Annotated in this window: 46 protein-coding genes and 3 pseudogenes (2 of these 49 running past the window's edge); 21 read left to right on the forward strand and 28 right to left on the reverse strand. The window is 55.8% G+C overall.

The window, feature by feature from the left end; translation table 11 throughout:
- A protein-coding gene (locus P6287_RS21180) for a B3/4 domain-containing protein (protein WP_277975320.1) crosses the window boundary here: on the reverse strand, positions 1-411 show its 5' portion. 285 nt of this gene lie to the left of the window's left edge; only the first 411 of its 696 coding nucleotides appear in the window; its start codon is at positions 409-411; its stop codon lies off the left edge, out of view.
- Between the two features lie 43 nt (positions 412-454).
- Between P6287_RS21180 and P6287_RS21185 the strand changes: the two genes are divergently transcribed.
- Positions 455-1057 carry a helix-turn-helix domain-containing protein gene (locus P6287_RS21185; protein WP_277975321.1) on the forward strand — a complete coding sequence of 201 codons (603 nt, stop codon included), beginning with the start codon at positions 455-457 and terminating at the stop codon, positions 1055-1057.
- A gap of 33 nt (positions 1058-1090) precedes the next feature.
- Here P6287_RS21185 and P6287_RS21190 read toward each other — a convergent pair whose 3' ends face one another.
- Positions 1091-1231: a hypothetical protein gene (locus P6287_RS21190; protein WP_225608253.1), complete on the reverse strand. Its 141-nt coding sequence runs from the start codon at positions 1229-1231 to the stop codon at positions 1091-1093.
- On the opposite strand from P6287_RS21190, the pseudogene P6287_RS21195 reads away from it, so the two are divergent.
- A pseudogene (locus tag P6287_RS21195) lies at positions 1230-1723 on the forward strand (AraC family transcriptional regulator); the annotation flags it as partial. The gene P6287_RS21190 and the pseudogene P6287_RS21195 sit on opposite strands and share 2 nt — an antisense overlap.
- On the opposite strand, the gene P6287_RS21200 reads toward P6287_RS21195, so the two are convergent.
- Positions 1720-2049, reverse strand: a complete 330-nt coding sequence (locus tag P6287_RS21200) for a DUF2000 domain-containing protein (protein WP_277975322.1) — start codon at positions 2047-2049, stop codon at positions 1720-1722. The pseudogene P6287_RS21195 and the gene P6287_RS21200 sit on opposite strands and share 4 nt — an antisense overlap.
- Positions 2050-2533: 484 nt before the next feature.
- Between P6287_RS21200 and P6287_RS21205 the strand changes: the two genes are divergently transcribed.
- Positions 2534-8509 carry an autotransporter outer membrane beta-barrel domain-containing protein gene (locus tag P6287_RS21205; RefSeq protein WP_277975323.1) on the forward strand — a complete coding sequence of 1992 codons (5976 nt, stop codon included), beginning with the start codon at positions 2534-2536 and terminating at the stop codon, positions 8507-8509.
- Positions 8510-8648: 139 nt separating this feature from the next.
- On the opposite strand, the gene P6287_RS21210 is transcribed toward P6287_RS21205, so the two are convergent.
- From P6287_RS21210 to P6287_RS21225, 4 genes are read right to left on the reverse strand one after another with little or no spacing between them, the layout of a single operon-like run.
- A complete protein-coding gene (locus tag P6287_RS21210; RefSeq protein WP_277975324.1) occupies positions 8649-9485 on the reverse strand; it encodes a metal ABC transporter permease in 837 nt (278 codons plus the stop codon).
- Entirely contained in the window at positions 9478-10341 is an 864-nt protein-coding gene (gene sitC, locus P6287_RS21215) for an iron/manganese ABC transporter permease subunit SitC (protein WP_101761431.1), read from the reverse strand. The genes P6287_RS21210 and sitC overlap by 8 nt, the downstream gene beginning before the upstream one ends.
- Positions 10325-11131 (reverse strand): manganese/iron ABC transporter ATP-binding protein, encoded by an 807-nt coding sequence (locus P6287_RS21220; RefSeq protein ID WP_192234966.1) that lies wholly within the window; start codon positions 11129-11131, stop codon positions 10325-10327. The genes sitC and P6287_RS21220 overlap by 17 nt, the downstream gene beginning before the upstream one ends.
- Positions 11128-12030 carry a metal ABC transporter substrate-binding protein gene (locus P6287_RS21225; protein WP_101761433.1) on the reverse strand — a complete coding sequence of 301 codons (903 nt, stop codon included), beginning with the start codon at positions 12028-12030 and terminating at the stop codon, positions 11128-11130. The genes P6287_RS21220 and P6287_RS21225 overlap by 4 nt, the downstream gene beginning before the upstream one ends.
- 197 nt (positions 12031-12227) lie before the next feature.
- Between P6287_RS21225 and P6287_RS21230 the strand changes: the two genes are divergently transcribed.
- Positions 12228-13556: an FAD-binding oxidoreductase gene (locus P6287_RS21230; RefSeq protein WP_277975325.1), complete on the forward strand. Its 1329-nt coding sequence runs from the start codon at positions 12228-12230 to the stop codon at positions 13554-13556.
- Positions 13557-13594: 38 nt separating this feature from the next.
- On the opposite strand, the gene P6287_RS21235 is transcribed toward P6287_RS21230, so the two are convergent.
- Entirely contained in the window at positions 13595-14881 is a 1287-nt protein-coding gene (locus tag P6287_RS21235) for a PAS domain-containing methyl-accepting chemotaxis protein (protein WP_277975326.1), read from the reverse strand.
- 449 nt (positions 14882-15330) lie between these two features.
- On the opposite strand from P6287_RS21235, the gene P6287_RS21240 reads away from it, so the two are divergent.
- Together P6287_RS21240 and P6287_RS21245 are read left to right on the forward strand one after the other, a co-directional pair.
- Positions 15331-17310: an autotransporter domain-containing protein gene (locus P6287_RS21240; RefSeq protein ID WP_277975342.1), complete on the forward strand. Its 1980-nt coding sequence runs from the start codon at positions 15331-15333 to the stop codon at positions 17308-17310.
- A 320-nt stretch (positions 17311-17630) separates the two neighbouring features.
- Positions 17631-19487, forward strand: coding sequence for a hypothetical protein (locus P6287_RS21245; RefSeq protein WP_277975327.1), 1857 nt, complete (start codon positions 17631-17633; stop codon positions 19485-19487).
- Between the two features lie 55 nt (positions 19488-19542).
- Here P6287_RS21245 and P6287_RS21250 read toward each other — a convergent pair whose 3' ends face one another.
- The 8 genes and pseudogenes from P6287_RS21250 to P6287_RS21285 all read right to left on the reverse strand — a co-directional run bounded on the left by P6287_RS21250 (position 19543) and on the right by P6287_RS21285 (position 27071).
- Positions 19543-20931: an FAD-binding oxidoreductase gene (locus tag P6287_RS21250; RefSeq protein ID WP_277975328.1), complete on the reverse strand. Its 1389-nt coding sequence runs from the start codon at positions 20929-20931 to the stop codon at positions 19543-19545.
- Between the two features lie 53 nt (positions 20932-20984).
- A complete protein-coding gene (locus tag P6287_RS21255; RefSeq protein WP_101761439.1) occupies positions 20985-21785 on the reverse strand; it encodes an ABC transporter permease in 801 nt (266 codons plus the stop codon).
- Positions 21782-22615 (reverse strand): annotated as a pseudogene (locus P6287_RS21260) (ABC transporter ATP-binding protein). Before P6287_RS21260 ends, P6287_RS21255 begins: the two are co-directional and overlap by 4 nt.
- Positions 22612-23583: an ABC transporter substrate-binding protein gene (locus P6287_RS21265; protein WP_137386931.1), complete on the reverse strand. Its 972-nt coding sequence runs from the start codon at positions 23581-23583 to the stop codon at positions 22612-22614. Before P6287_RS21265 ends, P6287_RS21260 begins: the two are co-directional and overlap by 4 nt.
- 9 nt (positions 23584-23592) lie before the next feature.
- Positions 23593-24471, reverse strand: coding sequence for a creatininase family protein (locus P6287_RS21270; RefSeq protein WP_277975329.1), 879 nt, complete (start codon positions 24469-24471; stop codon positions 23593-23595).
- A 14-nt stretch (positions 24472-24485) separates the two neighbouring features.
- Positions 24486-24941, reverse strand: a complete 456-nt coding sequence (locus P6287_RS21275; RefSeq protein ID WP_192235591.1) for a RidA family protein — start codon at positions 24939-24941, stop codon at positions 24486-24488.
- On the reverse strand, positions 24931-26130 hold the full coding sequence (locus P6287_RS21280; RefSeq protein WP_192412921.1) for an amidohydrolase family protein: 1200 nt from the start codon (positions 26128-26130) through the stop codon (positions 24931-24933). Before P6287_RS21280 ends, P6287_RS21275 begins: the two co-directional genes overlap by 11 nt.
- Positions 26127-27071: a PDR/VanB family oxidoreductase gene (locus P6287_RS21285; RefSeq protein ID WP_225614511.1), complete on the reverse strand. Its 945-nt coding sequence runs from the start codon at positions 27069-27071 to the stop codon at positions 26127-26129. The genes P6287_RS21280 and P6287_RS21285 overlap by 4 nt, the downstream gene beginning before the upstream one ends.
- Before the next feature lie 146 nt (positions 27072-27217).
- Here P6287_RS21285 and P6287_RS21290 point away from each other — a divergent pair, with 146 nt between their 5' ends.
- The gene (locus P6287_RS21290) at positions 27218-28138 is read left to right on the forward strand and encodes a LysR substrate-binding domain-containing protein (RefSeq protein WP_277975330.1); all 921 of its coding nucleotides are present in this window, start codon (positions 27218-27220) and stop codon (positions 28136-28138) included.
- 33 nt (positions 28139-28171) lie between these two features.
- On the opposite strand, the gene P6287_RS21295 is transcribed toward P6287_RS21290, so the two are convergent.
- Complete coding sequence (locus tag P6287_RS21295) at positions 28172-29452, reverse strand: glycoside hydrolase family 10 protein (protein ID WP_347343285.1); 1281 nt, start codon at positions 29450-29452, stop codon at positions 28172-28174.
- A 233-nt stretch (positions 29453-29685) separates the two neighbouring features.
- Here P6287_RS21295 and P6287_RS21300 point away from each other — a divergent pair, with 233 nt between their 5' ends.
- Entirely contained in the window at positions 29686-30012 is a 327-nt protein-coding gene (locus P6287_RS21300) for a hypothetical protein (protein ID WP_101761446.1), read from the forward strand.
- A 32-nt stretch (positions 30013-30044) separates the two neighbouring features.
- On the opposite strand, the gene gabP is transcribed toward P6287_RS21300, so the two are convergent.
- Both gabP and gabT read right to left on the reverse strand, forming a co-directional pair.
- On the reverse strand, positions 30045-31442 hold the full coding sequence (gabP, locus tag P6287_RS21305) for a GABA permease (protein WP_192234944.1): 1398 nt from the start codon (positions 31440-31442) through the stop codon (positions 30045-30047).
- A 91-nt stretch (positions 31443-31533) separates the two neighbouring features.
- Positions 31534-32796 (reverse strand): 4-aminobutyrate--2-oxoglutarate transaminase, encoded by a 1263-nt coding sequence (gene gabT, locus P6287_RS21310; protein ID WP_277975331.1) that lies wholly within the window; start codon positions 32794-32796, stop codon positions 31534-31536.
- Between the two features lie 109 nt (positions 32797-32905).
- Between gabT and P6287_RS21315 the strand changes: the two genes are divergently transcribed.
- Entirely contained in the window at positions 32906-34390 is a 1485-nt protein-coding gene (locus P6287_RS21315; protein WP_277975332.1) for a PLP-dependent aminotransferase family protein, read from the forward strand.
- 87 nt (positions 34391-34477) lie between these two features.
- On the opposite strand, the gene P6287_RS21320 is transcribed toward P6287_RS21315, so the two are convergent.
- Positions 34478-35341: an aldo/keto reductase family oxidoreductase gene (locus P6287_RS21320; RefSeq protein ID WP_192412930.1), complete on the reverse strand. Its 864-nt coding sequence runs from the start codon at positions 35339-35341 to the stop codon at positions 34478-34480.
- Positions 35342-35438: 97 nt separating this feature from the next.
- Here P6287_RS21320 and P6287_RS21325 point away from each other — a divergent pair, with 97 nt between their 5' ends.
- A complete protein-coding gene (locus P6287_RS21325; protein ID WP_277975333.1) occupies positions 35439-36365 on the forward strand; it encodes a LysR family transcriptional regulator in 927 nt (308 codons plus the stop codon).
- A gap of 37 nt (positions 36366-36402) precedes the next feature.
- Here the strand turns inward: P6287_RS21325 and P6287_RS21330 are convergent, their stop codons facing one another.
- From P6287_RS21330 to P6287_RS21345, 4 genes are all read right to left on the reverse strand, one after another.
- Positions 36403-37869, reverse strand: a complete 1467-nt coding sequence (locus P6287_RS21330) for an aspartate aminotransferase family protein (RefSeq protein WP_277975334.1) — start codon at positions 37867-37869, stop codon at positions 36403-36405.
- A 12-nt stretch (positions 37870-37881) separates the two neighbouring features.
- Complete coding sequence (locus tag P6287_RS21335) at positions 37882-39267, reverse strand: diaminobutyrate--2-oxoglutarate transaminase (protein WP_110866938.1); 1386 nt, start codon at positions 39265-39267, stop codon at positions 37882-37884.
- Positions 39268-39473: 206 nt separating this feature from the next.
- Positions 39474-40241 (reverse strand): A24 family peptidase, encoded by a 768-nt coding sequence (locus P6287_RS21340; RefSeq protein ID WP_277975335.1) that lies wholly within the window; start codon positions 40239-40241, stop codon positions 39474-39476.
- Positions 40242-40379: 138 nt separating this feature from the next.
- Complete coding sequence (locus tag P6287_RS21345) at positions 40380-40589, reverse strand: hypothetical protein (protein WP_101761453.1); 210 nt, start codon at positions 40587-40589, stop codon at positions 40380-40382.
- A gap of 243 nt (positions 40590-40832) precedes the next feature.
- On the opposite strand from P6287_RS21345, the gene arnB reads away from it, so the two are divergent.
- From arnB to P6287_RS21400, 11 genes are all read left to right on the forward strand, one after another.
- A complete protein-coding gene (gene arnB, locus P6287_RS21350; protein ID WP_277974958.1) occupies positions 40833-41969 on the forward strand; it encodes a UDP-4-amino-4-deoxy-L-arabinose aminotransferase in 1137 nt (378 codons plus the stop codon).
- A gap of 1 nt (position 41970) precedes the next feature.
- On the forward strand, positions 41971-42957 hold the full coding sequence (arnC, locus tag P6287_RS21355) for an undecaprenyl-phosphate 4-deoxy-4-formamido-L-arabinose transferase (RefSeq protein WP_110866936.1): 987 nt from the start codon (positions 41971-41973) through the stop codon (positions 42955-42957).
- Positions 42954-44933 carry a bifunctional UDP-4-amino-4-deoxy-L-arabinose formyltransferase/UDP-glucuronic acid oxidase ArnA gene (arnA, locus tag P6287_RS21360; RefSeq protein WP_277974959.1) on the forward strand — a complete coding sequence of 660 codons (1980 nt, stop codon included), beginning with the start codon at positions 42954-42956 and terminating at the stop codon, positions 44931-44933. The genes arnC and arnA overlap by 4 nt, the downstream gene beginning before the upstream one ends.
- Positions 44930-45814 carry a 4-deoxy-4-formamido-L-arabinose-phosphoundecaprenol deformylase gene (arnD, locus tag P6287_RS21365; protein WP_137387421.1) on the forward strand — a complete coding sequence of 295 codons (885 nt, stop codon included), beginning with the start codon at positions 44930-44932 and terminating at the stop codon, positions 45812-45814. The genes arnA and arnD overlap by 4 nt, the downstream gene beginning before the upstream one ends.
- Positions 45815-45832: 18 nt before the next feature.
- Entirely contained in the window at positions 45833-47494 is a 1662-nt protein-coding gene (gene arnT / locus P6287_RS21370; protein ID WP_277974960.1) for a lipid IV(A) 4-amino-4-deoxy-L-arabinosyltransferase, read from the forward strand.
- Positions 47491-47811 carry a 4-amino-4-deoxy-L-arabinose-phosphoundecaprenol flippase subunit ArnE gene (gene arnE, locus P6287_RS21375; RefSeq protein ID WP_101761459.1) on the forward strand — a complete coding sequence of 107 codons (321 nt, stop codon included), beginning with the start codon at positions 47491-47493 and terminating at the stop codon, positions 47809-47811. The genes arnT and arnE overlap by 4 nt, the downstream gene beginning before the upstream one ends.
- Complete coding sequence (arnF, locus tag P6287_RS21380) at positions 47808-48173, forward strand: 4-amino-4-deoxy-L-arabinose-phosphoundecaprenol flippase subunit ArnF (protein WP_277974961.1); 366 nt, start codon at positions 47808-47810, stop codon at positions 48171-48173. The genes arnE and arnF overlap by 4 nt, the downstream gene beginning before the upstream one ends.
- A 328-nt stretch (positions 48174-48501) precedes the next feature.
- The gene (locus P6287_RS21385) at positions 48502-49938 is read left to right on the forward strand and encodes a sugar porter family MFS transporter (protein WP_192412950.1); all 1437 of its coding nucleotides are present in this window, start codon (positions 48502-48504) and stop codon (positions 49936-49938) included.
- 131 nt (positions 49939-50069) lie between these two features.
- Entirely contained in the window at positions 50070-50891 is an 822-nt protein-coding gene (locus tag P6287_RS21390; RefSeq protein ID WP_192234909.1) for a TIM barrel protein, read from the forward strand.
- Positions 50892-50902: 11 nt separating this feature from the next.
- Complete coding sequence (locus P6287_RS21395; protein WP_277974962.1) at positions 50903-51913, forward strand: Gfo/Idh/MocA family oxidoreductase; 1011 nt, start codon at positions 50903-50905, stop codon at positions 51911-51913.
- A gap of 127 nt (positions 51914-52040) precedes the next feature.
- Positions 52041-53258 (forward strand): aromatic amino acid transporter, encoded by a 1218-nt coding sequence (locus tag P6287_RS21400; RefSeq protein ID WP_277974963.1) that lies wholly within the window; start codon positions 52041-52043, stop codon positions 53256-53258.
- A gap of 54 nt (positions 53259-53312) precedes the next feature.
- Here the strand turns inward: P6287_RS21400 and P6287_RS21405 are convergent.
- From P6287_RS21405 to P6287_RS21420, 4 genes and pseudogenes are all read right to left on the reverse strand, one after another.
- Positions 53313-54416: pseudogene (locus P6287_RS21405) on the reverse strand (NADH:flavin oxidoreductase/NADH oxidase).
- A 97-nt stretch (positions 54417-54513) separates the two neighbouring features.
- A complete protein-coding gene (locus P6287_RS21410; RefSeq protein ID WP_277974964.1) occupies positions 54514-55794 on the reverse strand; it encodes a HipA domain-containing protein in 1281 nt (426 codons plus the stop codon).
- 9 nt (positions 55795-55803) lie between these two features.
- Positions 55804-56280, reverse strand: a complete 477-nt coding sequence (locus P6287_RS21415) for a helix-turn-helix transcriptional regulator (protein ID WP_277974965.1) — start codon at positions 56278-56280, stop codon at positions 55804-55806.
- 153 nt (positions 56281-56433) lie between these two features.
- On the reverse strand, positions 56434-57671 hold the 3' portion of the coding sequence (locus P6287_RS21420; RefSeq protein ID WP_277974966.1) for an amidohydrolase. It continues 148 nt past the right edge of the window; only the last 1238 of its 1386 coding nucleotides appear in the window; its start codon lies beyond the right edge, outside the window; it ends in the stop codon at positions 56434-56436.

Below are 57671 nucleotides of genomic sequence, written 5' to 3' on the forward strand. Positions count from 1 at the left end.
GAGTTCGCTGCCATCGGCGCGCGTCAGCCGCGGGTTGCCCACGTAAGCGGCCACATTCTCACCACCAACCGGAATGGCGAAACGAATGCTCACCGCATTGTAGAGATCCACGATTGGATCGATGGCTGCCATTGATCCGTCGCGCTGCACGCGCTTGCGCAAGGCATCTGCCGAACAGGGCGTACGTTTCGGTTTGGCACCAAAATGTTTGAACATTTCCGTCCATTGCGTCAGATGTGCTTCAGCCCACGGAAAATCATCCTGCAGCATATCGCGACAAGCTTGTACGAGGGCTTCTTTACCAACTTGCGGACGCAACACTGGCGCAGCCTGAACTAAAATGCTGAGCGCGGTAAAGTCAGGCGCTAAGGCAGAAACGGAAGGATCGATTGACGGGCTTAAGGCGAACATAACATAATCATGTAATGACTAATTTATTCCATGATAGTGACCGATGAAAACAAAAGTCAATAAATTGACCGAAGCAGGTTCTGATATCGACTATGTCAGCGCCGCCGTTTCAGCCAGCATCAAAAGTTTCCGCCAACAGCAAAAACTGTCGCTGGATGAGCTCTCGCGCCGCGCGGGCGTCAGTAAAGGCATGTTAGTTGAGATTGAAAAACGCAGCGCGAATCCCAGCATCGCCATTTTGTGCAAAGTGGCGGCAGCGCTAGGAATATCGGTGGCCGATATTGTGAATGTCACCGCCGATCCGCTGGCGCATCTGGTTGCTGAAGAGGACATTCCAATACTTTGGCAAGGGGACAAGGGCGGTACGGCGCGTTTGCTGGCGGGCACGCAAGGCCCGGATATGATCGAGCTATGGCGTTGGGAGATGTTCCCCGGCGAACAGTTCGCCTCGCCGGGCCATCCGCAGCGCACTTACGAACTGCTGCATGTCGAGCAAGGTGAACTTACGTTGACGGTTGATGAACAGCGGTTGCAGGTGCCGCGCGGCAGTTCAGCGGTGGCGAAAACCGCCGCACCGCACAGTTATGCGAACCTCGGCGAACTGCCGCTGGTTTTCACCATGGCAGTCGCCGAAATTCACGGTTAACCCACTTCGTTCGCCAGCGCCACCGCATCTTCGTCAGCTGGAATGCGCATCGGTCGCCGCACGCCACACCGCTTCCGCCACATCCAGCGCCTTGGTGGTGGGTTGTGGCTGCTGCATCGTGCTGAAAACGCCATCTAACAGCGGCTGATACGGCTCAAGCTGCGTGTTCTCCATGCGCGGCGAATCGCGCCTGACCACGCTTGTGCAGTTAGTGATGGATGAGTGCCGCGCACAGCGTCCGGCGCGTCATGTGGTACTGGAACGCTTGCTAGAGCTGCTGTTAATCGAAGCGCTGCGATCAATGCCGATCTGCAATGCGTGTCCGGGCGTGATGAGCGGTTAGCTGACGAACGGCTGGCGGCGGCAATCCGCGCCATCCATGCAAACCCTGCGCACAGCTGGACGGTGGCCGAACTGGCGAAAACCGCCGCGCTGTCACGTTCCTCTTTCTTTGTGCGTTTCCGCGAAGCGGTTGGCGTGGCGCCGATGGTCTACCTGCTGACGTGGCGCGTGGCGCTGGCGAAAAATCTGCTGCGCGGTAAAAGCATGGCGGTAGCCGAAGTGGCAGAGCGCGTTGGCTATCGCTCCGCCAGCGCCTTCAGCGTGGCATTCAGTCGCTATGTCGGCCAGCCGCCTGCGTGGTTCGCCGCCGAAGAGGATGTTTAGCGATACGGCTTCAAATTGCCGGTTAAAAGGGTAATTTTTTTCTTTGGACCGATCAAACCGATCGCCACCAACTCAATCTGATCGCTGTGCGCGTCAGCAATACGATCGCCATACTCTTCGTACGTTTTGCAGGATTGCGCTAGCGGCGCGTAGATGACGCCGGGATAATCAACGCCATCCTGGATTTGCTGATTCGGCCCCACCAAATTTCCTGGTAATTCGCCAAAACTAATGCCGATAATGCTGGCAGCGTTCATTGCCAATCCGGCGGGCAGTTGCTGATCAATCAAGATGGTGCAGCGATGGGTGTTTGCGTCGAAATCCATGTTGAGTATTTCACCTTGAGTGGGAATGCAAAAGTAAGCGATCGCTGGAGTATAAATTCCGCACATTTTGTAGCGGCGCGATTTATCGCGCAGTTGGAGATGCAGAGTATGTTTGTACTGCAGGAATTAAAGGGATTAGCGGCCTGGCCTTTGGCTGAATAAAAGATTCGAATAAATCACAATGAATTCATGAGAGTTTTATTAAATCCTATATAGTTTACTTGATGTTTCAATATCATCATCTTTACGACTATTAGATCCGGGTAATTATAAAATCACCCTGGCTTAATTCCTAAATCCTTTCTCCCACCTCACAAATCCTTAACTCAAACTGGACGCTTGCCAGCTAAAGCGTAGATACTCATTTCACCCGATTTCAAACATTAAAAAGCTGAAACAAAATAATTCGATTACTTAAACAAACCTAAAGCGCAACGGTAATAATCCGTGCGCGTATTGTCTTTTCTCTGTTGAGGAAAACATTGTGTTTAAATTAAATCCGGTGTTACTAAGCCTTGTGGCTGCGCAAGGCGTGATGTTCCCTGTGTTGCCGACAACGGCAGCGATATTAAAGCCTTATACGCCTGAAATTAATGACAATAAGGTTGGTGCTTACTGTTTATGTAATGGCAGCACGCAAACGCTGAGCGGATTGCCGCAGTTCGCGCCGGGTGAAAACGGTACGGGCAGCGTAACGATTGGTGAGTTGCGCAATATTGGGCGAATTATCAATGACAACGTGATTGGCGCGGCGCGGCTGCAAATCGGTGCGCAGAATTACGCTATTGGCATCCCCAATTACGAAGAAAATACCTACACCACCTATCAGGTATTTAATACTGCAGAACTGGTTGATTTACCTGCTGTAGGTCTGGATACCGTCGTGCCAGATTATTTTGATGTAAACGACAAACAATATATCAACGCGCGTGTCGCTTCCGTCAGTAATGGCACGCTGAATATCGATATTGGCAAGCATAACGCGGCGGCGACGTCCTCCAGTAATAGCTGGTCGATGGCGGCTAAGCAAAGCCAGTTATTTACCGCCAGCAAAAAAGGCAATTTGAACTGGAATTCCAATAACCGTATCGCCTTCACCGCCGGCACCACGCCGTACGGTGGCGATCGCCTGGCTTACGATGTCGGCAACGTGGTGGAATACGCGGGTGTATTCACCGTCAATACACTGGATGGCGGCACTAACACGTTCAACGTCACTAATCTCAATGAACTGCGCAATTACAACGACTGGCTGATCGATCAGCTCTCCAACGCCAACCTCAGCACCGAAAGTTACAACACAGAATTCAATAAGGCCTACGCGCTGCGCGAAGGACGCGTGGTGTATCGCATGAGCACCAACAACTTCGATGATGAAGTGGCGCTACCGATATTCGATCAGGTGGTGCTTAGCGCCGATGGTCCGAAGGCAACAGTGAAAATCAATCGCGGCAAAACGCTGGAAGTGGTGAACAGCAACAGCGCGGTGATGCGTGCCAGCAACGGGGCGAAGGCGATAGTCGATGGCAAACTCGCCAGCACCGGTTCTGGCCTCGAGTTGCTTAGCGGCGCGCGCGGCTTCAACAACGGCGTCATCAACGCCGGTTTTCTTAATAACGCCAATGGCAAAGGCGTCGATAGCAGCACGGTTGGCGCGGGCGGTAGCGCGGTTGACGTCAGTTATGAAAGTCGGTTTATCAATCGTGGCGTGATCAACCTGCAACCTGGCGCGGGCTTCAGTACCGGCATCAATGCCTACAACAGCAAAGTGGTGAACCACGGCAACATCAACGTTGGCGTAAGCGATGTCAGCAGCGGCGGCACGGCGGCGGGCGTATTGCTGAGCAGCGATGGCAAAGGCGGTTTCGTTAACGCCAAAGACGGCACCATCTACATCGGGCGCACGCCGCAAAATCGCAAAAATGATCCCACCGACGATGTCGCCGTCAATCTAAGTGGCGGCGCCAGCGGTATCTATCAATTCCTTGATTCCAAAGCCGTGAATAATGGCCACATCGTGATTGGATCCAAAGTGCAAAACGCGGCAGGGATGAAGGTGGAACTCGCGCCTCACGCGGTCACGCTGAACAATGGCGTCATCGACGTTAACGGCAAGGCGCAAGTTCAACCCGCCGAGAACGTTGGCATGTTGGTGCTCGATTCCGGCAGCCTTGGCAAGGTTGGCAATATCGGCACCATCAATGTCAACGGCTACAACAGCACTGGCCTAAAAGTCATCGCGCGCGATGGCAATGACTCCGTGGCATTTTCCAGCGGCGCGATCAACGTGCCTGGCGATGGCGATCGGTTTGTTAATTCCTTTAACACGGCGGTAGGGGTGAAGGGCGATCCTGGCGGCACAGCTTACGCGAAACTGACCGGACCGATCCGGCTCGGCGGAAACTCGAATATTGGTATTCGTGCAGAAGGGCTTGCTGTGGTTGATGTCAGCGCTAATGCGGTGCCGCTATCCGTGCCTGATCCCAACGTGTATACCGCACGGCATATCAGTTTTTACACCCTTGGCCCCAACGCCAAAATCAACTTGCCCGCCAACGGCAGCTACAGCACCACCGTGCCGTACGGCAATATTTTCCGCGTTGCAGATGGGGCAGATTTTGACGGCACCGGCCGCACGCTTTCCATGACCAACTCCTTCGCCACGGGCGTGTACGGCAGCGGTGAGTTCACCGACGTCAACACCAATGGCGCGACATTCAACGTTGCCGGCAATTACGCGCGTGCTATTGAGATCAGTGATGGCGCGCACGCCACCATTGATGCGGCGACCCGCATCAGGCTGCTCAGCAACGGCGCGACCGGCGCGGTGGCGGATGGCAATAAATTCACCCTGACAGGCGACCCGATCAATCCGCAAACCCAGTTCAATCCCGATACGCTGCTGGTCAACCATGCGGCGCTCAGCGGCGTTGCTGATAATCAACAGGCGCTGGTTGTCATGAATCACGCCCAGTTGATCAATACCGGCGACATTACCTTAGGCGGTCAGAGCACCAACGGTATTTATGCGCAGAATGGTGCCTTTGCCTTCAACCGTGGCGATGTCACCGTGACGCGCAGCAGCACCGGTCTGTATGCGTATGGCAATCCCGAATACACCGATGGCGTAACGCCGACTGAAGTTATCAATATCGGCTTGCTCAATGTGTATAACGTGGATGCCGAGAGTTTCTCACCCAGCAGAGGATTGATCTCCTATCATGAGCTGGCGCGCTTCTATCAAAACGGCACCATCAATTTGTTTGGCTCAAACGCGCTGGCGGGCGCGGTGTTTGCCGGTGGACTACTTGATTTAGGTGATGGCAATCGCGTGGTGTTCCACGACAGGAACCAATACGGTTTTCGCGCAGCGGATCCCGGCACGCGTTTGATCAGCCACGGCGGCAGCGTTGATGTCAGCACTGAAAACTCAAGGCTATACGAGATTGTCAACGGCGCGTGGCTGTATGCCGAAACGCCAGGCAATGTAACGCTCAGCGGGGAAAACAGCACTGGCATGGAGGTGAGCGGATACGACGCGATGGTTTCCCGCACCGACAATTACACCGTGACCGGCAAAAATGCCACCGTGATGCGCGTCAGCGGCAGCGCCGAGGGCGTGATCACCAGCGGCATTGCCCTGAATGGCGAAAACGGCACCGCGGCGGTGGTCGGCGGCGATGAGTCGGAAATCTACGCCGCCTCGCGAATCACCGGTAACGGCAGCAATAGCACCGCTTTTGATGTGAGCGGTGGCGCACGGTTGTTTAATCAGTATCAAGGCGTCGTCGATCTCACCGGACCAAACAGCACAGGCGCGCGCGTGCATGACGGCGGTAACTTCATTAACCGTGGCAGCATGCGTATCGCGTCGGGCATCGGTGTGGACGTCAGCAGCGGCTACGGTCAATACGTACCGGTGGACAGTTCCCTGCGCGTTGATGAGGGCACCGCAGCGTTACGCGTTGGCAACGGCGGCTGGCTGAAAATCTACGGCGACGGGCAGGGCGCGAGCAATATTTATGCGATGGGCAAAGCCGATGGCTTGTTGCTGGATCATGGCGCGCAGGGCTTTGAAGCCAACGACATCATCCTCGGCGCTTATGGCAGCGGCAGCGTAATCAACAACCGCGCGGAAACCAGCAATATCTCGCTGGATAACGTGATGCTCGATGTGAGCGGCGGCAACGGCGTGCGTTCGGCGACCTCGTTCGATCCCAATGGTCGCGCGTTGATTAACGTCAGCGGCGGCGCTACCGGTTATCGCTTCGAAAACGCCGATGGCTCAACCACCAGCAACGATCTTGTGATCGGCAAGGATTACGCCATTCTGGTTTCCGGCCAAGGTACCGGCGTTCGCGCTAACACCAGCGGCAAAGTGATTTCGCAGGGCTCAATTGGCATTCGCGATTTCAACGGCGGTTCGGCGATCGTCACCAGCACCGCCAGCCAGGTGATCAATCAGGGTTCGATTGCCTCACTCAGCCGCGTCTCTCCGCTGATCGATCTGCGCGGTGGCGATACGGTATTTATCAACCAGGGCACCATCTCCGCGCCGTTCCCGGATCAGGTCGTCGTAGCCGGAGGCGCAGGCAATGATGTGATCGCGCTGCTCGATGGTGCGGTGGTCGGCGATGTGAATACCGGCAGCGGCAACGATGAACTGGTGGTGACTGGCGGCACGCTGAACGGCAGCCTGACGATGGGCAATGGTGCGGCGAATCAGGCAACGGTGCAGAGAGTCAGCCTGGCCGATACCCGTCACATCACCACCGAAAACGGCGCTGGCAGCACGCTCAATCTCAGCGAACTGACGGCGCGCGGCGGCTCGTTTACCCGCGATGATGTCAGCAAAGGCACCAACCTCGGCGCGGGCTGGAGCACGCTCAACTTCTTCGCCACCCAGTGGACGCTAACCGACAACATCAAGCTAGCGCACAGCACCATCAATATCGACGCCGGCAGTACGCTGTTTGCCGGTGATAACGTCAATCCGCTGCTGCAAGGCGCGACCGATGATTCGCTGGTGGTAAATAACGCCGGTACGCTGGATCTCACTAACGGCGGCAACGCGGCGGCGAATGTTTTAACCATTGATGGCCAACTGGCATCGGCGGGCGGCAGCCTGAAACTCAACTCCTCCGCCACGCAGAGCGACAACCTGCGCGTAAACGGCAATGTGTCGGGCACCACCTTGATCGACGATACGCTGATCGGCGGCCCGCAGCTGGATAGCAATCGCGATGGCGTGATTGCCGCCAGCGAAGGTGTGTCGCTGGCGCAGGTAACCGGCAGCGCCAGCGCAACCAGTTTTGCGCTCAAGAGCGGCTATGTGGCGTCCGGGCCGTGGCAATATGGTTTGGCCAGCTTCGCGCCGGGCAGTTCAGCATCCGGTGCGTGGGATTATCGACTCGCTAACACCTTTGTCTGTGAAGACGGTTCGCTGTGCCAGCCACAAGCGGGCAGCAATCAGCGTGCCGTGCGGCTGGCTGTTACGCCGCAGGTGCCGTCCTACATCTCCGCGCCGGTGGGTTTGGCGTATTACTCGCTGGCGGTGACCGACGATCTGCATAAACGTCTCGGCGAACTGCGTCAGCAGCAAACCGCGTCCGATGCCGTGGGCGGCGAGATGTTTATCCGCTATCTCGGCTCCAACCTGAAATATCAAAGCAATCGCGGTTTGGCCGATTATGGCTACGACTTCGACCTGGATTACAGCGCGGTACAGCTGGGCGGCAACGTACTGCGCGCCGACGGCCCACAAGACAGCTTGCGCGGCGGCGTGGCCTACACGCGTGGTAACACGCGCATTCGTCCTCACGCATACGACGGTTACAGCTCCACCAGTTTCGACAGCGACAGCATTTCTCTGTACGGCACCTGGCTGCGCGACAGCGGATTCTACCTCGATGGCTCGCTGAGTTGGGGTTGGTATCGCGGTGAAACCGACATCGCCCGGCAGAAAGAGGTGGCAACACCGAAAGGCAAAGGCTGGACGGCGTCGGTGGAATCGGGCTATCCGTTCACCTTCGCCAACGGCGTGCGCCTCGAACCGCAGGCGCAAATCACCTGGCTGCAGATGAAGATGGACAGCTTCACCGATCAGGATCGCACGCGCGTGTCGTACAACGATTACGATCAAACCATCGGCCGACTCGGCGCACGCCTCGATCGCACCTGGCTGGATACCAGCCAGAACGCCTACACGCCGTACGTTCGCGCCAATTACTACAAAGGCTGGGGCGGCACCGCGAAAACCAAAATCGGTGCGGCGGATACTGAAGGCAGTCAAATCTTCGAAAGTGGCAAGTTTGGTCAGATGTGGGACGTTGGTTTAGGCGGCAGCGCCACGCTGAATAACGACGTTGCGCTGTATGCCGAAGCCGATTACCGCAAAGAGATCGACGGCAACGGCGCCAAAGGCTGGCGCTATAACGCGGGCGTGAGGTGGTCGTTTTAAAATTCAGCCTGTCCATCGCGCATGCTGAACTCTTCAGCATGCGCGATACGCCTTATGCTGGTGTGCGTCAAGATAAGTTGTTTTCAATCCCTCAAGGATGAGGGGTTAGAGGCGACTTAATGCCTGGGGACCAAAATCATTAGCCGTGCACTTGCTGCGTGCGCCGATCTCTTACCGTGACATACAAAAACGCCAGCACGAACAGCGCCGCGTAGATCACCACAATGGTTGGGCCCGGCGCGCTGTCGAGGAAGAACGAGGCGTACACGCCGCTGAAACCTGTCACCACCGCAATGCCAATCGCCAGCAACATCACCTGCACGAAACGACGTGCCAGCAGTAAAGCGATAGCGCCAGGCGCGATCAGCATGGAAATTGACAAAATCACGCCCACCGATTTCAGCGCAGCGACGATGGTTAACGAGATTAAACACAACAAGCCGTAATGCATCAGTTTGCCGTTGATGCCGCAGGCGCGCGCCTGATTGGGATCGAACGCGTGCAGCAGTAAATCTCGCCATTTGATGCCAATCAACAGGCTAACAATCAGCGCGATAGCCGATGTCTGGATAATATCCGCCAGGCTGATGCCCAACATATCGCCGAACAAGATGTGGTCGAGATGCACTTCGGGCTGCAATTTCAGATACAGCACCAAACCGGCGCCAAACATGCCGGAGAAGACGATGCCCATTACCGTATCGGGTTTGATGCGGCTGTTCTCACTGATGTAGCCGGTAGCGACGGCGCACACCATGCCTGCGACAAACGCGCCGATGGCGTACGGCAAACCAATCAGCCAGGCGATCACCACGCCAGGAAATACCGCGTGGCTCATCGCATCACCGAGCAATGACCAACCTTTCAGCACCAGAAACGCCGACAGCATCGCGCACGGCAGCGACAGTACCAAGGTGGTGATCAGCGCCATGTTCATAAATTCGAACTGGAACGGACTCAACAATAATTCAGCCATTTACGCCGTCCTCCATGGTCTGACGCGCACGGCGTCGCGAAGCCAGCACGCCATGTTTTGGCGCGAAGACAAAGGCCACTAAAAAGACCAGCGTTTGCGCGACCACAATCACGCCGCCGGTCGCGCCATCGAGGAAGTAGCTGCTCCATGCGCCGAGGAAACTGGTGACGCTGCCGATGGTCACGGCGATCAGCAACAGGCGCGGAAAACGATCGGTCAACAGATAGGCGGTGGCGCCGGGCGTCACCACCAGACAAATCACCATAAAGGCACCGACGGTTTGCAGCGCGGCGACGGTGGACGCCGAGAGCAGGGCAAAGAACAGGATCTTCAGTCGCAGCGTATTCAAACCGAGCGAGCGCGCGTGGCTCTCGTCGAAGAAGGTCACCATCAGGTCTTTCCACTTCAGCAGCAGAATGGTCAGGGTGATAAAGCCAATCGCACCGAGCTGCCAGATATCGGCGGGCGCGACCGACAAAATATTGCCCAGCACGATGGTTTGAATATTCACCGACGTGGGATTGAGTGAAACCAGAAACAGGCCGATGCCGAAAAACGACGAGAAGATCAGGCCGATAATGGCATCTTCTTTTAAGCGTGTGCGCTGATTGAGAAACAGCATGCTGCCCGCCGCCAGCCCGCCGGAGAGAAACGCGCCGAGGGAAAAGGGCAGTCCGAGCATGTACGCGCCCGCCACGCCGGGCACAATTGAGTGCGACAGCGCATCACCGATCAGTGACCAGCCTTTCAGCATCAGGAAGCAGGAGAGAAAGGCGCAAATCGCGCCGACCAGCGCTGCGATCCACATCGCATTCAGCATGTATTGATAGCCAAACGGTTCAATAATCCACGACATGGTTCGCTCCCCGGTCAGGATTTTTGTCTTTCATCAGCTGCATTAACACCGCGTTACGCTCATGCAGCGCGCCATCAAAGGTCTGCGCCAGATTATCGGCGGTGAAGGTGTCATGCAGCAGGCCGCTCGCCAGCACGGTATTTTTTACCAGCACGCAGCGATCGCAGAAATCAGGGATGGCGTTGAGATCGTGAGTGGAAACCAGCATGGTGCGGCCTTCGTCGCGCAGCTCTTTTAGCAGGGCGATGATCGCGGCTTCGGTTTTGACGTCCACGCCGGTAAACGGCTCATCCAGCAGGATAATCTGACCACTTTGTGCCAGCGCGCGTGCCAGAAAAACGCGTTTTTTCTGCCCCCCCGACAGCTCGCCAATCTGACGGTGGCGATAAGCGCTCATGCCCACGCGCTCCAGCGCTTGATCAACGCTGAGTTTATCGGCGGCACGCGGAATACGCAGCATGCCCATATAGCCGTAACGGCCCATCATCACCACATCTTCCACCAGCACCGGGAAGCTCCAGTCCACTTCCTCGGACTGCGGAACATAGGAAACGATGTTGTGTTTGAGGGCCTTATTGGCCGGTAAACCCGCTAGCGTTACCGCGCCCGAGGAGAGCGGCACAAATCCCATGATCGCTTTGAACAGTGTGGATTTGCCGGAGCCGTTAACGCCAATCAACGCGGTAATGCTGCCTGCGGGCACGCTGAAAGAGGCTTTACGCAGCGCCGTGTGGCCGTTGCGGTAGGTAACACCCACATTCTCGACGATTAATCCTGCGGCTGGGTTCATTTCTGACTTCCTTCTGTGATGCCTTTCACCACGGTTTCGGTGGTGACGCGCAGCAGATCCAGATAGGTCGGCACCGGGCCATCGCTGTTGCTCAGCGAATCGACGTACAACACGCCACCGTAATGAATGCCGGCTTCACGCGCCACTTGCTGAGCGGGTTTGGCAGAGATGGTGCTTTCACTAAAGATGGCAGGAATTTGATGATCGCGCACCGCATCGATCACCTTACGCACCTGCTGCGGGGTGCCTTGCTGATCGGCGTTAATCGGCCATAAATAGAGCTCTTTCAGACCGAAATCGCGCGCCAGATAAGAGAAGGCACCTTCACTGGTCACCAGCCAGCGTTTATCGGCGGGAAGCTTGTCGACAGCGGCACGCATCGGCGCGATGGTTTGCTGAATCTGCGCTTTGTAACGCTCAGCGTTGGCCTGATAAATTGCGGCATTGGCGGGATCGTATTTCTGCAGCGCGTTGCGGATGTTATCGACGTAGATCAGCGCGTTATCCGGCGACATCCATGCATGCGGATTGGGTTTACCGTTGTACGGACCTTCAGTAATGCCCATCGGCTCAATGCCTTGCGTTACGGTGACCTGCGGTACATCGTTAAGACGCTGGTAAAACCGGCTGAACCACAGTTCCAGATTAAAGCCGTTTACCAAAATCAGATTGGCACCCTGCGCGCGACGAATATCGCCTGGCGTGGGTTGGTATTCGTGGATTTCTGCGCCGGTTTTGGTAATCGACGTCACATCCGCCGCATCGCCCGCGACGTTTTTCGCCATATCGGCGATCACCGTAAAGGTGGTGACCACTTTGAGTTTTTCAGCCGCTGACGCGGTAAATGCGCTGAGTGACAACAGGACGGCAATCGCAGGCAAAAGGCGTTGAGTGAACATGATCATCTCCAGAGTAATATAGCCAATGCTATAATATATAGCTGATGCTATCTATATGAGTCATTTTTGTTCACAACGCCAGTGTAAAGACAAAAATTTACGAAAGGGGCAAGTGTCATAAAGACGGAATTAAACGGCATTTCCCCTAAAACATTAAATATGGTTACATCAATAAAAAGCGGACAGGATTTAAGACGATGCGCATCAAAATCAATGCAGTAGCAGACAGTGAACGCTTTCCCGAATCCGTTGATGTGATTGTGATTGGCGGCGGCATCATTGGCACGTCAGTGAGTTACGAACTGGCAAAGCAGGGCGTTTCCGTGGCGCTGTTTGAGAAGGGCGTGATCGGCGGCGAGCAATCCGGCCGCAACTGGGGCTGGGTTCGCCAGCAAAACCGCGACCTGTACGAACTGCCGATGGCGATGCGCAGTTTGCAGCGCTGGGACGAGTTGAGCAGTGAAATTGGCCTCGATCTCGGCTTCTCGCGGCAGGGCATTACTTACGGCACGCAGAGTGAAAGCGATCTGGCGCGCTGGGAAGCGTGGGGCAAGCAGGCGCAGCAACTGGGTTTCGTCAGCCATTTGATGACCGCACAAGAGACGCGCGAGCGCATCGGCAACAATGCGCCATGGATTGGCGGCGTGTGGTCGCCCAGCGATGGACGCGCAGAGCCGTCGCTGGCAGCGCCGGCGATGGCGACTGGCGCGAAAAATCTCGGCGCATCAATCCAGCAAAACTGCGCGGTGCGCGGTCTCGATGTAACTGGCGGACGCGTCACCGGCGTCTGGACCGAGCGCGGTCTGGTGAAAGCCAACCGCGTGATTTGCTGCGGTGGCGCGTGGAGTTCGCGCTTCTGCAAGCAATATGGCATTGAACTGCCGAGCGCCAATATCCTGGGCACAGCGTTCAAAACCACGGCGGCGCCTGAAGTGATCAAAGGCTGTCTCAGCACCGGCGGGTTATGTATTCGCCGTCGTCAGGATGGCAGCTACACCGTGGCGCTCGCCGGACGCGGGCAGATTGATCTCTCGCCGCAAAATATCCGTTACGCCACCAGGTTCTATGCGATGTATCGCAGCAAGATCGCTAAGAAGCTCAAGGTGCGCATCAACGGCTCGTTCTTCAACGGCCCGGAAGCCGCCGGTTCGTGGTCCAATCAAAGCGAGTCGCCGTTTGAAAAGATCCGCACCCTCGATCCGGCAGCGGATAACGGCATTGTGCAGGAAGCGATGCAGGCGCTGGTGCAGCTCTATCCGGAGTTGAACGGCATTAAGGTGGATTACGCGTGGGGCGGCTGGATTGATACCACGCCGGATTTGGTGCCGGTGATTGATGAGATGACGAGCATACCGGGCTTATTTATCGCCTCCGGCTTCAGCGGCCACGGTTTTGGTATTGGGCCAGGCGCAGGATTGCTATGCGCGCAGATGGTCAATAACAAACCGCTGTTCACTGATGTGAAGCCGTACAGCCTGGCGCGGTTCGCCAAAGGTCAGGCGATCCGTGAACCGCAGATGATGTGAGGGTTGGCCGGTGCGCGTTGTTGCACACCGGCCGAACATTACACATCCAACCGATGAATCACGTTCACAAACTCATGTACGCCGCTGTTAATTTCTCGCAGGCTGCGTGACAACACGCTGATTTTATCCTGCTCGGTCACCACAAACTGCTTGACCTCATTAAGCTGCTGCTCCATTTGCGCAATCAGGCTGGCGTTGTGTTCCACCACTTGCGTGATCTGCTTAGTCGCGCTGGAGGTGGACGCCGCCAAACGTCGTACTTCGCCCGCCACCACGCTGAATCCGCGTCCCGCTTCACCGGCGCGCGCAGACTCAATTGCCGCATTCAGCGCCAGGATATTGGTTTGCGAGGCAATCAGGTTGATGGTCTCGACCACTTCACTAATGCTTTTCGCCGAGGCGTTAAGCTCGCCACCGATCGCCGTTGCTGCATTAACCTGCAGCGCCACCAACCCGGAGTTGCGGATGGTTTCGTCCAGCACCTCGTTGGCGTTGTCGGTAATTTGTGACGTTTCTTCAGAGGTCGTCAGCGCGATGTCGGCCACGCGCTTGGCGGCTTCCACGCGCGCGGTGATATCTGAGGCGATTTTGATCACCTTGTACACCTTGCCATCGGCGTCATAAACCGGGTTGTAGCTGGCCTCAAGCCAGATGCGTTCGCCGCTGGCGGTTTTGCGCTCGAAGCGGCCGACAAAGTGCTGGCCTTTAGCCATTTTGCGCCAGAAGTCGGGATTTTCACTATAGAAGTTATCGAAGCAGAACATGCGATGATGCTGTCCCATAACCGCAGCCAGCTCATATCCCATGTGCTTAAGGAAGTTACTGTTGGCTGTGAGGATTTGTCCGTCCGGCGTGAACTCAATCACCGCCATGGAGAGATCCAGCGCGGTGATCACCGCTTCTTTATGCTCCAGCTCCTGATGACGTTCTGTGATATCCGATGCCACCTTGATCACTTTGTAAACCTGGCCTTTGTCATCGCTCACCGGGAAATAGGTGGCGCTGAGATAGAAACGCTGACCTAGCTTATTGAAGCGCTCAAAAATGCCGGTCACCGATTCGCCAGACGCCAGCGTTTGCCAGAAGGCGAGATAGCGCGAGGATTGGCTGTGTTGCGGGCTGCAGAAGAGGCGGTGATGCTTCCCCTGAATCTCATTCAACTGGTAGCCGGTGGTGGCAAGGAAGAGGTGATTGGCGGTGAGAATCTCGCCGTTAGGCGTAAATTCAATCCATGCCACATGCTGTTTGATCGCATTGATATCTTTAGCCACATCGCCACTTTTATAAAACGGCAAAGAAAGACTCGACTTTTTCACACCAAACATGGGAAGCCTCAGGTGATTATTGTGCTGTTGAACGTAATGCGTGCAGTGCAAAATTGGTCACGCTCAACATGCGTCACCTGAGCTGCCCGCAGATTCCCCTTCGCCGTACACTTAAGTGTCTCTGTGCGCCGCAGCGCCGCACGGGGTATGTAATTAACCTACCTGATGTTTTCGAAATGTACCGCTCAGAGCGTATTCGCACTCCGCAATACGAGTTATCGGCGGCCTTATTTAAAGGTTTAATTTAAATGCATGTAAAAGGGCTGTTAATAAACTTAAGTTTATTTGCCGCTGCAAACTGGCATAACGCCTCCTTCCTGACTAAACAGTTAAACGTCCTTGATATTTTCTTAACGCATTCCTGATGCGATGTTGCGGGTTCGCTTGATGCGCGGACCTTACCTTTTGCCGGTCAGACGCTGCATCTCTGGCCCATCACGGAGTTGATGATGAACAACCACAAATCTGCGCTTTCTGCCGTCGCCATTGCCACACTCACTGCGTTATTGACGCCCGCACCTGCGCTGGCGTGGGACAGCCTGACCGTGTTTGGCGATAGCCTGAGTGATAGCGGCAACGTAGGCCGCTTTACCTTCAACGGTGCACAACATCCTTTATATGATGAAATTCTTGCCGCGCATTTGGGGGAGGATTTACAGCGCTCAACGTTAGGCGGCAGCAATTATGCGCAGGGTGGCGCAGTTTCGGTACCCAAGCTCGATCCTGATTTAAACACCCAGGACCAACTGGCGGGTTATCTCGCTTCAACCGGCGGTCGCGCGGATAGCAACGGTTTGTATATTCATTGGGTCGGTGCCAATGACATCGCCGTTGCCGTCACCAATCCCTTAACCGCCAGTGAAACCATCAGCAACAGCGCCAATCAATCGGTTGCGCAAATTAAAACCCTGCTGGATGCCGGCGCGGGCGCGGTGATTGTGCCCACCGTGCCGCAGCTCGGCTCAACGCCCTATATGATTCAAACCGTGCTGCGCGTGCTGGGAAGTGAAGCCACACCAGCGATGGTGGCGGCGTTTCAGTCACTGGATGGCGTGACCACGCCAGATAAAGCCGCGCGACAGCAAGCGGTGCAGGATGCCTTCACGCAAGCGGCAGGCGAAGTTTCGTCGGTTCCAGCGGTGCGTGACGCGCTGGCGCAACAGCTTTATAACGCATGGCAGGAGCTGAGCGAGCAGGTCACGGCGCTCTCCGACGGTTATAACCAGCAGGAAGAAGCGGGGCTGGCGACCTTGAATGGCAATATTGTGCGCGTGGATATCGCCGGGCTGTTCGATGAAGTGATCGCCAATCCAACCCAATATGGCTTAACCAACACCATTGGCATCGCTTGTCCGATTGGCACCTCAGCGGATGAGTGTCAATCCAGCACGCCGGGCTTCTCCACGGCGCAGGATTATCTGTTTGCCGATCGTCTGCACCCGAGCCCAGCGGTGCACGCGATGATTGCCGATTACATCCAGTCGATTCTGGATGCGCCAGCGCAGGTGGCGGCGTTATCACAATCGCCACTGATGATGGCGCGTGATACGCAAAACACGCTGGATGGACATTTGCAGCAGCAGCGTCAACAGCCCGCCAGCGCCGGAAAGTTCACGGTATTTGGCGGCTATGCCGGGCAACATGTCGATTATCAGGGCGACAGCTGGAGCGACGGAAATGCCAACACCACCAACTTAACGCTGGGTATCGGCTATCAGATCACCGACAACTGGCAAACGGGTGTGCTGTTCTCCAACACCAATCAGCGCCAGGAACCTTCGTCGAACTACGACTACAAACTGCGCGGCAATCTGGTGGCGCTTTACAGCCAGCTGACGGTGTTCGATCAGGGCTGGATTAACGCCGATCTGCATTATGCCGATCTCGATTTCGACAGCATCGAGCGTGATATCCACATCGGCCCGGCCAAACGTACCGAGCAGGGTAGCACCAGCGGTAAATTGCTCGGCATGCGCGTGCAGACTGGCTGGACGCTGCCAATTACTGAAAATCTCAGCACCGGGCCGGTTGCCAGTTACGCGCTGGATTACGGTCGCGTCGGCGGCTATAGCGAGAACAGCGACAGCAGTACCGCAATGCGCTACTCCGATCAAACCACCCATTCACAGATTGGCTCAGTGGGTTGGCGCATCGACAGCAAACAGTGGGTGGTTAATCCCTGGGCACAGGTGAGCTACAACCATCAGTTTGGCGATACCGATTCCACGGTGCGTGCCGGGTTGAAATCAACGCGTACTTCGTTTGAACGCAGCGTCGAGGCGCGCGATAAAAACTGGCTGGATCTGTCGCTGGGTGCCAACGTGCCGCTCGGCGAAACGGTGAATGCGTTTGCCGGGGTTTCAACCGTCGGTGGGAATAGCGATTATCATCAGGTGACCTGGAATGTCGGTGTGAGCGCCACGTTCTAAGCATGCAGGCCAGTAACTGTTAGTTGCTGGCCTGTTAATTTATAACGATCACAAATGCTTTCTCTGCTTAGCAATCAACCTTGTAATTCCGCGTAACCTCTCCTGTTTCGTGCCATGTAAATAAAGAAGTTGTCTGCGATTAATCTGTAAATCGCCTCGCTGCCGCTACGCTTTTTTCCATTAATCAAATTGTTGTCTGGCCATGCAAAAATCACATAAGTCAAATGCCCCAGTTAGAGTGGTACGCATCAACACATTAATTTTCAGTTACTTATACTCGATGGTGCAGTTACTTTCTCTTAATAGTTAAGGGGTACACCATGGCGAATGCGTCCAGCAATACGAATACCACACCACAAAATAGTGTCACGGCGGCGGCACCGGTTATTCAGGTCATAGATATCGAACAGCTCAAAGCCACCGAACCTACCACCGGCGGTGAACTCGCTACGGTGCTGGAATATAAGCGCGGAACTAAAGCTGGCGGCGGCGTATTTGTTTATGACGCAACAGATACCACATCGCCAGACGATGGTGGGTTGGTGATTGTGACAGCGGGAAAGAAACGCTGGAAAAGGGTGATACTGGATTATAACTCGGTCACCGTGCTGGATTTTGGCGCGGTGCCTGACGGGAAAACCGACTGCATCGAGGCGGTAAAACGTATGTTTAACTGGTCGCAGCGCGTGCTGCCATCAGCAGGGATACGTTTTACTGCGGGCGAATTTAGTATGTCGACGTTTGATATCTCAGATAAAGAAATTAACCGTTTTAAGGTGACCGGTGCGGCGGTCAATTTCGGTTATTTTCCAACAACGACGTTGTTTTTCGACTGGGATACCAAACCTCGTGGTCAACATTTCTTTAAAGTGCAGGCACGCTATGCCGAAATTTCTGGGCTGGTTGTGAAAGGCAAGAGTTCGGACAGCGGTGGTGATGGCGGCACGGCGTTCAATAATGTCGGTTTCTATGCCAACACCATTATCGGCGGCCAGTTCTTGCGCGTCAGCAGTATGGAATTCCGCTATTTGGGCGGACGTGCGCTTGATCTTATCGATACGCTGGATTGTAAAATCGACCAGTTCTATTCCCGTGGTTGTCAGGACAGCATTGTTTATGCTCGTTGGTCCGGTCGGGTAGAAGGCGCCTGGGATCACTCAACGGCAATTGAACTCTCCAATTTTAATTTGCAGGGCGGCACCAAAAAGCCGGTGCTGGATTTACCGCGCTGTACGCAATCTTTTATTCGCAACGGCTGGATTGAACACTCCGAATTTGCCGGTGATCTCTCCAATGGCCAGTGGGTGATTGAGGGGTTAGCGATTGAATCCACCGATAACCCATTAAAACTGGGTTATTGCCGCGCCACTATTATTCAAAAAAGTATTCATAACCAAAGTGCCGGATTCGATTACAGTACCGAAGGTATTGAGCCGTGGACGCTTATCGGTGAAGGCGATCGTGGCGTACTGGAAATGTCGGATTGGGGAATCGTTGCGCAAGGTTCACTGAGTTATGACTATATCTCCTCGCAATATCACATGGATAATCAGGGGAAGGAGGCTGAACAGTGGTTTTATGTCGGGGAATTCGCTTTCTCTAATGCCAACTCGCAAATACATGTGCGAATTATTGGCACCGCACAATTCCTCTCACAAAGTGCAACCCAAACTGACTTTAGTAGCCGTACGCCGGAAGGCGTGGCAAATATCTATCTGCAGGCAAGAAATGGTGCAGATTCTATTGGCAGCTGGTACGGCGAGGGTTCCAGTCCGGTGACCAAAGTGCATATTTCGGGTAATGGTGCCCGAACCAAACTCTATGTGAAAATTGCGGGCTTTACCGCCTATTCCATTGCGCTAGTCGATACCAATGGCAAAGACCGATACCAGGCTGGAAATTGCTTTATTTTCCGTAAAAGTTTCACGGCCTGTAGCGCCGAAGAGAGCACCAGACTGGATGCGGAGAAAGTTGTTGCCTTTGAACAGCACTGGATTGGTAATAAACAAGTTGGCTTTGGGTACAACGACAACAAAGAGTTGTTATTGCATGGTCCGGTGTTCGAAAAGAGCGTGCAAAATCCCGATGGAACATGGAGAACGCGTCGGTTCTTAAAAGTTCGAGTCAATGGAGCGGAGCGCAGTATTGAATTGCATAGTGCTACCGATCCCTATTAATTTTATAGAGCCAGCAATCGAGGTTGCTGGCTCGACAATAATAAAATCTACGTGGTTAATTCACGCCAGGGATATGCACATCCGGTAACGTATCGCGTACTTCCCAGCCGCGCAATTTGCCGGGATTTAATAAATTGTGGGGATCACAGGCGCGTTTCATCGCCACCACATCAGCACGCACCATGCCCTGTTTGCCATCTTCAATATGAATCACATGTGGATTATTAATTTTCACGCCATTCGTGCGGTAAATAGCCATAATCGCGTTGAGGCGATCTTCGTCCTGATAACGCACCAGCGGTAAACCGCTACAGGTAATGCTGCCGTTCATATCGCGTAAGAATTCAATGTGCGACATCACCTCATCGGATAATTGCGCTTCCAGCGTTAGCGCCTGCTGCAAATAATTATCCGTCGCGTAAGCAGTTTGCAGGTAAGTTAGCGTCTTATCGATTTTCAGCGCCTGCAGCGTGGTGTGATTCCAGCAATATTCAATCAGCGAATGCCCGCTATTTTCCCCTGCGGCAAAATGCAGCGCATTGCGGCCCGCATGCTGGCTCAGCAGCGCAGGTAACAGCCCGTCGCTTTCGCTGCCCACCACGGAAATCACCCCATGTTTGCCCGCCACATCGGCATCGGCCAGATCGCTGAAGTAATCAAGCACCGGCGCCGCGAACACCGCAATTTGGCGCTTCACCATGCCCGGCGAACGGGCCAGCGCATCGGCAAAGGCCATCGCCGTAGGGAAGTCGTTGAAAGTGTCGAGACGTTCGATCCAGTCGTGGCGCGGTGCCAGCGCCAGTTCAATCTCCAGCACGATGCCATTGCTGCCGTACGCGTGATGCAGCAGCAGCGCATCCGGCGCTTGCAGGGTGATAATGCGCGGTGTCTCTTCCATGGTCATCAGGCGCACCGACAACACATTGCCTGGCGCGGCCAGCGGACCGTAATTAATCGAACCTACGCCGCCAAATCCGCCGCCAAACAGGCCGCCGAGCGTCGCCAGTTTCCAGGTGGAGGGCATGCAGCGCAGCTCCCAGCCAAGTGGACGCGTATGCGCTTCGAGGTCGCCAAGGCGAATGCCTGCCTGCGCACGCACCGTGCCGTGGCCGACGGCGGTCACCGCGTTGAGACGCGTCATATCAACCATCAAGCCGCCATGCAGCGGAATCAGCTGACCGTAATTGCCGGTGCCGCCGCCGCGCAGATTGAGTGGCACGCGCTGTTTGGCGCAGGCTGCGACGATGAGCGCCAGCTCCTGTTCATCACGCGGACGTACCGCCAGTTCGGCAAACTTCGCTTCCAGCTGCGGTTTCAAGACCGGGCTGAACCAGTGGAAATCGCGCGACAGACGTTTGACCTTCGGCGCTTCTTTGATCCAGTCGAGTTCAGGCAACGCCGCGACCAGCGCCGCCAGTGCAGACTGGCGTTCGGAATCAGACATGTTTATTTCCTGTGTGAAAGGGTTAGTGCGCCGCTACGGCGCATGCGTGTTTCTTAACTGGGGCTCAATTCACTCTCATGCCATGCCGCCAGCACGCGGCGCGTTAGCCACGACATCAGCGCGAACAGCAGGAAGCCTGCCAGTGAAATCAGCAGCAGCGCGGCAAACATCAGCGGGATATTGAGCTGATAACCGGCCTGCAAAATCTGGTACGCCAGCCCGGTATCGGTGCCGCCGGTGCCAGCGACAAACTCTGCCACCACCGCACCAATCAGCGACAAACCGCTGGAGATGCGCAGCGCGCCAAAGAAGTACGGCAGCGCTGAAGGAATACGCAGGCGCAGCAGAATCTGCATGCGTGACGCATGATTAAGGCGGAAATAGCTCAGCAATCCTGGCGACACGCTGCGCAGACCTTGCGTGGTATTGGAGATTATTGGAAACACCGCCATTAAGGTGGCGCACACCACCAGCGATAGCGTGGTGTCTTTCACCCAGATGATGATCAGCGGCGCGATAGCGACAATCGGCGTCACCTGCAAGAACACGATGTAGGGAAAAAGGGCGGTCTCAATAAAACGATTTTGCACCAGCAGAAACGCCACAATCGAACCAATCACAATCGCCACCGCAAAGGAGATAACGGTGATTTTCAGGGTGTAGAGCAATGACATAAACAGCGTCGGGAAGTTCTGCACCAGACTTTGCGCCACCACTAGCGGCGACGGCACCAGAAACACCGGCACCTTGAAGGTGGTGACCAGAAACTGCCACAGCAGCAGCATGGCGACCGCGACGATGGCGGGAAACAGCCACTGCTGAAATTGCCGATGGCTTGCTAACGGTTTCATCATTGACTCTCCTTGCTCGCCGCCAGCAGGCCGCGTTGCAGCTTTTGCGCATAATGCGTGAAATCCTGGCTGACGCGAAACTCATCGTCGCGCGGTAACGTGGTTTCAATGCGGATGTCATCTACCACGCGCCCGGGGCGCGCCGCCATCATAATCACCCGCTGCGACAGAAATACCGCTTCCTGAATTGAGTGGGTGACAAACACCACCGTCAGCTTCTGCTCTTGCCACAAATCCAGCAGATCGCTGTCCAGCTTATTGCGGGTGATCTCGTCCAGCGCGCCAAACGGCTCATCCATCAGCAGCACCTTCGGGCGCGTGACCAGGCCGCGCGCTATCGACACGCGCATCTGCATGCCGCCGGAAAGCTCGCGCGGCAATACGTGACCAAACTGGCCGAGGCCGACCAGTTAGAGGATTTCGCGCACGCGGGTGTCCGCTTCGGCACGCGGCACGCCCGCCAAATCGAGCGGCAGACGCACGTTTTTGTGCACGTTGCTCCACGGCATCAGCGTCGCTTCCTGAAACACAAACGACAGCGGCAGATCGCGCTGATTTTCCCGCCGATCGCGGCGAAACAGCATTAACTTGCCATCGGTGGGTTCAATCAGCCCGGCGATCATCTTTAGCAAGGTGCTTTTGCCGCAGCCGGACGGGCCGAGCAGCGAGACAAATTCGCCCTGACGAATAGTGAGATCGACCGGCAGCAGTGCGCGCGTACCGTTGGGATAAATTTTCTCCGCTGACAGCACCTCAATCGCCGCTGGCGCCGCAGAACGCGGCACCGCTTGCGCATCGGGATGCAGCAGCGTTAGATGGCTGGCGCTATTCATGGCAGAACCTTGACGTCTTGGATGAATTTCAGCGTGTAGCTGCCGTCAAACGGTACTTTGGCCGCATCGATCAGCTTGGTATCGACCAGCAGCTGCCAGGTTTGCTTGAGGCGCGCTTCGGTCATGATGCCGATGCCACCGGTTTGCGCATCGCCGCCGGTCAGCATCTGGTATTTCTTCATCTGCGCAATGCCGAAAGCGATCTGTTCATCGCTCATCTGCGGGTTCTCTTTCTTGATCAGCACGTTGCCAGCGGCAGGATCTTGCAGATAGTTTTTCCAGCCCTGCATCGACGCTTTCACAAACGCCGCCACCGCAGCCGGCCGTTTCTCAATGGTCGATTTCATGCACACGATGCTGTTGCCGTACGGCGGATAACCCCAATCGCTGATCGGGTAAACATTGGCCTGCGCATTGGCTTTTTGCACCGCAAACGGTTCGGAGGTGATATAGCCTTGCTGCACCAGATTTTTATCGGCGAGGAACGGCTGAATGCTGAAGGTGTAAGGACGCACGCGGGCATTTTTCAGCTTCAGCGCGCTCTGCGCCCACGGCCAATATGAGGTATAGGCTTCCGCCGCCAGCAGGAAGGTTTTGCCCTGCAAATCGGCCTGGTTTTTCACATCCGGATGGGTGAGAAAGGCAATCGCCGAGTGCTGGAAGGTGGTGGCAACCGGCATCGCCTGCACGCCTTGCTGCCAGATTTCCAGCGCCTGCATGTTATCGCTGATGATGCAGTCGGCCTGACCGGCCGCCATCAGCTGCATGGTATGCACCTGCGGACCGCCCATCTTGATGGTGACATCAAGGCCGGCATCGCGATACAGATTCTGCGCCTGCGCCTGGTAGAAGCCGCCGTGTTCGGCCTGCGCATACCAGTTGGTCATAAAGGTGAATTTCTCTGCCGCCATGCTCGGGGCCGAGAGTGCCAGCGCAAGCGCGGCAACGGTGCTCAATGTTTTTTTCATCGTTATTCCCTAGCGAGGTGTTAAAAAGGCGGCTGCGTCGTGGTGATCTAATACTTTGCCTTGCCACTGGCCGGTGCCCCACGCCGGTTCGGCGCGGGTTACCCATGTCATCTGGTGCACTTCGGTAATCACCTGCGCCCAGCTTTCTGCCAGCGAATCGAGGATGGCCGCGCCTTGCTCCGGTGTGGAGGGCAAAGGATCGCCAATCACGCCGCTTGGGCCGAAATCATAGGAGGCCCACGCCGCCATCGGTTTGTTGGTCGAAAGCGTCGGGCAGGGGAATGCCGGCGGATAATTAGCCACCGCTTTATCCATCTGCACGGTATCGGGCGCCAGCGCCAGCATCAGCGCGGTTTCGGCATGTCCCGCGTGCATCGCCATCTGCCGCTCTTTGTCGTCCATAAAGCTTTCCGCGCAGTTCGGCACTTTAAAGGTGTCTTGCATGATGATGATCATGTCGCCGTGGCGCAGACGCAGTTCGCGCGCTGCCATCTGCAACGGCTGCGGCTGGCCGCCGTGGCCGTTAACCATCAGGAACTTGCGAAAACCGGCGCGATAGAGTGATTCGCCAATCTCCAGAATGGTATGCAGCAGGGTTTCGCCGGTCAGCGTTAGCGTGCCGGGAAAATGCAGATGCTCATCCGATTTGCCGTAGGTGATCGGCGGAATGGCGTAGGCCGGGATTTCCGCCGATAAACGCGCCAGCGCATGGCCGACCACGCCGGAGGCGATCACGCTATCCACCGCACACGGCAAATGCGGGCCGTGCTGCTCAATCGCGCCGGTCGGCAGCACGATCACGGTGTTGGCTTTATTTTCCAGCGTGGCGATGTCGGTCCAGCTCAGGTACGGCAAAAAGCGGTTTGCCGGAATATAACCATGCAACATTTCAACTCCTCGTGTTATTGCGGCAACCACGCCGTGGCTTCAACTTCAATTAAGACGTCCGGACTCGGCAGCATCTCGCTCACCTGCACCACGGTAGAAACCGGCGGCGCATCGGGAAAAAATTGCTTACGCACCCGGCTGTAGTGGGGAAAATGGTCGAGATTGCGGAAATACTGCACCAGTTTGAAGACATCGCTCATCTGTCCGCCGGCGCTTTCGATGGTGGCGCGGATGCTCTCCAGCACGTACCAGCTCTGCGCCAGAATCGGCCCCTCTTTAATATCGGTGGAGAACTCGCCGGTGCGGCCAAGCAGCTGTTGCGCCGCTGCGGGAATGTCGTCGTAGCCGCGCACAATGGTGGCAGTTTGTGGATTCACCGGAATAATGCCGGAGAGGAAAATGAAGTCACCCGCGCGTCGCCACGCGGCATATTTCGCCAGCGGTTTTCCCGCTCCTGCATCAAGCGCCATCTGTTGTTTCTCCATAACACACACCCCTTTTCAGCCGATAGCGCTGACGTTGACGCAACGGCCAGCTCGCCACATCGGCATGCGGAAAAATCACCAAATCATTGGCCAGCAGCGCGCGGCGTTGGCAGATCAGCGCGGAGGCCTGATCAAAGGCCGCGCCCAGTTGCAGGCTCAGCAAACCGCTGAACAGCGTATCGAGCGGGTCGTAACTGCCAAACGGACAGAACGCGTCCTGCACGTTATCTGCGCCGAGCAGCAGCGGAATGCCCAGCGCCTGCGCCTCTTTCACCAGCGTTAAACCGCGCAAACGCGGCGTGCGGCCGGGCACCGCGTCCTGCAACAGCAGGTTGGTGAGCGGCAGCGCAATTAACGTCACATTGTGTTGCGCCAGTAAGGCAAGAATCTGTTGCGCATCGTCCTGCTGCGCCAGCGCGCAGCTGTGGCTGCAGGTGATCGCGCCGCTAAATGGATGCTGCTGCAAATAGTGCGCCAGCCAGCGCAATCCCTGCGCCTCGACATTAAGTTCTTCATCAATATGCAGATCAATATCCAGCTGCCACAATTCGGCGGCTTCCATCAGATGCTGAAACGCCTGCGCATCCCAGTTGCTGCTGTGAATAAAACCGCCCAACAGCGCGCCCGGACCGCTGGTCGCGACCTGCGCGGCAATATGCTGCGCATCGCTGGCGTCGGCAAAGAAGGTGAGTGGCGCGAGGGCCACGCGCTCGATGCTGCACAGCGGATGGTGCAGATCGCCAATCACTTGCCACGCTAATGGTGCATCAACGGAGAACCAGTCGATGTGGGTGCGCAGCAAACCGACGCCAGCTTCTACCGCCCAGCGCAGCGCCTGCGTAGCGCGCTGCTGCAGATCTGCTGTGTTCCAGTGCACGCGGTCCTGATGCATGGCAGCAATCGCGGCCAGCAAACCGGGCTGTTGCGCCGGGCTGCGTTGAATAGTGAAGGTTTTATCCAGATGCGCGTGCGGTTCGATAAACGCGGGCAGCACCAGCGCGCCGTGAAGCGGCAGATAATCAGCGGGTGCTGCTGCATGGTCGGGTTCGAATTGCAGGCCCGCGGCGTGGAAATGTAAGGTCGCCAGCTGCGGTTGATTGTTGGCTTCAGGCCAGTTTTCTGGCAGCAGCCAGCGGGGTAAACGTGCGCCGGTCGCACCCGGATAGCCGCTCATAGATCCAGTACCAATAAAGGTGAACGCGCACGTGAACAGCACAGCACGATGCAATCGTTGGCCGCACGCTCTTGCTGGCTCAGCACATCATCACGGTGATCCGGCTCGCCCGCCAACACGCCGGTGATGCAGGCGCCGCACATGCCTTGTTCGCAGGAGAGTTCAATCTCAATCCCTGCTTCTTCAAGTACTTCAGCGATGGTTTGTTGCTCGCCCACGGCAAAGCGTGCGCCGGAGGAGGCGAGCTGCACTTCGAAGGCAGCGCCAGCCATCAGCGAAGATGTGGATTGGAAGCGCTCGCTGTGCAGCTGTGCTTCGTCCCAGCCATGTTGCAACGCCAGCTGCTGCAGATGATGCATAAAACCCGCCGGGCCGCAGAACACCAGCGCAGCGTTGTCTGGCTGGGTGAGATCTTCGGGAACGCGCTGGCGCAGGCTGTCGCCTTCGCTGCTGTAGTGGATGACCACGCGCGTGCCGAGATTGTGCAGACGTTGGCTGAAAGCCAGTTGGTCGGCGTGTTTCAGGTAAAGGTGCAGGGTGAAATCCGCCTGACGCGCCGCCAGTGCTTCGGCCATCACCAACAGCGGCGTCAGGCCGATGCCGGCGGCAAACAGCAGCGTGCGCGACGCGTGCGGCAGCGGAAAGTGGTTACGTGGCGCGGATATCTCTAGCTTATCGCCGGTGGTTAACTGCTGATGCAGCCAGCGCGATCCGCCGGTTGAACACTCATCCAGACGTACGCAGATTTCATAATACTCGGCTGGCGCAGAGCAGAGTGAATACTGGCGTTTACCGCCGTCAGGAATAATGACATCAATGTGCGCGCCGGGCGTGAAAGCAGGCAGCGGCTGCCCGCTGCGATTCGCCAGCGTCAGTAACACATTGCCTGCACCGTTGAACTGCTTTGCGATGACGGTGACGACGAGAGGATTGGATTTCATCGTCTATCTGCCTGAGCAGGGATGTCGTCAGCTGGAAGGCCGCGCAAACCCTTGTTTTTATCATGGCAGCGATTATTATTTTGCCCATGTGTAAGCGTCCATCTGTTTAATTCGCATGATGCGTTGCAAAAAAGAGAGCACCCCTTATGTTCGCCTTCTCCCGATTTCTGCTCTATTTTACTGAGGTGGCCCGCCAGGGTTCGCTGCGTAAGGCTTCTGAGGTGCTGCATGTCTCGGCATCGTCCATCGATCGGCAGATTCTGCGCGTGGAGGAACAGCTGGATATGCCGCTGTTTGAGCGCCATCCATCAGGATTACGTATGACTGCGGCGGGTGAGATCCTGCTGAATGCGGCGAAAAACTGGCAGCGGGATTTTGGCCGCGTCTGCACGCAGCTGGATGATTTGCGCGGATTACGTCACGGCCATGTGCATATCGCCACCATTGATGCGATTAATCGCGGCTTTTTTTCATCGATTTTGCAGCGCATTCGCAGCGACTATCCCGGCATCTCCTTCACGCTGACCACCATGAGCAACATCCACATCGCCAATGCACTGACCTCGGGCGATGCGGATTTCGGCATCATGCTTAATCCGCAAAGTTCGCGCGAGTTGCTGGTGAAGTCGTTTGCCGATTTACGTCTGGGTATTGTGGTGAGCAGTCAACATCCGCTGGCCAATCTGGAGTCGATCCGTTTCAGCCACTGCGAATCCTGGCCATTTATCGTGCCCGCCGCGCCGCTGATGCTGGCCGATCCGCTGGAGGCGCTGATCAACAGTTCGGGCATTAAGATCAACGAAGTGGCGCGCACCAATAACATTCATATGCTGCGTTCGCTGGTGCGTGATGATGTGGGGATTAGCCTGATGTGCTGGCTGGATATCGTTGATGAGTATCGGCGCGGCGAACTGAAGTTTATCCCGCTGATCGATACGGTGCTGAAACCGTTTACCTTGTCGCTGTGTGTTGCGCCGCAGCGCCAGCTTTCGATTGCTGCTTCAATGATGCTGCGCGAGCTGGAGTCGTTTTTTGCGCTGATGCAGAGTGAGGAGCTGTTGGTGTAATCGGTCGCCATGAATGGCGACCATACGATAATGTTAACCGCCCCAACGGCTGCGCAAATAATTCACCGCATCCTGGGTTTGTAGCTGGTTAAGGTAATTCTCGCGGAACAAAATTGTGCCGTTAATTTGCGGTAGCGACTCGTTGAGATCGAGTTGCTTTTTCAGCTCCGGCACGCCGCCATTCACCGTCCAGTCAGGTTCGCTTTTCGACGCTTCGCCGATTTTATACAGTGCCACACCGATATAGAGCCGCGTATGCGTTGGCTTCACCACGTCCGCCCACCAGTGGGCTAACACGTCGTAACGGGCGGCCTGGCGCGCAAACGGCCAGTAAAGCTGCGGCGCGATGTAATCCAGCAGTCCCATTTGCACCCAGCGACGCGTATCGGCGTAGGCTTCGTCGTAGGCGGCCGCGCCGCGCGTGTCGGAGCCCGCCGCATCATGCGACAGATTGCGCCACACGCCTGCCGGGCTGACGCCAAATTCTACGTTCGGGTTCAGTTGCTTGATGGTGCGCGACACCTGCTCAATTAACAGCAGCGTGTTGTTGCGCCGCCAGTCAGCTTTCGATGCAAAACCCTGACCATACTGGCGGAACGTGGCGCTGTCGTTGAGGGTTGAACCGGGCGTTTCGGTATAGAAATAGTCATCGAACTGCACGCCGTCGATCGGATAGTGCGACACCACTTCCGCAACGATGCTGGTGATCCAGTCGCGTGCGGCGGGAATGCCGGGATCGAGCATGAAGCGGTCGCTGGCGGTGCGGATCCAGTCGCGATGCAGCACAAATACGCTGGCCGGTTGCAGCGCAAGCGTATTATTCAGCGCGTTAACCGTGGAAGGTTTGACGTTGGTCGAGACGCGATATGGGTTGAACCACGCGTGCACCTTCATGCCGCGTTTGTGCGCCTCATCCAGCATAAATTTCAGCGGATCGTAGCCGGGATCTTCACCAATCCTGCCGGTGAGCATATCTGACCACGGCAAGATGCTGGAGCGCCACAGCGCGGTGCCATCCGGCTTTACCTGGAAAAATACCGTATTGATGCCGAGGCTTTTCAGTTTATCTAGCTTATCGGTCAACGCCTGTTGCTGCTGGTGGATGCGGTTGGCCGGGCTGACATTCACGGAATTGATTGGCGGCCAGTCGAGGCGTGAAACGGTGGTGAGCCACACGCCGCGTACCGGTTCTTTGCTCAGCGCTGGTTTAGTCGGCATTGGCGGTTTGGTGACCGTCGGCAACGGCGTGACCAGTGATTTCGGTGGTGGCGAGGAGCAACTGGCCAGTGAGAGGGCGACAGCAATGGCGACCAGCGCAGCAGATTTTTTATAGGTGTTAACCCAGGGAAAACGATGTGAACAGGCTATGATAAACTCCCTTTTTTGCAACTTTCTGTTCGAAGAGCCTCATTCTCTTATCATGCGAACTAAAGTCAATAATGGTGTCATGGTTTGCACGATGAATCGCGCCGCTACTGATAAGTACGGGATTTTGTAGCGTCGCAATGAGTTGCACGCAGTAAATTTATTTGAGGAACCCAAAACCTATGCAATACGAAGACCTTTATCGCCGTATCGGCCAGATCATCTTTAGCTGTGGCCCGCAAGGTGCGCGGGAATTGATCGTTCAGGCTGAACTGTTTGCGGACGATGATGGCGGGCAGTTTCAGTTCGATTACATCGATGAAAACGGTGAACCGGATTGGTTTGAACCCGATGCGCGCGCGATAGGCGATCTCTCGGAGGCGCTGAAAGATTTTCAGCAGTACTTCGTGGATAACAATATGACCAACGGTCTGCCGGTGTGGCGTAAATGCGCGATAAACCTCAACGTGCAGGAAGAAGCCATCAGCATCGACGTGCAGTACGACTAAGTTCCGCGGCATCCTTGCCTGGAAGTCATGCGTTACGAACGTAACGCCACCATCTCCTCGTTTTTCCGCGCCACGCGTTTGCGATGCACAATACGGCTGGCGGCGACGACACCCAGCGTCAACAGGCCGGTGGCGATAATCTCTGGACGGTGTTGTTGGTTGAAAAGCATGGCAACCAACACGCCAACGATGAACACCATCGTCGCCCACGTCAGGCCAGGGAATAGCCACATGCGATAGCTGAGGATTTCACCGCGCGCTTCGCGCTTTTTACGCAGCACCAGATGAGACGCGGCGATCACCAGATACACCAGCAACGCGATGGCGCCGGAACTGGCGAGCAGGAACTCAAATACTGCGCTCGGCGCCAGATAGTTAGCGATCACCGCGAGGAAGGCCGCCGCCGTGGAGAGCAACACCGCTACCCACGGCGTGCCGCTGCGTGTAGTGCGCGACGCGACGGCAGGCGCATCTTCACGACGTGAAAGCGAATAGATCATGCGCGATGCGGTATACAGCGCAGAATTGAGACAGCTACACACCGCAATCAATACCACCACATCAACGATCTGCTTAGCGTAAGGCACGTTCATCATCTGCATCGCTGTCTGGTAAGAACCGGCTTTCATCAGCGACGGCGTATTCCACGGCACCAGCGCTACCACGATGAAGATCGACAGCAGATAGAACAGCGCGATGCGCCAGATCACCGAGTTGGTGGCTTGGGTGATTTGTTTCTTCGGCTCGCGCGATTCGGCGGCGGCAATGGTGACAATCTCGGTGCCCATAAATGAGAACATAGTGGTCAGAATGGCCGCCAGCACCGCGCCGATGCCGTTAGGCATAAAGCCTTGCGTGTCATAGAGATGTGAAATTCCCTGCGTGCTGCTGCCCGGCATCAAACCGAATACCGCTAAACTTCCCGCGCAGAGGAATGCCACAATCGCCACCACTTTCAGCAGGGCGAACCAGAATTCAAACTCGCCATAGTTTTTGACGCTGAATAGGTTGCTGATGGTCAGGAACGTGGTGATCGCCAGCGTGTATTCCCACACCGGAACCTGCGGAAACCACGAATGCAGAATGGTGCCAGCGGCGTTGGCTTCCAGCGGGATCACTAACACCCAGAACCACCAATAAAGCCAACCGATGGTGAAGCCGGCCCAGCGGCCCAGCGATTTGTCGGCGTAGGTGGAGAAAGAGCCGGAATCCGGTGACGCCACCGCCATTTCTGCCAGCATGCGCATAATCAGCACCACCAACGCGCCCGCGGCGATGTAGGCCAGCAGTACCGCCGGACCGGCTTCGGCGATCGCATGGCCAGAGCCAACAAACAATCCGGCACCAATCACGCCACCAATCGATAACATCCGTACATGGCGCGGCTTCAGGCCTTGCGCCAGTACATCGGCATTCTGTGAACTCATCAATGTTTCTCCAAAGCGTCTCTCAGGCCGCGCGACGCGCAGCCGGGTTACAACAGGTGAGAAGCCCAGCCCGCCGCGCGAGCTGGGTAGATTGTTACGAATCGGCGTGTTGACTCAGCACACTGCTGAGGATCTCCAGCGCCTGGCCGAACTGCGCATCAGGAATGGTGAGCGGATAGAGGAAGCGGATGACATTGCCCTGCGGGCCACAAGTAAGCAGCAGCAGCCCACGCGCCATCGCGTGTTGCTGGATGGTTTGCGCGGTTTGCGCGCTGGCGAACTCCACCGCAATCATCGAGCCAAGGCCGCGAATGTCGGTGATGGAGGAACACTGGCTTCGTGCGCTGTACAGGAAGTCGGTTAACTGCGTACCGAGTTGTTGCGCACGTTCGCACAGCTTCTCGTCGGCGATCACGTCCAGCACCGCATGCGCCGCGGCAATCGCCAGCGGATTGCCAGCGTAGGTGCCGCCCAGGCCGCCTGAACCCGGCGCATCCATAATCTTGGCCCGGCCGCTGACCGCCGATAACGGCATGCCGCCCGCGAGGCTTTTCGCCATGGTGATGAGATCCGGTTTCACCGTATAGTGATCCATCGCGAACAATTTGCCGGTGCGGGCAAAGCCGGTTTGTACTTCATCGGCAATCAGCAGAATGCCGTGCTCATCGGCCAGCGACCGCAGGCGGTTGAAGAATTCAGGCGGCGCGACGTGGAAGCCGCCTTCGCCCTGAATTGGCTCCAGCACGATGGCCGCAACATCCTGTGGCGCGATGTCCTGCGTGAAAATATCCTGCAAGCTGGCCAGCGCATCATCAACGCTGATGCCGGTGACGCCGTTGGGATAGCGCGCGTGCCACACCGACGCGGGCATCGGACCGAAGTCGCGTTTGTAAGGGGCCACTTTGCCGGTCATCGCCATGGTCATAAAAGTACGACCGTGGAAGGCGTTACCGAAGGTGATGATGCCGTGGCGACGCGTAGCCGCACGCGCTACTTTTACCGCGTTTTCTACCGCTTCAGCGCCGGTGGAGAAGAACGCGGTCTTGGCTTTACCGGCAATCGGCACCACGCGATTGAGGCGTTCCGCCAGCGCCACATAGCTCTCATACGGCGTCACCTGGAATGCGGTATGGGTAAATTTCTCTAACTGATCGGCAATCGCCTGCACGATGCGCGGATGGCGATGCCCGGTGTTCAGCACCGCGATGCCGCCAGCGAAGTCGATCCAGCTGTTGCCTTCACCATCGCGCAGCGTGGCGTTCTCCGCGTGCTCTACATACCACTGACAAAGATTGCCGGTGCCGCGTGGCAGGGCATCATCTTTACGTTGCTGCAACTGGCTGTTTTTACCTTCCATAACCTTTCCTTAGCGATAAGCGTCTTTACAAATCACGACAAACACGCTTATTTATGCCTGCGCTGAGTTATCTTGCCAGAGCCACTTTCAGTGAAAAGAGGGGAGCCAATTGCGAAGTTTGTACGCCGATCATGTATTAGAGCGCATGCAGTTTATGCCGGAAGGGACGTTGCAGCAGCGTTTGCTGAGTTGTATGCAAGCCGCTATTGCAGAAGGCATTTTTCCGCGCGCCACGCGCCTGCCCGCCACGCGCGATTTGGCGCGCGAGCTGTCGGTGTCGCGCAACACGGTGTTGAACGTGTATGAGAATTTGATGGCACAAGGCTACGTCACGGCGCGTACCGGCAGCGGAACATGGATTGCAGAAAATTTGCCGGAGGGATCGCTGAACACGCCGCGCAACGTGGCGCCGATCGAAACGTTAAGCGCGAAACCGGCGGCGATTTCCAAACGCGGCGCTTCGCTGCTCGGCCATGCCAATGCCTCGCCGTATCAGTGGGGCGCTTTTGTGCCCGGCGCGCCGGATGTCACGCAGTTCCCGCATAAACTCTTCAGCCAGATTCAGGCGCGTCTGAACCGTGAACCGGATATTGAACGGCTGATTTACAGCAGCAATGGCGGCTGCGCACAGCTGCGTGCTGCGCTGGCGGAGTACCTGAGCGTGGCGCGTTCGGTACGCGCCGATGCCGACCAAATCATCATCACTGAAGGGATTCATCAGGCGGTGGATTTGGTTTCGCGCGTGTTGTGCGATCCCGGCGATCTGGTGTGGATCGAAGAGCCTGGTTATTGGGGGACGCGCAATCTGCTACGCATCAACGGACTGAAAATCAATGCCATTGCGGTGGATGAGCAGGGATTGATCCCCGATTTGCCGCCGCGCAGTCGCGCACCGAAGATGATTTTCGTGACACCGTCACATCAATATCCGATGGGCGTGCATCTCAGCCTGGAGCGGCGCAAGCAGCTGCTCGATCTGGCGCGCAAACACAAAACCTGGCTGGTGGAAGATGATTACGACAGCGAGTTTCGCTTCTCCGGCCAGCCGTTCCCGTCGTTGCAAGGCTTTGAGCCGGATGCGCCGGTGATTTATATGGGCACTTTTAGCAAGACGCTCTATCCGGCGCTGCGTCTCGGTTATCTGGTGGTGCCAAAAGCGCTGGCGCAGCCGCTGCGTGTGGCGGCGGCGGAACTCTATCGCGGCGGGCATTTGCTGGTGCAGCGCGCGCTGGCAGAGTTCATCCAAAAAGGGCATTACATGTCGCACATTCGCCGCATGCGCAAGCTCTACAGCCAGCGGCGGCGCTTTATGGTGAGCCTGATTGAGCGTTATTTGGGCGCCGATTTTCTGCCGGTAGTGAATCATGAGGCGGGATTGCACCTGGTAATGAATCTGCCAACCGGCTGCGACGATGTGGCGGTCGCCGCGCTGGCGCTACGGCGCGGCGTTAAGGTGCGGCCGTTGTCGCAATATTATATGCATCCGCAGGAGCGGCGCGGCTTGCTGTTGGGTTTTGCCTGCGTCGATGAGCGGCAGTGTCAGGATGCGTTTGGTATTCTCAAAGGTTGTCTGGCCGAGGCAAAAATCATTTAAACAGTGAATAATCCGTAGCGGCGCAATTTGTTGCGCAATGTATATGGCAAAACACGCGCAATAAATGGCGCCGCTACGAAGGGTGCTCTATCGCTGGCCGATGGTGTTTAGCCGCTGCACAATTTCTGGCGTAAGTGTCACTTCGCTACTCGCCAGGTTTTGCTTCAGGTGCTCCGGCGATGACGTTCCCGGAATCAGCAGAATATTAGGCGAACGCTGCAGCAGCCACGCCAGCGCCACCTGAAGCGGCGTAGCATTGAGCTCAATCGCTACCTCGCTCAGCTGATCCGATTGCAGCGGTGAAAATCCGCCGAGGGGGAAAAACGGCACATAAGGAATGCCTTGCGCTGCCAGTTGGTCGAGCAGCGCCTCATCCTGACGATTGGCCAGATTATAGAGATTTTGCACGCAGGCGATCGGCGTCATCGCCTGGGCATCGGCCACCTGTTTAGCCGTCACGTTGCTCAGACCAATGTGTCGAACCAGCCCGCGCTCTTTTAGCTTGATCATCGCTTCAACCTGCGGCTCCAGCGAACCCTCTTTCGGTCCGTGCACGTCCAGCATCGAACGCAGATTAACCACTTCCATCACATCAAGCCCAAGATTGCGCAGGTTATCTTCCACCGCTTGCGTTAGCGCTTCTGGCGTGAATGCCGGTAACCAGCCGCCTTTATCGTTGCGGCGCGCGCCTACTTTGGTGACGATAACCAGATCGTCGGCGTAAGGGTGTAACGCTTTTTTGATCAGCTGATTGGTGATATGCGGACCGTAGAAGTCGCTGGTATCAATGTGATTCACGCCTGCTGCGACCGCATCGCGCAGCACCTGTAAAGCACGCGCTTCATCTTTCGGCGGACCAAACACGCCGGGACCGGCTAACTGCATGGCACCGTAACCGAGTCGTGCAACCTGGCGGTCGCCAAGGGTGTAAGTCAATGCTGGATGAGACATGGAAAGCTCCTTCGTCAGTGTGTGGTTAGATTGTAATCGCCAAAACGCTGTGCGACTATCCGTACAAATCAGGACACAGTGTACGAGGTAGCGAACAATGGCATTAGATATTGCCTTGCTGCACGCGGTGGTGGCAGTGGCCAAAGCAGGCGGGTTTCGCGAGGCGGCGCGCATAACCGGCAGTAATCCGTCGCGCTTAAGTGATGCGGTGCGGCGTGCCGAAGAGCAACTTGGCGTACGGTTGTTTAATCGCACCACGCGCACTGTGGCGTTAACAGAAGCCGGCAGGGCGCTGATGTCGCGCCTGCTTCCGGCGATGAACGAAATGGATGCGGCGCTGGATGCGTTGAACACGTTCCGCGATACGCCGGGCGGCACCTTGCGCTTAAATGTGCCGGTGAGCGCCGCGCGCATTGTGTTACCGGCGATTGTGCCGGGATTTCTAAAGCGCTATCCCGATATCCAGCTGGAAGTGGTGGCGGAAAGTAATGTGCAGGATGTGTTCCGCGATAGTTGTGATGCCGGCATTCGTTACGACGATCATCTGGAGCAAGACATGGTGGCACTGCCAATCGGTCCGCGCACCCAGCGCTTTGCCCTGGCGGCATCTCCCGCGTATCTGGCGCAGTTCGGTAAACCACAGCATCCGCGCGACTTAGTGCAGCATCGCTGTTTACACGGACGCTATGCGACTGGCGTGATTGCCGAATGGGAATTTACCTGCGGCGAGGAAACCGTGCGCTTGCAGCCGAAAGGTCCGCTGATTTGCAGTATCGGCGCGGCGATGGACTTGACGGTAGAAGCGGCAATCGCTGGCTGCGGCATGGTCTACTTATTTGAGGATTGGATCAGACCGGCGCTGAATGATGGCAGCCTGCAGCCGATTCTGCCGGATTGGTGGCAAAGCTTCTCTGGCCTTTGGCTCTATTACAACGATCGCCGGTTGATTCCGGCGCCGCTACAGGCGTTTCTGGATTATGTGCGCGAACTGAATTCAGGTGCAGAAGCGAAAAAAAGCCGATAACCGTTGCCAGTTATCGGCTTTTTCGCAACACAGGTGATTACGCGTTCAGCAGCTGATTTGCGGTTTTCTCAACCAGCGCCAGCAGGACTTTAACATCCTCCAGCGTTACGGTTGGGTTCAGCAAGGTCAACTTCAGGCAAGTTATGCCCTGGTTCTCGGTCACACCCACGTTGGCGCGGCCTGAATCCAGCAGCGCATCGCCGATACGCTGGTTGAACAGCGCAATCTGAGCGGTATCGGTCAGTTGCTCTGGACGATAGCGGAACAGCACGCTAGCCAGCTGAGGCTGCATTACCAGCTCGAGGCGTGGTGCAGAGGTAACAAACTTCGCCACTTCCTGCGCCAGCGTCACACCGTGATCGATGATCGCCGCATACTGTTTCTGACCCAGCGCTTCCAGGCCCATCCACAGTTTCAGCGCATCGAAACGACGCGTGGTCTGCAGGGATTTGGATACCAGATTCGGCACGCCGGCCTCTTCATCAAACTCAGAGTTCAGGTAAGCCGCCTGATAGCGCATCAGCTCGTAATGACGCTCATCTTTCAGCAGAAACGCACCGCAGCTGATGGTCTGGAAGTACTGTTTGTGGAAGTCCAAAGTGACAGAATCCACCCGCTCCAGGCCATCGAGGTAGTCGCGATACTTCTCGGACAGCAGCAGCGCGCCGCCCCATGCTGCATCAACGTGTACCCAAATGTTGCGATCGGCAGCAATGCCGGCAATTTCACGCAGCGGATCGATCGCACCGGCATCGGTGGTACCGGCAGTCGCCACGATCGCCAGGATCTGTTCGCAGTTAGCGTCGGCCTGCGCCAGTTTGGCTTTCAGGTCTGACACATCCATACGGGCGAACTCATCAGACTTCACCTGCACCACAGATTGGTAGCCATGGCCAAGCAGCGCCATGTTCTTCTGTACGGAGAAGTGCGCGTTTTCAGAACACAGCACTTTGATCTTACGCAGATCACCAGTGATACCGTGCTGCTGCACCGAGTGGCCCTGGCGCTGATAGAAGGCGTCGCGCGCCAGCATCAGGCCCATAAGGTTGCTCTGGGTGCCGCCGCTGGTGAACACACCTGCGTCGCCAGCCGGATAACCCACTTGCGCACGCAGCCATTCGATCAGTTTGATCTCAATGATGGTGGCAGAAGGGCTCTGATCCCACGAATCCATACTCTGATTGGTGGCGTTGATCAGGACTTCTGCCGCCTGACTTACCACCAGACTCGGGCAGTGCAGATGCGCTACACATTGTGGGTGATGCACTGAAAGACTGTCTTTCAGGAAATATTCAATCGCGCGTTCAATCGCGGCCTGGTTACCCAGGCCGTTTGGATTGAAGTCGAGCGTGATACGCTCGCGCAGTTCGGCAACGCTTTTGCCTTGATACATCTCAGGCTGTTGCAGCCACTGCACAACCGCGGCGCTGCTCTGGGCAATCGCCTGCTGGTACGCCTCAATGCTCTGTGCAGAGGCGGCCAGAATCGGGTTTACTTCAGACATTTACTCTTCCAATCAAACAGGTTTGACGCCAGCGCCAATCAGCGCCTGCTCAAATTTATCCAAGAAAATCGCCAGCTCATCGTTGGTGATCAGCAGTGAAGGCAGCAGACGCAGAACTGCGCCATGACGGCCACCGCGCTCCAGAATCAGACCTGCTTCGAAGCACTTCTTCTGCAGCAGCGCAGAGAGTTCGCCGTCAGCCGGGAAGCTGCCCATGTGATCGGCCGCTTCGTTCGGTTTAACGATCTCAATACCGATCATCATGCCGAGACCACGAACGTGACCAATCACCGGGAAGCGTTTCTGCATCGCGGCCAGCTGCTGTTTCAGCCATTCACCTTGCGCAGCCACTTTGCCTGCAATATCCTGCTCTTTGAGGATTTTCAGCGTGGTCAGGCCGGTAGCCATCGCCAGCTGGTTGCCACGGAAGGTGCCGGTGTGATGACCCGGTGACCAAACGTCGAACTGCTTTTTGATGCCCAGCACAGCCAGTGGCAGACCGCCGCCAACAGCTTTAGACATCACGATGATGTCTGGCTCGATGCCGGCGTGTTCGAAGGCGAAGAATTTGCCGGTACGGGCAAAGCCAGCCTGAACTTCGTCGAGGATCAACAGAATGCCGTGTTCCTGCGTCACTTTACGGATGCGCTGCAGCCACTCAGCGGGTGCTGGGTTCACGCCGCCTTCGCCCTGAACGGCTTCGAGGATTACTGCTGCAGGCTTACGCACGCCGCTTTCCACGTCGTTGATCAGGTTGTCGAAATAATAGGTCAGCGCTTTCACGCCAGCTTCACCACCGATACCCAGCGGGCAACGATACTGATGCGGATAAGGCATGAACTGCACTTCTGGCATCATGCCATCAACCGCTTCTTTCGGTGCCAGGTTACCGGTGACGGACAGCGCGCCGTGCGTCATACCGTGATAACCGCCAGAGAAGCTGATCACGCCGCTACGGCCAGTGGCTTTCTTCGCCAGTTTCAGCGCGGCTTCAACCGCATCGGCACCAGAAGGGCCGGTGAACTGCAGGCAATAATCTTTACCCTGGCCTGGCAGCAGCGAGAGCAGAGACTCAGAGAACTGATCTTTCAGTGGAGTAGTCAGATCAAGAGTATGTAACGGCAAGCCGCTGGTAATGACATTTTGAATGCTCTGGAGAACATCAGGATGGTTGTGACCCAGTGCCAGCGTCCCTGCGCCAGCCAGACAGTCAAGATATTGTTTATTCTCAACATCTGTGATCCACACGCCATGGGCTTTAGCGATAGCTAAAGGCAGTTTGCGCGGGTAACTCCTGACGTTAGATTCAAACTCAGCCTGACGGGCTAAGAATGCGTCGTTATTTCCGTTGAATGCATTGGCACCAAAACTATCAATACGGACTTTATCCGTCATCATATCTCTCCTTCAACCGGGGCACGTAAGGCTCGCCAATTGACTAATTGAACAAAAAAGTAACAGCCGTGAAAAAACGCGGCCAATATAGAGCCTTTTGACCTACATCACAATGATTAATTTTGTTTAGATTTGTTTACTCTTTCCATATATGAATCAGGGCGTTGGCCAGAAATTGGCCACTTAATTTCGCACCGCAGTTGGGGTGGTTAAAAAATAATCGAATGAATAAAGAGACTTATAGCCGCTAAGGCGATCCACGGACCAAAGGCGATGACGTGATTGAGCTCGCGCTGCCCGCTAACTTTGGAAATCAAAACACATAAAATAGCGCCGCCCGAAGCCAATAAAAGCACCCAGGGTAAAAGCGACCAGCCCAACCAGGCGCCGATTGCCGCCAGCAGTTTTGCATCGCCCATCCCTAACGCCTCAATGCCTCTAATCCATTGATATAAAATCGATAGCGCCCACAACACGCAATATCCCGCTATGGATCCCCATACCGCTTCTTGTAATGAGCCGGGTAGCCATCCCATCGCTTTAAACAGCAGCGCAATCCACAGCAAGGGCAGCGTAATCACATCCGGTAAAAGCAGATGTTCGAGGTCAATAAAGGCTAATACCGTTAACGCCCAGAACAATATGAGCGCGCCCAGCAATTGCATATTGACTGGCATCAGCCAGATAAGCAGCAGCGTCAGAAGCGCGGTAATTATCTCCACCTGTGGATAACGCCCGCTGATTTTACAATGGCAATAACGGCATTTACCGCGTAACAGTAACCAACTTATGAGCGGAATGTTGTCGCGCCAGCGCAGCGCGGTGGTGCATTGGTGGCAGTGAGAGGGCGGACAACACACATTTAGCGGAGTGTTCGGGTGCACTATTTGCAATGGCAACCGCGAGATCACCACGTTAAGAAAGCTGCCTACGGCCAATCCTAATAGGCCACTAATTAAGCCATGTACGTATTCCATTACTCATACCTCGCGCCATCCAGGCTTGTCGTTGCCAGGACTTTACGCCGAAGCGAGGATAGGTGCGAGAGGTAAAAGGGCGTTACAGCGGCATACATCGGGATTGCAGAGCGGGCTCCAGAAATGGAGAGGAGAAGATTAAGCTTGCTGCTTAAACAGCTGGATCGCTTCCTGCACATTGCTGGTATTCAATGACATTACGCGGTCGTTATTAAGGAACACATCGTAGTGGCCGGCGTTATAGCGGAACACATATAGATCGCCGCGATAGCGCAATCCTTTGGTTTTCACCCCAATATGGTGGCGGCGCAGCGCTGCCTGAGAAAGTCTGTCAGTAGCCGTACTCATCGCATTATCCTCCAGACGTTATAAGACATATCCTGACTTAGTATAGGGTCAAAACCTTAATTTAACCTTAAGAAGTGTGCTGGTTCATGATGATAAACCGGCAAATTTGACCCTTCCTCTACCAATCCTCAACGTGTCAGAAAAAGCCGACTTAGTACCCTTCTCATTTAATGTTGCGTTAAGTTAACCCGCGTATTTTGGAATAAATGGCCGTTAAATAGTGCTTAATTCCAAGGTAACATAATGAATTTTCTACCATTCTCACGGCCCTCGTTGGGTGAAGAAGAGTTAGCCGCCGTTAAATCGGTGTTTGAGTCGGGTTGGATCACCACCGGCCCGAAAAATGCCGAACTGGAAGAGACTTTTGGCCAGCTCACCGGCAATCAGCATTCGATTGCCGTCAGCTCCGCCACGGCGGGGATGCACGTCACGCTGCTGGCGCTGGGCATCCAGCCCGGCGATGAGGTGATCACGCCTTCGCTAACCTGGGTTTCCACCATCAACATCATCACGCTGCTGGGTGCGACGCCGGTGATGATCGATATCGATCGCGACACCTTGATGGTAACGCCGGAGCTGATTGAAGCGGCGATCACGCCGCGTACGCGCGCCATCATTCCGGTGCATTACGCTGGCGCGCCCGCCGATATAGATGCCATTCGCGCCATTGGTGAGCGCCATGGCATTCCGGTGATTGAAGATGCGGCGCACGCCGCAGGCTGTTATTACAAAGGAAAGCACGTTGGTCAGCAGGGCACGGCGATCTTCTCCTTCCACGCCATCAAAAACATGACCTGCGCCGAAGGTGGCTTGATTGTCACCGATGATGCGGCGTTGGCCGACCGCATGCGCAGTCTGAAATTCCACGGACTCGGCGTCGATGCGTACGATCGCCACACGCACGGCCGCAAGCCGCAGGCCGAAGTGATCATGCCGGGTTTCAAATACAACCTGCAAGATATCAGCGCAGCGATTGCTTTGGTGCAGCTGAAAAAGCTGCCCGCCATCAATCAGCGCCGCGCGGCGATTGCGCAGCGCTATCTCACTGAACTGGCGAATACGCCGTTTCTGCCGCTGGCGCAGCCAGAATGGTCACATCAACACGCGTGGCATCTGTTCATTATTCGCGTTGATGAGGCGCAGTGCGGCATCAGTCGTGATGCGCTTATGGAAACCTTGAAAGCACAGGATATCGGCACCGGGCTGCATTTCCGTGCCGCGCACACCCACAAATATTATCGCGAACGCTATCCGCAACTCTCGTTGCCGCACACCGAATGGAATAGCGATCGCATCTGCTCAATCCCGTTATTCCCTGATATGCGCGATGAAGATGTCACGCGCGTGATTAGCGCATTACGTCAGATCGCTGGAGTTTGACATGCTGGAAGAAAAAACCATTCGCAAAGTTTCCGTGGTGATCCCGGTGTACAACGAAGAGGAGAGCCTGCCGGAGCTGGTGCGTCGTACCGATGCAGCCTGCGCAGGATTAAATCTGGCGTACGAGATTCTGCTGGTCGATGACGGCAGCAGCGATCGCTCGGGCGAGATGATTGCCGATGCCGCCGATATGCCGGGCAGCCATGTGGTTGGCGTGTTGCTGAACCGTAATTACGGTCAGCACTCGGCGATCATGGCGGGCTTTAGCCACGTCAGCGGCGACCTGATCATCACGCTGGATGCCGATCTGCAAAACCCGCCGGAAGAGATCCCGAACCTGGTGAAAGCGGCTAAGCAGGGTTATGACGTGGTGGGCACCGTGCGTCAAAACCGCCAGGACAGCTGGTTCCGTCGTCGCGCCTCACGCACCATCAATCATCTGATTCAGCGCGTCACCGGCAAAGCGATGGGCGATTACGGCTGCATGCTGCGCGCTTATCGCCGCCATATCGTCGATGCGATGCTGAACTGCCACGAACGCAGCACCTTTATTCCCATCCTCGCCAACACCTTCGCGCGCCGCACCACCGAGCTGCCGGTGGCGCACGCCGAGCGCGAATTTGGCGATTCGAAGTACAGCTTTATGCGGCTGATTAACCTGATGTATGACCTGGTCACTTGCCTGACCACCACGCCGCTGCGCTTGCTGAGTATCGTCGGCAGTTTGATTGCGCTGGCCGGTTTTGCCTTCTCGCTGATTCTGATTGTGCTGCGTCTGTTCCTCGGCGCGGTATGGGCCGGTGACGGCGTGTTCCTGCTGTTCGCGGTGCTGTTTATTTTTGTCGGCGCGCAGTTCATCGGTATGGGATTACTCGGCGAATACATCGGCCGCATTTACAACGACGTACGCGCCCGTCCGCGCTACTTCATCCAACGTGTGATTCACCCACAGCAAAACGCCTCATCTGTACAGGAAATTGAGCAATGAAAACTGTCGTCTTCGCCTACGCCGAAATGGGCTGTGCGGGTATTTCTGCACTTCTGTACGCTGGTTATGAAATCAGCGCTATTTTCACCCACTCAGACACAGGAACTGAGAGCCACTTTTTCGACTCCGTTGCGCGTTTAGCCGCTGAGCAGGGCATTCCGGTCTATGCGCCGGAGGATGTCAATCATCCGCTGTGGGTCGATCGCATTAAAACCATGGCACCGGATTACATCTTCTCCTTCTATTACCGCGCTTTGTTGAACGACTGCATTCTCAGCAGTGCGCGTTTGGGGGCCTTTAACCTGCACGGTTCGCTGCTGCCCAAATACCGTGGCCGCGCACCGCTGAACTGGGTGCTGGTCAATGGCGAAACCGAAACCGGCGTAACGCTGCACCGCATGGTGAAGCGCGCCGATGCCGGTGACATCGTGGCGCAACAGCGCGTGGCGATTGACGAGCAGGACAACGCGTTAACGCTGCATCGCAAGCTGGTTGCCTGTGCAACGCAGATGCTGGAAGGCGCATTACCGGCGGTAAAACGCGGCGATATTGTTACCACACCACAAAATGAGCGCGAAGCCACGGTTGTGGGTCGCCGCACTCCAGAAGATGGCCGCATAAAATGGGAACAACCGGCGCAGACAGTCAATAATCTGGTGCGCGCGGTGACCTATCCGTGGCCCGGCGCGTTCGCCTATGCCGGAACGGTGAAATTCGTGGTATGGAAAAGTCGTGTACACAGCACTGAACATCAGGCCAAACCGGGTACCGTGCTTTCTGTTGAGCCATTCCTGATCGCCTGCGCTGAAGGCGCGCTGGAAGTGGTGACCGGTCAAAGCGATAACGGCGTGTTTATGAACGGCAGCCAGCTGGCGCAAAACCTCGGTATGGTGAAGGGCGCCTTGCTCTATTCTCAGCCAGTGGCGGCGGTGAAACGACGCACGCGCGTGCTGATTCTCGGCGTGAACGGTTTTATCGGTAACCACCTCACCGAGCGTCTGCTGCAGGATGATAACTTCGAAGTCTACGGTTTAGACATCGGTTCTGACGCCATCAGCCGTTTCCTCGATCAGCCACGCTTCCACTTTGTCGAAGGCGACATCAGCATTCACTCAGAATGGATCGAGTATCACATTAAGAAGTGCGACGTGGTGTTGCCATTGGTGGCCATCGCCACGCCGATTGAGTACACACGCAATCCGCTGCGCGTGTTTGAGCTCGACTTTGAAGAGAACCTTAAAATCATTCGTGACTGCGTGAAGTACAAAAAGCGCATCATTTTCCCATCGACTTCCGAAGTGTACGGCATGTGTACCGATCAGCATTTCGATGAGGATCACTCTAATCTGGTGGTTGGGCCGATCAATAAACAGCGCTGGATATATTCGGTGTCTAAGCAGCTGCTGGACCGCGTGATTTGGGCTTACGGTGAGAAAGAAGGGCTGCGCTTTACGCTGTTCCGTCCATTTAACTGGATGGGGCCGCGCCTCGATAATCTGAATGCCGCGCGTATCGGCAGTTCTCGTGCTATCACGCAGCTGATCCTCAATCTGGTGGAAGGCTCACCAATTAAGCTGATTGATGGCGGCGCACAGAAGCGCTGCTTCACCGATATTCGCGACGGCATCGAAGCGCTGTTCCGTATCATCGAAAACAAACAGAACAACTGCGACGGCCAGATCGTCAACATCGGTAACCCGGATAACGAAGCCAGCATCAAAGAGTTGGCCGAGCGTCTGCTGGCGAGTTTCGAACGTCACCCGCTGCGCAGCAACTTCCCGCCGTTTGCCGGCTTCCGTGAAGTGGAGAGCAGCAGCTATTACGGCAAAGGTTATCAGGACGTGGAACACCGTAAGCCGTCGATCAAAAACGCGCGTCGTCTGCTGGACTGGACGCCAACCGTAGAGATGGATACCACCATCGATAACACGCTGGACTTCTTCCTGCGCACCGTTGAGCTACAGGACAAACCATGAAGAAAGTCGGTTTGCGTGTCGATGTCGATACCTGGCGCGGCACCCAACTTGGCGTGCCGGCGTTACTGGAGCAATTCAGTTTGCATCAGCTGCAGGCCAGTTTTTTCTTCAGCGTTGGGCCGGACAATATGGGGCGCCACTTGTGGCGCCTGTTAAAACCGCGTTTTCTGTGGAAAATGCTGCGGTCGCGCGCCGCATCACTCTACGGCTGGGATATTTTGCTGGCCGGCACCGCCTGGCCGGGACGTGAGATTGGTCGCGGTCTGGAGGAGATCATCAGCGCCACCGCCGATCATCATGAAGTCGGTTTGCATGCGTGGGATCACTTTGCCTGGCAAACCTGGGCGGGTGTGTGGCCGCAAGAGAAACTGGTTGAGCAAATTGCGCGCGGTAAACAGGCGCTGGAAGCGATAATCGGTGACAATGTCACCTGTTCAGCGGTGGCGGGCTGGCGCGCTGATGGTCGCGTGGTGGCTGCCAAGCAGCAGTTTGATTTCAGCTATAACAGTGATTGTCGCGGCAGCGGCCCATTTATACCGATTCTCAGTGATGGCAGCCACGGCACGGTACAAATCCCGGTGACCTTGCCGACCTGGGATGAAGTGGTTGGGCAATCGGTGAGCGCGGAAGGTTATAACGACTTCATCCTCGAGCAGATCCATGCCGCAAGCGGTTCGCCAGTTTACACCATTCATGCCGAAGTGGAAGGGATTGTCGGGCTTGAGGCGTTCGCCGATCTGCTGAGGCGTGCGGAGCAGCAAGACATTCAGTTTTGTCCACTCAGCGCCTTGTTACCCGACGATCTCACTACGCTGCCACGGGGCAACATCGTGCGCGGGCATATTCCCGGGCGTGAAGGCTGGCTAGGCTGCCAGCGCTAATTTTTACAGGAACCACGGATGCGTACAGTCACTAAAACCGCGTTACCCCTCGCGCTCTTCGCGCTGTTTTACCTGATCCCGATTGAGTTCCGCGCCTTGTGGCAGCCGGACGAAACCCGCTATGCCGAAATCAGCCGGGAAATGCTATTTAGCGGCAATTGGGTAGTGCCGCACTTCTTCGATCTGCGCTACTTCGAGAAACCGATCGCCGGTTATTGGGTCAATAACCTCGGCCAGTTGCTGTTTGGTCACACTAACTTTGGCGTGCGCGCCGGATCGATTTTCAGCACCACGTTGAGCGCGGTATTGGTGTATTGGCTCGGCACGCAGATGTTCGCCAGCCGTAAAATCGCGCTGAGCGGCAGCATGATTTTTCTCACCTCGTTGCTGGTGTACGGCGTCGGCACCTACGCGGTGCTCGATCCGATCCTGACGCTGTGGCTGGTCGCGGCCATGTGCAGTTACTGGCTGGCGTCACAGGCCAGCAGCACGCGGCAACGATTGATCGGATATGTGTTGCTGGGTGCGGCCTGCGCGATGGGTTTTATGACCAAAGGTTTTCTCGCGCTGGCGGTGCCGGTACTGGCGATTCTACCTTGGGCCATTTGGCAACGTCGCTTTGGCGAACTGCTGCGTTGGGGGCCGCTGACGATGTTGGTCGCTGCGCTGCTCAGCACGCCTTGGGCGCTGGCGATCAATCAACAGGAAGGGGATTTTTGGCACTACTTCTTCTGGGTCGAGCATATTCAGCGTTTCGCTGAGTCGGACGCGCAGCACAAAGCGCCATTCTGGTACTACATTCCGGTGTTGCTGGCGGGCACTTTGCCGTGGCTGGCGCTGCTGCCGGGATCGCTGATTGGCGCGTGGCGTCAGCGCAGCCAGCAAGCCGGGCCGATCTATTTATTGAGCTGGGTGCTGCTGCCGCTGCTGTTTTTCAGCATCGCCAAAGGCAAATTGCTGACCTATATTCTGCCGTGTTTCGCACCGCTGGCGCTGCTGATGGCGCATTACGCACACAGTGGTTCGGCGCAGGTGATTAAAGCGCTTAAGGTAAATGGCTGGATCAATCTGCTGTTCGGTTTGATCACCACCATAGTGGTTTTAGTGGTGCTGGCCCCCTGGGGCGTTGCGCATCGTCCGGTTTATACCGGCGATGAAGGGATGGGCGTGCTCTGTGCGGCGCTCGCCTTTATAGGTTGGGCCGCGATGGGCTGGCTAAGCCGCAAGCCGGAGAAGGGTCGCTGGCAGTTAGCCGCGCTCTGTCCGCTGGCGCTGGCGTTACTGGTGGGATTTGCCATTCCTGACAAGGTGCGCGATTCAAAGCAGCCACAAAGTTTTGTTAGCGCGGTACACGATCAGCTGGCGGATAGCCGTTATCTGCTGGCAAACAATCCTGGCGTGGCATCAGCGGTGGCCTGGGAACTGCAGCGCAGCGACATCAATTTCTACGATGCCAAAGGTGAGTTGCAATATGGCCTGAGCTACCCGGATGCACAGTCACACTATATTGATGCGGATAACTTTGCCGACTGGCTGCGTATCCATCGTCGGCTGGGCAAGGTTTCGCTGGTTTTGATGCTGAATGCCAGCGACAGCACGCCGGATAAAAACCTGCCGGAACCGGATGATGTCTATCGTCAGGGCCGCCTGGTTTACTACGGCTACGATGCGAAACCATGAATCTGCTGCTGATTTTACTGGTGAGCGTGCTGAGCTGTGCCGCTCAACTGTGTCAGAAGCAGGCGGCCCATCTCGGCATCAAAAAGGGGATTTCCTGGCTGGCGCTCAGCATCCTGCTGCTCGGTATCGGCATGCTGCTGTGGCTGGCGGTATTGCGCGTGGTGCCGGTGAGCGTGGCGTATCCGATGCTGAGTCTTAACTTTGTTTTGGTGGCGATCGCCGCGCGGCTGATTTGGCGCGAAACCTACAGCGTGCAGCAGTGGATCGGTACGTTGGCGATTGTTGCTGGCGTGGCGCTGATGGGAAGTCATCTATGAAAGGCGTGATGCTGGCGCTGTGCAGCGTGTTGCTGGTTTCGCTGGCGCAGCTGGTGCTGCGGTTGGCGATGCTGGATTTCCCGCCATTAAGCGAATTGCTGAGTGTGCAGCACTGGAAACCGCTGCTGCTGTTGGCGATGGGCCTCGGGGCGTATGCGCTGTCGATGCTGTGCTGGATGCTGGCGCTGCGCCAGCTGCCGCTTAACCGGCTCTATCCGCTGCTCAGTTTGAGTTATGTATTGGTGTGGCTGGCCGCGATTTCCTTGCCGATTTTGGGCGAAAACTTCCGCTGGAGCAGCTTTGCTGGCGTGGTGCTGATCGTGTTTGGCTTGATGCTGGTTTCGCTGCCGCGCCGTAAGTGATGGTGTTTATTTATGCACATACCGTAGCGGCGCAATTTATTGCGCAATAAATTGCGCCGCTTCGGAAGGTGCAGTGATGTGACACGGCGCTTAATTGAAAGCCATTACGCCACTCATGGCGATCTTTTTTATTTACCCCCTCAAAGCCCTCCCTAAATAAACACATCATACTGATGTAAATCCATCAAAATAAAAATCCCAAAATGCTTGAACTCACACTTCGAAAAACAAATTTCAAATAAAAATTAACATGAAATAAAAACACCGCTAGCGTGAGTGCTCTGTTTTGTTCTGCCGTATTTCCTTAATTTTTTCACCAGGAGGTATTATGGAAAGAGAACTTTATATATCCACTAACACCGCTTCCGGCCCCAATAGCGCCACGCGCACCGAGCCATTTGTTAAAATTATTGCGCTGGTCGCCACGCTGGGTGGATTGCTGTTCGGCTACGATACCGGCGTAGTATCAGGCGCTTTACTCTTTATGCGTGACGATCTGCAGCTCACGCCCTTTACCACCGGGTTAGTCACCAGTTCACTGCTGTTTGGCGCCGCTTTTGGCGCGCTGCTCGCCGGTCATTTCGCGGACGCGCTGGGACGCCGCAAGATCATCATCTCTCTGGCCTTTATTTTTGCCCTTGGCGCCATCGGTTCGGCCTTCGCGCCGGATGTCATCTCAATGATTGCTTCACGTCTGTTCCTCGGTATCGCCGTCGGTGGCGCAGCGGCCACGGTGCCGGTGTATATCGCGGAAATTGCCCCGGCGAACAAGCGCGGTCAACTGGTGACCTTGCAGGAGCTGATGATTGTTTCAGGTCAGCTGCTGGCGTACGTGTCCAACGCCACTTTCAATGAAATCTGGGGTGGAGAACACACGTGGCGCTGGATGATCGCTATCTCAACTGTGCCCGCAGTATTGCTGTGGTTGGGCATGATCTTTATGCCGGAAAGCCCGCGCTGGCATGTAATGCGCGGTAATAGCCAGCAAGCACGCAAAGTACTGGAGAAAACCCGCGCGGCCGATGACGTCGAATGGGAGCTGGAAGAGATAGAAGAAACCATCGAAGAGAACCGGCAACAGGGCAAAGGCCGCCTGCGCGATTTGCGTACGCCGTGGCTGCGCAAAGTGTTCCTGCTTGGTATCGGCATCGCGGCGATTCAGCAGCTGACCGGCGTCAACACCATCATGTATTACGCGCCTACCATGCTGACGGCAACCGGCTTGAGCAACGATGCCGCGCTGTTCGCCACCATCGCCAACGGCGTGATTTCGGTGCTGATGACGCTGATCGGTATCTGGATGATCGGCAAAATCGGCCGTCGTCCGCTGGTACTGGTTGGTCAGATGGGCTGCACCGCGTGCCTGTTTTTTATCGCCGCGGTGTGTTTCTTCATGCCGGAATATCACCCGGCAGGCGACGTCAATCTGCTGCGCGCCTATCTGGTGCTGGCGGGCATGCTGATGTTTCTGTGCTTCCAGCAAGGCGCGTTGTCGCCGGTTACCTGGCTATTACTTTCCGAGATCTTTCCAGCGCGGATGCGCGGTATTTGCATGGGCGGCGCGGTATTTGCGTTGTGGATGGCCAACTTCGCAATTTCCATGGCGTTCCCGTTGCTGTTGGCGGCATTTGGTCTGGCCGGTGCCTTCTTAACCTTTGCCGTGATTGGTATTGGGGGATCGATGTTCGTGTTGCGCACCATCCCGGAAACCAAAGGACGCAGCCTGGAACAGGTCGAGCACTATTTCCATGAGTTGTACAAATGATGTTGCATTGATGTAAATCAATCAAGGTTCTGGCAGAGCAGCAAAACAACATCGCTTACTATCGCAAGATATCGACGCGACATGACAAAACAGAAGCTAATAAATATTACTCTTTCAGGATAGAACACACCATGACCTACAAAATAAGCCATGACCGACTCTGCGTTAATCGTAAAATCGCGCCTAATCTTAGTCTCGAGCGTTTTTTCTCGCTGGTTGAAAAGCTGGGGCTAAATAAAGTCGAAATCCGCAATGATATGAAAAGTGGTAGCGTGACCGATAATTTAACAGGCGAAGAAGTTCGCCATCTCGCGACGCAGCATGCTTTTACCATTGAAACTATTAATGCGGTTTATCCGTTTAACCAATTAAGCGATGACGTGCTGGAGAAAACGCGCGCTTTATTAAAAGACGCGCGTGCCACCGGTGCGAAAGCGTTAGTCCTTTGCCCACTGAATGACGGCACCGTTATTTCCCAGCAGCAAACCGTCGATGCGTTAAAAACGCTGGCGCCGCTGTTTGCCGAATATGGCATTGCCGGTCTGGTGGAGCCGCTCGGTTTCCCGCAAAGCTCGCTGCGTTCAGCGGCTCTGGCACAGCAGCTGATCAAACAAGCCGGCGCGCCGTTCAAAATCGTATTGGATACCTTTCACCATCATTTGTACGAAGGGGCTGAACAAGACTTTGCTGGCGGCGTCGACGTCAACAATATCGGGCTGGTGCATTTGTCCGGCGTGACCGACGCGCGCCCAACGCATCAGTTAACCGACGAAGAGCGCATCATGTTAAGCGCCGACGATGTGCTGAAATCGAAACAACAAGTGCAGCGTCTGGAAGAGATGGGCTATCGCGGCATTTACGCTTTCGAACCGTTTTCGTCGGTGATGGATAATTGGAGCGAAGAACAAATTGCTCGTGAAATCCACTCCAGCATTGCTTACCTGAATAACTAAGGAACACTTCCATGACGCTCAATATCGGTGTAATTGGCACGGGCGCGATCGGTCGCGAACACATTCGTCGTTGCAGCCAGGTGCTGCAACATTCGCGTGTGGTGGCGCTGAATGACATCAACCGCAGCAACTGCGAGCAGATCATCCACGATTTCGGCATTCAGGCGGAGATTTACGACAACGCACATGATCTGATTAACGCGCCAGAGGTGCAGGCGATTCTGGTCACCTCGTGGGGCCCAACCCATGAAGAGTTTGTGCTGGCAGCGATCAAAGCCGGCAAGGCGGTGTTCTGCGAAAAGCCGCTGGCGGTCACCGCGCAGGGTTGTATGAACATCGTGGAAGCGGAAATCGCCGCCGGTAAGAAGCTGGTGCAGGTCGGCTTTATGCGTCCTTACGACGCGGGCTACCGCGCGCTGAAAGCGGTGATTGAGAAGGGTGACATCGGCGAACCGCTGATGCTGCACTGCGCGCATCGCAATCCCGAAGTCGGCGATTCCTACACTACTGATATGGCGATCACCGATACGCTGATTCATGAGCTCGATGTGCTGCGCTGGTTGCTGAAAGATGATTACGTCAGTGCGCAGGTGATCTACCCGCGCTCAACCAGTAAAGCCGCTTCGCATCTGAAAGATCCGCAAATCGTGCTGCTGGAAACCGCCAAAGGCGTGCGCATCGACGTCGAAATCTTCGTGAACTGCACATACGGCTACGATATTCAGTGTGAAGTGGTCGGCGAAAGCGGTATTGCGCGCCTGCCTGAACCGATGTCGGTACAGACGCGCAGCGCGGCCAAACTCTCCACCAGCATTCTTACCGACTGGAAAAAGCGTTTCATCGATGCCTATGACGTGGAGTTGCAGGACTTCATCAATAACGTGTTGTCGGGTGAGATGAGCGGCCCGTCTGCGTGGGATGGCTTCGCTGCGGCGGTTGCTGCCGATGCCTGTGTTGCGGCGCAAAAATCCGGAGACATCGTACCGGTCACTATGCCAGCGAAACCGGCGTTTTATAACTAAGTTGCTTTCCCTTCCTTAAACGCGCGTCAGGTTGAACTGGCGCGCGTATTATCGCGTATCACACTCTCTTCTCAGCGTTTTCCCGTGTATCATCGCCGCCTTTAAGATGCTTTGTAGGGAATAAGTGATGACGGAGATGACATTGTCCCGCCGCCAGCCTTCCGTATGGTGGGGCGCGATGATTATTTGCGGCACCGTGGTGGGCGCAGGGATGTTTACGCTGCCGGTGGTGATGGCGGGCGCGTGGTTTGGCTGGGCGATGATGTTACTGCTGATCAGCTGGGGCGGCATGTTGCTGTCCGGCTTGTTGTTTATGCGCGTCAGCCTCACGTATCCGCCGGGCGCTGGATACGACACTTTAACCAAAGATTTGCTTGGACGCGGCTGGGCGGCGCTGAACGGCCTCAGCATCTTATTCGTCCTTGGCATCCTGACATACGCCTACATTTCAGCCAGCGGCCCGGTCTATCAGCACTCAATCAGTCAGTTGGGATTACCCATCTCAACTGCAGAAGCCAAGGTGTTGCTGACGCTGTGCGTCGCCGTCGTCGTTTGGCTCGGTACGACGGGCGTCAGTCGCTTGATGACCTTCTGCGTGCTGGCGAAAATTCTGCTGTTGATCGTGCTGTTTGGCGGCCTTCTGACGCAGGTGAACGTGCCGTCGTTACTGAGCGGACCCGCTGCCGGTGAACGTTACTGGCCTTATGCACTCGGCGTGCTGCCGTTTTGTCTCGCTTCGTTTGGTTACCACGGCAACATCACCGGTCTGGTGAGCTATTACGGCGGCAATAAGCAGAACATCACGCGGGCTTTGGTGTTGGGAACGCTGCTGTCGCTGGCGCTGTATCTGTTTTGGCTAACCAGCACCATGGGAAATCTACCGCGCGCCGCGTTTCCTGAGATTGTGAAGCAGGGCGGCGATATCGCTGCGCTGATGGCGGCGCTGCGTGCGCATCTGCACGTCAATGCGCTGGCGCTGATGATGTCGATCTTCTCGCATTTCGCCGTGATTGCCTCATTCCTTGGCGTCACCGCCGGTCTGTTTGATTTCATCGCCGATCGTCTGGGATTCGGGAATTCATCTGTCGCACGCCTGAAAACCGCCAGCCTGACTTTCCTGCCGCCGTTACTTGCCTCGATTTGGTGGCCGAATGGCTTTGTCGCCGCGATTGGTTTTGCCGGACTGTTTGCTACCTTGTGGGCGGTGATCATCCCCGCGCTGCTGGCATGGAAATCTCAGCAACGCTGTTCGCTGGCGGTAGCTTTTCTGTTGGTGTTTGGCGCGATGAATATATTGGCCTGGCTGTTGAGCTGGTTTGGGGTGTTACCGGAATTTGGTGGATGAGATGAGTCGCCAGAAATGGCGACTCGACTTTCAACCGCTACCTGATTAAAACAATTACTCTTTGTTGGCTACCAACGTGCCTTTCAGGCCGTGCGGCTCGGAGCGCAGATACTGCGGTGGCGCTTTGGCCTGCGCACCCAATTCAGCGGCGGCATGCCACGGCCAGCGCGGGTCGTAAAGTACTGCGCGCGCCAGCGCGATCAAATCTGCGTCACCTACCTGTAATGCTTGTTCTGCCTGCTTGGGTTCCGTAATCAAGCCTACGCCAATCACCGGAATCTTTACCTGTTTGCGGATGTCGCGTGCAAAAGGCAATTGATAACCGGGACCAACCGTGATTTTCTGCTACGGTGACAAGCCGCCGCTGGAGACGTGCACATAATCGCTGCCCGCCGCTTCGAGTTGCTTGCTGAAGACAATCGACTGCTCAACATCCCAGCCACCGTCAACCCAATCCGTTGCCGAGAGGCGCACACCTACCGCCACTGAATCTGGCACGGCGCTGCGCACCGCATGGAACACTTCCAGCGGGAAACGCAGACGATTCTCCAGCGAGCCGCCGTACTCATCCTCACGCTGGTTACTCAGTGGCGACAGGAACTGATGCAGCAAATAGCCGTGCGCAGCATGCAGTTCAATCAACTGGATACCGAGTTTCGCCGCACGCTGCGCGCTGTCAACGAAGGCCAGTTTCAGGAGCTCAAGATCCTGTTTACTTAGCACAACCGGTGCGCGATCTTCAGGATTAAAGGCTTGCGCGGATGGTGCAACGGTTTGCCAGCCGCCTTGCTCCAGCGACAGCTGATTGCCGCCCAGCCACGGCGCGGCGCAGGACGCTTTACGTCCGGCGTGACCGAGTTGAATACCAATGGGAATATCAGAGTAGTGACGGATATCTTGCAGAACGCTGGCTAAAGCCGCTTCCGTTGCATCATCCCACAAGCCTAAATCACCCGGAGAAATACGTCCGGCGGCTTCCACTGCTGTCGCCTCAATGATCAGCAAACCGGCGCCGGAAAGTGCCAGTTGCCCGAGATGAATGCGGTGCCAGGCGCTGGCTTTGCCATCCTCCGCAGAGTATTGGCACATCGGCGCGATGACGATGCGATTATCGAGCGTTAACTTACCCAGTTGCGTCGTACTAAACAGTAAACTCATTGAAACCTCATCTTCAGTGGCTGAATGGCTTTAAGCTTAGGGCGAAAAGCGCATTTTGCAGAGGGCTATGAGTTTGAATGTTGTAGCAAAAAGTAAGTTAAGCGGAATGTGCCGCCGCAAGTCGAAACGCATCAGACATTTTTTCCTGCTCACGTTGTGATAACCCCAAATGTCTGGCGACTATGCGCCATTGCGCAACAATGCTGCTGAATTTTTCAATGATAGTTTCGGCTTCACGTGCCTTCAGCCGGAAATAGGGCGCAACTTCCCGCGCCAAATCGAGATCAAGCGCATTATCAGCTGCCGTCACATTTAATTTTAGGCCATCAGCATAGGGCACTGGATTGAGATCGAAGGCGGCAGATAACCGCCAGCCCTTGTCTGGAACCAGAATAAATCCATGATTACGCAGATGATCATCGCTGTTAGAAACCAGCATATTAAAGACTATCCGCGACCACAGCTCGCGTAAATCAGCATTGGTTTGGGAGCCATGACGAATCAATACTTCTGCCAGTTCGAGATAACTCACTCCGGTGGACGCATCTTCGCCATCAATATGGCCAGTCATGGTCATCGCGGAGGCAAAGTGCAGACGCTTTCCTTCGGGCGTGCGATCGAAACGGCGCACCATGAAACAGTGATAATCGCTGGCAAATTTTTTCGCCATCGCAGCGGCAACGTCAAGTTCACAAGCCGTAGCGAGAGCATTGACGACCATTTCCCATCCACCCACATCATATTCATCGCGGATGCTGGGGAACTTGGCGATAAATAGCTGACCTTCCTCATCAACTACACTGGCTTTGGGCCGTGCGCCACCCAGAGAACCGCCTGGAGCGATCAACATCCTGAGCCATTCATGTCCCTGAGCAGCACGGTTATCCGGATCGCTTTCCAGCGCGCGGCTTGCACGTTCAAGTGCTGCGATTTCAGTAAATGGGGGAGTCGCAATTTCCAATCTGTTATCAAGAAATTCCCCCTGATCCTCCAGCCGGTAACGTAAAGCACCCACGCGATACAGGTCATGAACCCCCAGTAAAAAATCGGATTCAAACATGCGCGTGCCGGAAGGCAATAATCCGCCACGGATATCGCGTTCCAGACGACGCTCCATCAATAAGCGTCCCCATCTGTCGGGGCTGGAATCGCCAAACACACCAAATCCAGCACGATTGTTGGCAGGATATTGTGGCCCTTCGAATAAGTGGATGCCGGGATCTAACTGGATCAACATCAAATCGGGATCGCTTAGCGCTTGCGGATCATATTGAAATTCAAAAGATTCACGCGCCCGGCTGCGGCGAATATGCAGATAACCGAGACGTTTTGGTTGCTTGAGTCCGTTCCAGTCGGCGTAGACGCTAATCATGGTCATTGTCGGGTCCTATTTTTTCTTCCCTGAAATTAGCAGTGAGGCGAGGCCGGCAGAGGTGACTGTCTGAACGTTTTTTTGCTCAACTCCGCGCTCATTCGCCTCAGCTACCTGCGTGCTGTTCTCACCCTCAGCTACCTGCGTGCTGTTCTCACCCTCATCAACCTTATACGCTGATTTAGCAGCAATTAATTTAGTCGTTGAGGTAAGACGTGCATCTTGCAGTTGGCGACCCAAAGTATCCTCAGCAGCCAGCAGATTGAGATCCTGTTCGAGTCCTAACACCTGCATCACAGCCAGATAGGCTCCGATAGTCACACCCGCGCTACCCGCTTCAAGCGAACGCAACGTCATCGGGGTCATTCCCGCGCGTTCCGCCACCTGTTTAGCCGTCAGTTTTCTTCTTTTACGAGCGAGTTTTAATCGCTCTGCAAAAGCGGCAAGCATTTCGCTCGTTTGAGGAAGAAGCAGAGAAGTTCGCTGTGCCATTGTGTCACTATTTTATCTTTAAATGGGGTTAATGGATAAAATATTAGCACTTTGTCGATCTGCATTCCATTTTTAATGATTAAAATAAAAACGAAAAAGTGCTAATAAATTATCATTTAATGAACATAAAAGATAAAATATTAGCACTTCAATTTAAAACGCCGCCGATCGCCAGCCGCGCGCGTTATCATTGTCGGTGCGCACCGCCAGTGAATGCGCTGCACGTTGCGAACGCGCCATCACCTCTTTTTGATTGAGCTGGGTAAACTCACCATTCCGCAGCAGATAAGCGCCATCAACAAACACATCGCTGACCTCGTGGCCGAGCGCCGAGTAGACCAACGATGAAACCGGATGATGGATTGGCGTCATCGCCGGATGCGAAGTATCAACGATCACCACATCGGCGCGTTTGCCGACTTCCAGCGAACCCACCAGATGTTCAAGTCCAATTGCCCGCGCACCGTCGATAGTGGCCATCTCCAGCACTTTTTCCGCCGTCATAATGGTGGGATCGCGGTGCACGCCTTTTTGCAGCAGCGCCGCCACTTTCATCGCCTGAAAAAGATTGTGATTGTTGCTACTGGCGGGGCCGTCTGAACCCAAACCAACGGTTAGGCCGGCAGCCAGCATCTCGGGAATAGGCGGCACGCCGGAAGCGAGGTAGAGATTGCTGCAGGGATTGTGCGACACGCGCGTGTCATGGTGTTTGAGTGCGCGGATGTCGCGCGAATTGCACTGCACGCAATGCACCGCCAGCACATCCGGGCCAAGAAAGCCGATATCGCTGAGGAATTCGGTATCGCTGGCCTGAAAACGCAGCTTCGCCTGCTCGATCTCAAAATCGGTTTCCGCCACATGCGTAGTGATCAGCACGCCGGTTTCATCCGCCAGCTGGCGCGTGCCGCGCAGCACTTTCTCATCCAGCGCCCAAATCATGCTTGGTGCCAGACCGACTTTTACCCGGCCATCGACCTGGTGATAACGATCGATCACCGCGCGCGCATCGGCCAGCGCCTGTTCAGGCGTTTCGATCAGTTCAGCAGGAATGCCGTGCTCAGCGCCGCTGGTGAGAAAACCGCGACACACATGACCGCGAATGCCGCTGACTTCAAAGGCCTCGATCACTTTGTCGGTTAATCCTGGGCGCGGATGCGCGTACATAAAATCGACCAGCGACGTGACGCCCGAACGCAGTGATTCCATGCAGCCGTGCAGCGCGGCGGCGTAAACATCTTCTTCTGTCAACGCCACGGCGCTGGGTCCGGTCATGCAGGTGAACCACTTTTTCAGCACCATGTCATCGCCGAGACCTTTCAGCAGCGTCTGAAACAGATGCGTATGCGTGTTCACCATGCCCGGCATAATAATGCGTTCGCGGCAGTCGATAA

This window comes from Pantoea sp. X85, assembly GCF_029623675.1.
In the GTDB taxonomy this organism is placed as follows: domain Bacteria; phylum Pseudomonadota; class Gammaproteobacteria; order Enterobacterales; family Enterobacteriaceae; genus Pantoea; species Pantoea leporis.

Bases quoted from the DNA above. Each gene is read 5' to 3' on its own strand.
- P6287_RS21400 (WP_277974963.1), top strand. From the start codon at position 52,041: ATGACGGAGATGACATTGTCCCGCCGCCAGCCTTCCGTATGGTGGGGC.
- P6287_RS21240 (WP_277975342.1), top strand. From the start codon at position 15,331: ATGAACAACCACAAATCTGCGCTTTCTGCCGTCGCCATTGCCACACTC.
- P6287_RS21285 (WP_225614511.1), bottom strand. From the start codon at position 27,071: ATGAAATCCAATCCTCTCGTCGTCACCGTCATCGCAAAGCAGTTCAAC.
- P6287_RS21200 (WP_277975322.1), bottom strand. From the start codon at position 2,049: ATGGATTTCGACGCAAACACCCATCGCTGCACCATCTTGATTGATCAG.
- P6287_RS21345 (WP_101761453.1), bottom strand. From the start codon at position 40,589: ATGAGTACGGCTACTGACAGACTTTCTCAGGCAGCGCTGCGCCGCCAC.
- P6287_RS21220 (WP_192234966.1), bottom strand. From the start codon at position 11,131: ATGAACCCAGCCGCAGGATTAATCGTCGAGAATGTGGGTGTTACCTAC.
- P6287_RS21250 (WP_277975328.1), bottom strand. From the start codon at position 20,931: ATGTCTGATTCCGAACGCCAGTCTGCACTGGCGGCGCTGGTCGCGGCG.
- P6287_RS21235 (WP_277975326.1), bottom strand. From the start codon at position 14,881: ATGTTTGGTGTGAAAAAGTCGAGTCTTTCTTTGCCGTTTTATAAAAGT.
- P6287_RS21330 (WP_277975334.1), bottom strand. From the start codon at position 37,869: ATGTCTGAAGTAAACCCGATTCTGGCCGCCTCTGCACAGAGCATTGAG.
- P6287_RS21270 (WP_277975329.1), bottom strand. From the start codon at position 24,471: ATGTTGCATGGTTATATTCCGGCAAACCGCTTTTTGCCGTACCTGAGC.
- P6287_RS21290 (WP_277975330.1), top strand. From the start codon at position 27,218: ATGTTCGCCTTCTCCCGATTTCTGCTCTATTTTACTGAGGTGGCCCGC.
- arnC (WP_110866936.1), top strand. From the start codon at position 41,971: ATGCTGGAAGAAAAAACCATTCGCAAAGTTTCCGTGGTGATCCCGGTG.
- P6287_RS21245 (WP_277975327.1), top strand. From the start codon at position 17,631: ATGGCGAATGCGTCCAGCAATACGAATACCACACCACAAAATAGTGTC.
- P6287_RS21230 (WP_277975325.1), top strand. From the start codon at position 12,228: ATGCGCATCAAAATCAATGCAGTAGCAGACAGTGAACGCTTTCCCGAA.
- P6287_RS21265 (WP_137386931.1), bottom strand. From the start codon at position 23,583: ATGAAAAAAACATTGAGCACCGTTGCCGCGCTTGCGCTGGCACTCTCG.
- P6287_RS21280 (WP_192412921.1), bottom strand. From the start codon at position 26,130: ATGAGCGGCTATCCGGGTGCGACCGGCGCACGTTTACCCCGCTGGCTG.
- gabT (WP_277975331.1), bottom strand. From the start codon at position 32,796: ATGGAAGGTAAAAACAGCCAGTTGCAGCAACGTAAAGATGATGCCCTG.
- P6287_RS21410 (WP_277974964.1), bottom strand. From the start codon at position 55,794: ATGACCATGATTAGCGTCTACGCCGACTGGAACGGACTCAAGCAACCA.
- P6287_RS21385 (WP_192412950.1), top strand. From the start codon at position 48,502: ATGGAAAGAGAACTTTATATATCCACTAACACCGCTTCCGGCCCCAAT.
- P6287_RS21320 (WP_192412930.1), bottom strand. From the start codon at position 35,341: ATGTCTCATCCAGCATTGACTTACACCCTTGGCGACCGCCAGGTTGCA.
- P6287_RS21210 (WP_277975324.1), bottom strand. From the start codon at position 9,485: ATGGCTGAATTATTGTTGAGTCCGTTCCAGTTCGAATTTATGAACATG.
- P6287_RS21225 (WP_101761433.1), bottom strand. From the start codon at position 12,030: ATGTTCACTCAACGCCTTTTGCCTGCGATTGCCGTCCTGTTGTCACTC.
- arnF (WP_277974961.1), top strand. From the start codon at position 47,808: ATGAAAGGCGTGATGCTGGCGCTGTGCAGCGTGTTGCTGGTTTCGCTG.
- P6287_RS21185 (WP_277975321.1), top strand. From the start codon at position 455: ATGAAAACAAAAGTCAATAAATTGACCGAAGCAGGTTCTGATATCGAC.
- P6287_RS21255 (WP_101761439.1), bottom strand. From the start codon at position 21,785: ATGATGAAACCGTTAGCAAGCCATCGGCAATTTCAGCAGTGGCTGTTT.
- P6287_RS21395 (WP_277974962.1), top strand. From the start codon at position 50,903: ATGACGCTCAATATCGGTGTAATTGGCACGGGCGCGATCGGTCGCGAA.
- arnB (WP_277974958.1), top strand. From the start codon at position 40,833: ATGAATTTTCTACCATTCTCACGGCCCTCGTTGGGTGAAGAAGAGTTA.
- P6287_RS21335 (WP_110866938.1), bottom strand. From the start codon at position 39,267: ATGATGACGGATAAAGTCCGTATTGATAGTTTTGGTGCCAATGCATTC.
- P6287_RS21415 (WP_277974965.1), bottom strand. From the start codon at position 56,280: ATGGCACAGCGAACTTCTCTGCTTCTTCCTCAAACGAGCGAAATGCTT.
- P6287_RS21300 (WP_101761446.1), top strand. From the start codon at position 29,686: ATGCAATACGAAGACCTTTATCGCCGTATCGGCCAGATCATCTTTAGC.
- P6287_RS21325 (WP_277975333.1), top strand. From the start codon at position 35,439: ATGGCATTAGATATTGCCTTGCTGCACGCGGTGGTGGCAGTGGCCAAA.
- P6287_RS21190 (WP_225608253.1), bottom strand. From the start codon at position 1,231: ATGGAGAACACGCAGCTTGAGCCGTATCAGCCGCTGTTAGATGGCGTT.
- P6287_RS21390 (WP_192234909.1), top strand. From the start codon at position 50,070: ATGACCTACAAAATAAGCCATGACCGACTCTGCGTTAATCGTAAAATC.
- arnD (WP_137387421.1), top strand. From the start codon at position 44,930: ATGAAGAAAGTCGGTTTGCGTGTCGATGTCGATACCTGGCGCGGCACC.
- sitC (WP_101761431.1), bottom strand. From the start codon at position 10,341: ATGTCGTGGATTATTGAACCGTTTGGCTATCAATACATGCTGAATGCG.
- arnT (WP_277974960.1), top strand. From the start codon at position 45,833: ATGCGTACAGTCACTAAAACCGCGTTACCCCTCGCGCTCTTCGCGCTG.
- P6287_RS21275 (WP_192235591.1), bottom strand. From the start codon at position 24,941: ATGGCGCTTGATGCAGGAGCGGGAAAACCGCTGGCGAAATATGCCGCG.
- arnA (WP_277974959.1), top strand. From the start codon at position 42,954: ATGAAAACTGTCGTCTTCGCCTACGCCGAAATGGGCTGTGCGGGTATT.
- P6287_RS21340 (WP_277975335.1), bottom strand. From the start codon at position 40,241: ATGGAATACGTACATGGCTTAATTAGTGGCCTATTAGGATTGGCCGTA.
- arnE (WP_101761459.1), top strand. From the start codon at position 47,491: ATGAATCTGCTGCTGATTTTACTGGTGAGCGTGCTGAGCTGTGCCGCT.